50 protein-coding genes and 4 riboswitches (1 of these 54 running past the window's edge) are annotated in these 57,671 nt (G+C 58.5%); of the genes, 36 read left to right on the top strand and 14 right to left on the bottom strand.

All coding sequences use genetic code 11. The features are described from left to right. From EH55_RS10320 to rd, 6 genes are all read left to right on the top strand, one after another. A protein-coding gene (locus EH55_RS10320) for a transketolase (RefSeq protein ID WP_037977535.1) crosses the window boundary here: on the top strand, window positions 1-1,513 show its 3' portion. The gene continues 422 nt to the left of window position 1, outside the view; only the last 1,513 of its 1,935 coding nucleotides appear in the window; the start codon falls outside the window, past its left edge; the stop codon is at window positions 1,511-1,513. Further along, a complete protein-coding gene (locus EH55_RS10315) occupies window positions 1,510-2,376 on the top strand; it encodes a tRNA (adenine-N1)-methyltransferase (RefSeq protein ID WP_037977532.1) in 867 nt (288 codons plus the stop codon). Before EH55_RS10320 ends, EH55_RS10315 begins: the two co-directional genes overlap by 4 nt. Then, entirely contained in the window at window positions 2,373-2,948 is a 576-nt protein-coding gene (locus tag EH55_RS10310; RefSeq protein ID WP_037977531.1) for an epoxyqueuosine reductase QueH, read from the top strand. Before EH55_RS10315 ends, EH55_RS10310 begins: the two co-directional genes overlap by 4 nt. Beyond that, window positions 2,941-3,939, top strand: coding sequence for an AIR synthase related protein (locus EH55_RS10305; RefSeq protein WP_141730555.1), 999 nt, complete (start codon window positions 2,941-2,943; stop codon window positions 3,937-3,939). Before EH55_RS10310 ends, EH55_RS10305 begins: the two co-directional genes overlap by 8 nt. Further along, on the top strand, window positions 3,929-5,020 hold the full coding sequence (locus EH55_RS10300) for a M24 family metallopeptidase (protein ID WP_037977528.1): 1,092 nt from the start codon (window positions 3,929-3,931) through the stop codon (window positions 5,018-5,020). The genes EH55_RS10305 and EH55_RS10300 overlap by 11 nt, the downstream gene beginning before the upstream one ends. A gap of 72 nt (window positions 5,021-5,092) precedes the next feature. Next, on the top strand, window positions 5,093-5,245 hold the full coding sequence (rd, locus tag EH55_RS13960) for a rubredoxin (RefSeq protein ID WP_070110158.1): 153 nt from the start codon (window positions 5,093-5,095) through the stop codon (window positions 5,243-5,245). Between the two features lie 56 nt (window positions 5,246-5,301). Here the strand turns inward: rd and EH55_RS10295 are convergent, their stop codons facing one another. Both EH55_RS10295 and EH55_RS10290 read right to left on the bottom strand, forming a co-directional pair. Next, on the bottom strand, window positions 5,302-6,060 hold the full coding sequence (locus tag EH55_RS10295; RefSeq protein ID WP_037977525.1) for an HD domain-containing protein: 759 nt from the start codon (window positions 6,058-6,060) through the stop codon (window positions 5,302-5,304). 43 nt (window positions 6,061-6,103) lie between these two features. After that, complete coding sequence (locus EH55_RS10290) at window positions 6,104-6,766, bottom strand: Crp/Fnr family transcriptional regulator (protein ID WP_037977523.1); 663 nt, start codon at window positions 6,764-6,766, stop codon at window positions 6,104-6,106. 110 nt (window positions 6,767-6,876) lie between these two features. On the opposite strand from EH55_RS10290, the gene EH55_RS10285 reads away from it, so the two are divergent. From EH55_RS10285 to EH55_RS10275, 3 genes are all read left to right on the top strand, one after another. After that, complete coding sequence (locus EH55_RS10285) at window positions 6,877-7,572, top strand: ATP-binding protein (RefSeq protein ID WP_037977596.1); 696 nt, start codon at window positions 6,877-6,879, stop codon at window positions 7,570-7,572. A 59-nt stretch (window positions 7,573-7,631) separates the two neighbouring features. After that, window positions 7,632-9,221: a hydroxylamine reductase gene (hcp, locus tag EH55_RS10280; protein ID WP_141730552.1), complete on the top strand. Its 1,590-nt coding sequence runs from the start codon at window positions 7,632-7,634 to the stop codon at window positions 9,219-9,221. Window positions 9,222-9,429: 208 nt separating this feature from the next. Continuing rightward, window positions 9,430-9,828 carry a pyridoxamine 5'-phosphate oxidase family protein gene (locus tag EH55_RS10275; protein WP_037977521.1) on the top strand — a complete coding sequence of 133 codons (399 nt, stop codon included), beginning with the start codon at window positions 9,430-9,432 and terminating at the stop codon, window positions 9,826-9,828. 148 nt (window positions 9,829-9,976) lie between these two features. Here the strand turns inward: EH55_RS10275 and EH55_RS10270 are convergent, their stop codons facing one another. From EH55_RS10270 to EH55_RS10240, 6 genes are all read right to left on the bottom strand, one after another. After that, entirely contained in the window at window positions 9,977-11,257 is a 1,281-nt protein-coding gene (locus EH55_RS10270; protein WP_037977520.1) for a Synerg-CTERM sorting domain-containing protein, read from the bottom strand. Window positions 11,258-11,302: 45 nt separating this feature from the next. Continuing rightward, window positions 11,303-13,288 carry a TonB-dependent receptor plug domain-containing protein gene (locus tag EH55_RS10265; RefSeq protein ID WP_081839544.1) on the bottom strand — a complete coding sequence of 662 codons (1,986 nt, stop codon included), beginning with the start codon at window positions 13,286-13,288 and terminating at the stop codon, window positions 11,303-11,305. 99 nt (window positions 13,289-13,387) lie between these two features. Beyond that, window positions 13,388-13,572: riboswitch (cobalamin riboswitch) on the bottom strand. 334 nt (window positions 13,573-13,906) lie between these two features. Beyond that, a complete protein-coding gene (gene meaB / locus EH55_RS10260; RefSeq protein ID WP_037977517.1) occupies window positions 13,907-15,073 on the bottom strand; it encodes a methylmalonyl Co-A mutase-associated GTPase MeaB in 1,167 nt (388 codons plus the stop codon). Window positions 15,074-15,075: 2 nt separating this feature from the next. After that, entirely contained in the window at window positions 15,076-17,274 is a 2,199-nt protein-coding gene (gene scpA / locus EH55_RS10255) for a methylmalonyl-CoA mutase (protein ID WP_037977515.1), read from the bottom strand. Then, complete coding sequence (locus EH55_RS10250) at window positions 17,262-19,469, bottom strand: methylmalonyl-CoA mutase family protein (RefSeq protein WP_051682828.1); 2,208 nt, start codon at window positions 19,467-19,469, stop codon at window positions 17,262-17,264. Before EH55_RS10250 ends, scpA begins: the two co-directional genes overlap by 13 nt. A 119-nt stretch (window positions 19,470-19,588) precedes the next feature. Continuing rightward, window positions 19,589-19,786: riboswitch (cobalamin riboswitch) on the bottom strand. A gap of 38 nt (window positions 19,787-19,824) precedes the next feature. Beyond that, complete coding sequence (locus EH55_RS10240; RefSeq protein WP_037977512.1) at window positions 19,825-21,435, bottom strand: gamma-glutamyltransferase family protein; 1,611 nt, start codon at window positions 21,433-21,435, stop codon at window positions 19,825-19,827. Window positions 21,436-21,680: 245 nt separating this feature from the next. Here EH55_RS10240 and EH55_RS10235 point away from each other — a divergent pair, with 245 nt between their 5' ends. From EH55_RS10235 to EH55_RS10170, 14 genes are all read left to right on the top strand, one after another. Further along, the gene (locus EH55_RS10235) at window positions 21,681-23,063 is read left to right on the top strand and encodes a uracil-xanthine permease family protein (RefSeq protein ID WP_037977508.1); all 1,383 of its coding nucleotides are present in this window, start codon (window positions 21,681-21,683) and stop codon (window positions 23,061-23,063) included. 268 nt (window positions 23,064-23,331) lie between these two features. After that, complete coding sequence (locus EH55_RS13605; RefSeq protein ID WP_051682827.1) at window positions 23,332-25,002, top strand: glycosyltransferase family 39 protein; 1,671 nt, start codon at window positions 23,332-23,334, stop codon at window positions 25,000-25,002. Then, window positions 25,003-26,166, top strand: a complete 1,164-nt coding sequence (locus tag EH55_RS10225) for a DegT/DnrJ/EryC1/StrS family aminotransferase (protein WP_037977507.1) — start codon at window positions 25,003-25,005, stop codon at window positions 26,164-26,166. Further along, the gene (locus EH55_RS10220) at window positions 26,163-27,125 is read left to right on the top strand and encodes a glycosyltransferase (protein ID WP_037977505.1); all 963 of its coding nucleotides are present in this window, start codon (window positions 26,163-26,165) and stop codon (window positions 27,123-27,125) included. The genes EH55_RS10225 and EH55_RS10220 overlap by 4 nt, the downstream gene beginning before the upstream one ends. Continuing rightward, on the top strand, window positions 27,122-28,000 hold the full coding sequence (locus EH55_RS13955) for a formyltransferase (RefSeq protein WP_037977501.1): 879 nt from the start codon (window positions 27,122-27,124) through the stop codon (window positions 27,998-28,000). Before EH55_RS10220 ends, EH55_RS13955 begins: the two co-directional genes overlap by 4 nt. Further along, window positions 27,997-29,019: a bifunctional UDP-4-keto-pentose/UDP-xylose synthase gene (locus tag EH55_RS13950; protein WP_081839550.1), complete on the top strand. Its 1,023-nt coding sequence runs from the start codon at window positions 27,997-27,999 to the stop codon at window positions 29,017-29,019. Before EH55_RS13955 ends, EH55_RS13950 begins: the two co-directional genes overlap by 4 nt. Further along, window positions 29,019-29,918: a polysaccharide deacetylase family protein gene (locus tag EH55_RS10205; RefSeq protein ID WP_037977498.1), complete on the top strand. Its 900-nt coding sequence runs from the start codon at window positions 29,019-29,021 to the stop codon at window positions 29,916-29,918. Before EH55_RS13950 ends, EH55_RS10205 begins: the two co-directional genes overlap by 1 nt. A 1-nt stretch (window position 29,919) precedes the next feature. Beyond that, window positions 29,920-30,294: a DMT family transporter gene (locus EH55_RS13595; protein ID WP_051682826.1), complete on the top strand. Its 375-nt coding sequence runs from the start codon at window positions 29,920-29,922 to the stop codon at window positions 30,292-30,294. Between the two features lie 13 nt (window positions 30,295-30,307). After that, window positions 30,308-31,645 carry a UDP-glucose dehydrogenase family protein gene (locus EH55_RS10195; protein ID WP_037977496.1) on the top strand — a complete coding sequence of 446 codons (1,338 nt, stop codon included), beginning with the start codon at window positions 30,308-30,310 and terminating at the stop codon, window positions 31,643-31,645. 33 nt (window positions 31,646-31,678) lie between these two features. Beyond that, a complete protein-coding gene (locus EH55_RS10190) occupies window positions 31,679-32,428 on the top strand; it encodes a gamma-glutamyl-gamma-aminobutyrate hydrolase family protein (RefSeq protein ID WP_051682825.1) in 750 nt (249 codons plus the stop codon). A gap of 77 nt (window positions 32,429-32,505) precedes the next feature. Further along, a complete protein-coding gene (locus EH55_RS10185; RefSeq protein ID WP_037977492.1) occupies window positions 32,506-33,114 on the top strand; it encodes a cytidylate kinase-like family protein in 609 nt (202 codons plus the stop codon). A gap of 61 nt (window positions 33,115-33,175) precedes the next feature. Continuing rightward, on the top strand, window positions 33,176-34,837 hold the full coding sequence (rlmN, locus tag EH55_RS13945; protein ID WP_070110155.1) for a 23S rRNA (adenine(2503)-C(2))-methyltransferase RlmN: 1,662 nt from the start codon (window positions 33,176-33,178) through the stop codon (window positions 34,835-34,837). Between the two features lie 18 nt (window positions 34,838-34,855). After that, window positions 34,856-35,224, top strand: coding sequence for a hypothetical protein (locus tag EH55_RS10175; protein ID WP_037977491.1), 369 nt, complete (start codon window positions 34,856-34,858; stop codon window positions 35,222-35,224). Between the two features lie 324 nt (window positions 35,225-35,548). Further along, window positions 35,549-36,298 (top strand): aspartate/glutamate racemase family protein, encoded by a 750-nt coding sequence (locus EH55_RS10170; RefSeq protein WP_037977488.1) that lies wholly within the window; start codon window positions 35,549-35,551, stop codon window positions 36,296-36,298. Window positions 36,299-36,393: 95 nt separating this feature from the next. On the opposite strand, the gene EH55_RS10165 is transcribed toward EH55_RS10170, so the two are convergent. The 6 genes from EH55_RS10165 to EH55_RS13590 form a co-directional block, all read right to left on the bottom strand. Beyond that, window positions 36,394-38,103, bottom strand: coding sequence for an adenosylcobalamin-dependent ribonucleoside-diphosphate reductase (locus tag EH55_RS10165; protein WP_051682824.1), 1,710 nt, complete (start codon window positions 38,101-38,103; stop codon window positions 36,394-36,396). A gap of 185 nt (window positions 38,104-38,288) precedes the next feature. Further along, window positions 38,289-39,740, bottom strand: coding sequence for a TrkH family potassium uptake protein (locus EH55_RS10160; protein WP_037977486.1), 1,452 nt, complete (start codon window positions 39,738-39,740; stop codon window positions 38,289-38,291). Then, entirely contained in the window at window positions 39,737-41,110 is a 1,374-nt protein-coding gene (gene trkA, locus EH55_RS10155; protein WP_037977485.1) for a Trk system potassium transporter TrkA, read from the bottom strand. The genes EH55_RS10160 and trkA overlap by 4 nt, the downstream gene beginning before the upstream one ends. A 310-nt stretch (window positions 41,111-41,420) precedes the next feature. Further along, the gene (locus tag EH55_RS10150; RefSeq protein ID WP_037977483.1) at window positions 41,421-42,923 is read right to left on the bottom strand and encodes a sodium-dependent transporter; all 1,503 of its coding nucleotides are present in this window, start codon (window positions 42,921-42,923) and stop codon (window positions 41,421-41,423) included. A 619-nt stretch (window positions 42,924-43,542) separates the two neighbouring features. Further along, a complete protein-coding gene (locus EH55_RS10145; protein WP_037977480.1) occupies window positions 43,543-44,571 on the bottom strand; it encodes a hypothetical protein in 1,029 nt (342 codons plus the stop codon). Between the two features lie 43 nt (window positions 44,572-44,614). Further along, a complete protein-coding gene (locus EH55_RS13590) occupies window positions 44,615-45,292 on the bottom strand; it encodes a metallophosphoesterase (protein ID WP_051682823.1) in 678 nt (225 codons plus the stop codon). A 90-nt stretch (window positions 45,293-45,382) separates the two neighbouring features. Beyond that, a riboswitch (molybdenum cofactor riboswitch) is annotated at window positions 45,383-45,501 on the top strand. 209 nt (window positions 45,502-45,710) lie between these two features. Beyond that, window positions 45,711-45,831, top strand: a riboswitch (molybdenum cofactor riboswitch). An 83-nt stretch (window positions 45,832-45,914) separates the two neighbouring features. Between EH55_RS13590 and EH55_RS10135 the strand changes: the two genes are divergently transcribed. The 13 genes from EH55_RS10135 to EH55_RS10075 all read left to right on the top strand — a co-directional run. Further along, complete coding sequence (locus tag EH55_RS10135) at window positions 45,915-46,766, top strand: substrate-binding domain-containing protein (protein ID WP_051682822.1); 852 nt, start codon at window positions 45,915-45,917, stop codon at window positions 46,764-46,766. A gap of 83 nt (window positions 46,767-46,849) precedes the next feature. Beyond that, window positions 46,850-47,545, top strand: coding sequence for an ABC transporter permease (locus EH55_RS10130; RefSeq protein WP_037977479.1), 696 nt, complete (start codon window positions 46,850-46,852; stop codon window positions 47,543-47,545). Window positions 47,546-47,567: 22 nt separating this feature from the next. Further along, window positions 47,568-48,416 (top strand): substrate-binding domain-containing protein, encoded by an 849-nt coding sequence (locus tag EH55_RS10125; RefSeq protein WP_037977478.1) that lies wholly within the window; start codon window positions 47,568-47,570, stop codon window positions 48,414-48,416. A gap of 38 nt (window positions 48,417-48,454) precedes the next feature. Then, window positions 48,455-49,420, top strand: coding sequence for a PstS family phosphate ABC transporter substrate-binding protein (locus EH55_RS10120; RefSeq protein ID WP_037977476.1), 966 nt, complete (start codon window positions 48,455-48,457; stop codon window positions 49,418-49,420). Window positions 49,421-49,481: 61 nt separating this feature from the next. Beyond that, a complete protein-coding gene (locus EH55_RS13940; protein WP_037977471.1) occupies window positions 49,482-50,507 on the top strand; it encodes an energy-coupling factor ABC transporter ATP-binding protein in 1,026 nt (341 codons plus the stop codon). Between the two features lie 111 nt (window positions 50,508-50,618). Further along, complete coding sequence (gene glmS / locus EH55_RS10110) at window positions 50,619-52,445, top strand: glutamine--fructose-6-phosphate transaminase (isomerizing) (protein WP_037977464.1); 1,827 nt, start codon at window positions 50,619-50,621, stop codon at window positions 52,443-52,445. 48 nt (window positions 52,446-52,493) lie between these two features. Then, window positions 52,494-52,814 carry a hypothetical protein gene (locus EH55_RS10105; protein ID WP_037977463.1) on the top strand — a complete coding sequence of 107 codons (321 nt, stop codon included), beginning with the start codon at window positions 52,494-52,496 and terminating at the stop codon, window positions 52,812-52,814. Then, window positions 52,811-53,065, top strand: a complete 255-nt coding sequence (locus tag EH55_RS10100) for a GIY-YIG nuclease family protein (RefSeq protein ID WP_037977461.1) — start codon at window positions 52,811-52,813, stop codon at window positions 53,063-53,065. Before EH55_RS10105 ends, EH55_RS10100 begins: the two co-directional genes overlap by 4 nt. A 95-nt stretch (window positions 53,066-53,160) precedes the next feature. After that, a complete protein-coding gene (locus EH55_RS10095; protein ID WP_037977458.1) occupies window positions 53,161-54,447 on the top strand; it encodes an adenylosuccinate synthase in 1,287 nt (428 codons plus the stop codon). Window positions 54,448-54,774: 327 nt separating this feature from the next. After that, window positions 54,775-56,073 (top strand): ISNCY family transposase, encoded by a 1,299-nt coding sequence (locus EH55_RS10090; protein WP_051682821.1) that lies wholly within the window; start codon window positions 54,775-54,777, stop codon window positions 56,071-56,073. A 123-nt stretch (window positions 56,074-56,196) separates the two neighbouring features. Next, complete coding sequence (locus EH55_RS13935) at window positions 56,197-56,526, top strand: IS630 transposase-related protein (RefSeq protein WP_081839542.1); 330 nt, start codon at window positions 56,197-56,199, stop codon at window positions 56,524-56,526. Continuing rightward, window positions 56,454-57,053, top strand: coding sequence for an IS630 family transposase (locus EH55_RS13930; protein ID WP_081839541.1), 600 nt, complete (start codon window positions 56,454-56,456; stop codon window positions 57,051-57,053). Before EH55_RS13935 ends, EH55_RS13930 begins: the two co-directional genes overlap by 73 nt. A 121-nt stretch (window positions 57,054-57,174) precedes the next feature. Next, on the top strand, window positions 57,175-57,671 hold a 497-nt coding region (locus tag EH55_RS10075; protein WP_037977452.1), incomplete at its 3' end, for an IS256 family transposase.

Below are 57,671 nucleotides of genomic sequence, written 5' to 3'. Positions count from 1 at the left end.
AGGCTTCGCGCTCGCGGCCCGCGCGCGCGGCTCTAACTATCACACGTGGGTAGTGATGGGCGACGGCGAACAGGTAAAGGGGCAGCTCGCCGAGGCGCGCAGAATCGCGATGAAGGAAAAGCTGACCAACCTTACGGCGATCGTCGACTGGAACGACATACAGATAAGCGGCCGTCTGGAAGAGGTCATGCCCGCCGACATCCCCGCGCTCTGGGCGGCCGACGGATGGCGCGTGATAAAATGCCGCGGGCACGACTGCTGTGAGATATATAAGGCGCTTAAGGAAGCGAAAAATTCCGCCGTTCCCGCCGTCGTGCTCTGCAAAACGACGATGGGCAAAGGCGTCTCCTTCATGGAGGACGTCGCCGATTACCATGGGAAGCCGGCCGCCGGAGAGAAGTTGGAGCAGGCGCTGAAGGAGCTCGGGAGCGACGTTTCGCTGTTTGACGCGCTGCTCGAAGAGCGCAAAGGCGCGATGCCGAAGGGGCGCAGTGTGACGCATGAAAAGCCCGTGCTCTGCACCGGCAGGCCGCACACCTACACGAAGGAAGACAAAAAGGACAACCGCTGGGCGTTCGGAAGGACCCTCGCGGAGGTGGGGGAGCTCAACTATAAAAAGCCGGGCTCGACGCCCATCCTCGTATTCGACTGCGACCTCGCGGGCTCCGTGAGGGTCGACGGCTTTGCGAAGGCCTGCCCGGAGAACTTCATCGAAGCCGGCATTCAGGAGCACGCGACCGCGACCGCGGCCGGCGCTGCGTCGGCCGCCGGGGTAGTCTCGGTGTGGGCCGACTTCGGAGTATTCGGCAGCGACGAGGTCTACAACCAGCAGAGGCTGAACGACATCAACCGCGCCGGGGTGAAAACGGTCCTCACCCACACCGGCCTCGACGTGGGAGAAGACGGCATGACTCACCAGTGCATCGACTATGTCGGCCTCTTCGCGAACACGTACGGCTGGAACGTCGTCGTGCCCGCCGACCCGAATCAGACGGACCGCGCGACGCGCTGGATGCTCGCGCAGCCCGGCAACATCTGCCTCGCTATGGGGCGCAGCCCGCTTCCGGTGATTCTCGACGAAAAGGGCGAGCCTTTCTACGGCGGGGATTACGAATTCCGCGACGGGAAGATAGACCTGCTCCGCGGCGGCAAGGACGCCGTCGTGCTTGCGATGGGGCATCTGGCCGGGCGCGCCGTCGAAGCGGCGGAAGCCTTAGCCGAAGAGGGGATAAGCGTCAAGGTGCTGCACTGCGCGACGCCTCTGACGATGGATAAGGAGCGGCTTTTCGCGGAGGTCGGGGATATGCCATTAGTCAGCTGCGAAGACCACAACGCGCAGACGGGCATAGGCAATATCGCGGCCGCCGCGTTCGCGCGCGCCGGCAAAGCGCTGAAGATCAAAAGCATGGGCGTCACGCGCTACGGCCTCTCTGGGCGCAACACGGACGTGCTCGCCGACATGGGGCTCTGCGCCGAGGGGATAGCGGCGGCGGTCAGGGAAATCCTTAAATGATTCAGGAGGGCGAGCTCGTACTCATCTGGCACCCGAAGAAGGGGGACAGCTTCCTCGTAAGGATGCGGCACGGGATGGTTCAGGGGACTCACTTCGGCGAGCTGAAACATTCCGATCTTATGCTGCACGACTTCGGCGAAGGGCTCCGCACGCCCAAGGGCGAGCTCTACTATCTGCTGCGCCCGACGCTCGGCGAATACACGCGCCGCATAAAGAGGCAGACGCAGATAGTCTTCCCGAAGGAGTCCGGCTTCATCATCGAGCATCTGAACATCTTCCCCGGCTGCACCGTCGTCGAATGCGGCACCGGCTCCGGCAGCCTTTGCTGCGCCTTCGCGCATTTCGTCGGCGACGGCGGAAGGGTCTGCACATACGACCGGCGGCCGGAATTTTCCGAGCTTGCGAGAAAGAACGCCGAGAAGTGGGGCGTCGCCCACAGGATAGAGTTCAACGTGCGCTCTCTCGACGAAGGCTTCAAGGAGCGCGGCGCCGACGCCGTCTTCCTCGACGTGCCTAACCCCTGGGACTACGTCGACAAAGCTTACGAGGCGCTGTCTCCCGGCAATCGCCTGGGGATACTCGTGCCGACGGCGAATCAGATATCCGAAACGCTGCGCGCTCTTCAGGATTTCGGCTTCGCCGACGCGCAGGTGCTTGAGATACTCCTCCGCTACTACAAGACGGAGCCGAACAGGATCCGCCCGATGGATGTGATGGTCGGGCACACGGGCTATCTGATATTCGCGGCCAAGACCCTGCCGCCGGCGGAGGCCGAGCCGGATAAAGAGCCTGACGCGGCCGAGCCCGCCGTAGCCGGCGAAGCTCCGGACGGCGGGGCGGCGGAGGAAGAGGCGGAAGGTTGAGCGGCGGAAAACTGCTCCTTCATATATGCTGCGCGCCGGACGCGACGATACCGTGGCCCGCCCTCCTCGAAGAGGGTTACGACGCGGCCGGCTACTTTTACGGCGGCAACGTACAGCCGCGCGAAGAGTACGAAAGGCGCGCCGCGGCGCTGAGGACTCTTGCGGAAAAGGAGCGCGGCGAAGTGTTTTTCGCACCGTACGACGCGAAGGCGTGGTTCGACGCCGTGCGCGGACTGGAGGACGAGCCGGAGCGCGGCAGGCGCTGCGCGAAGTGCTTCGCGCTGCAGCTGGAGGCGGCCGCGGAGTACGGCGCGGCAAACGGCTTCACGCACCTCTGCACGACGCTCACGATAAGCCCGCACAAGGACGTCGGGCTGATAAACGGGATCGGCGCGCGCACGGCCGCCGCTCACGGGCTCGTATGGCTCGAAAGAGTGTGGCGCAAAAACGACGGCTTCCGGCGTTCGGTCGTGCGCTCGAAGGAACTCGGCCTTTACAGGCAGAACTACTGCGGCTGCGCCTTTTCGTCGAACGGCGCGGCTTTGCGAAACAGAGATGATAGACGTGGATAACCAGTGTGAAAAGGAACTCCCATCCGGCAAGCTCTCGCCGGCGGCGCTGAAGCGCAGCGTGCTCTCCTACAAAGGCTTAGAGCGCTCCGAGCTGCTCATCGGCCCGGGCGTCGGCGAGGACGCGGCCGTCATCAGATGGCCGGAGGGGAAATATATGGTCTTCGCCTCTGATCCGATAGTCGGAGCGGAGCGCGGCGCCGGACGCCTGCTCGTGCGCATAAACGCCAACGATATAGCGTCGAAGGGCGGAGAGCCGGCCTACCTCGCGGTCACTCTCGTGCTGCCCCCGTCGATGGGGGAAGAGGGCGCGGCGCGCATAATGCGCGAGATAGACGAAGAGTGCCGCGCCGAAGGGATAGCGGTCGCCGGCGGGCACACCGAATTCAATGACCGCTACGACCGCCCCGTGATAATGGGAGCGCTCGTAGGCTGCGCCGATAGAGTGATGCGCGCCTCTGACATATCCCAGGGCGACGTGCTGATAGTCACGAAACACATAGGCATAGAGGGGATGTCGATAGTCGCGGCGGACCGACCGGAGCTCCTGTCGCCCTTCATGAGCGAAGGGGAAATTTCCCAAGTGCTCTCGTGGGCGGAGATGACCTCCGTGCTGCCCGAGTCGCGCATACTGCGCAAATACGCCAAATTCATGCACGACCCGACGGAGGGGGGCTTTTCCGGCGGCCTCGGCGAGATATGCACGCTCTGCGGCCTTCGCGCGGAGGTCGACGAGAGCTGCGTCCCCGTCCATCGGCTGACTAAGCGCGCGGCGGAAAAGCTCGGCTTCGACCCGCTGCGGCTGATAGCGTCCGGCGCGCTGCTGGCCGTCCTCCCGGAGAATTCTGTAAACGCCGCGCTCGCGGAGCTGAAGGGTGCGGGGATAGACGCCGCCGTCGCGGGGAGCATGGGCGCGCGGCTCGATTATCCACTGCCGGAGCCGAAAGAAGAGCTCTGGCGCCTTTTGAAGATGGGCAAAGAAAATGTGCGATAACATACTGCGCCGCACCGAAAAGCTTGCCGAAAGGCTGCGCGAGCGCCGTGCGGACGCTTTCGTCGCAATAGCGGACGAGGGCGCGAATTGGGAGAGCCTCTTCTACTTGAGCGGATTTCGCGGGACCTCCGGCGCGCTCGTCGTATATTCGGACGGAGAGGGCGAGCTCTATCTCGACGGGCGCTATTCGGCTCAGGGGAAAGAGCAGTCCCCGCATAGGATATGCGGGATAAAGGAGGGCGCCGTGAAGGACGCGGCCGAAGAGCTGAAGAGGCGCGGCGTTGAAAAAATACTCTGCGAAGAGGAAAAGACCTTTCATAGGACGTGGGAGGAGCTGCTTTCGCTTTCCGGAGCGCAGGCCGAGGACGGCGGCGAGATAATACGCGAGCTGCGCCGGAAAAAGGACGACGGCGAGATCCGCGCGATAAAAAAGGCCGCCGCGATAGGTGCGAAGGCCTTTATCGACACGCTCGCGCAAAGCGGCGCGGGGATGAGGGAAAAAGAATTCGAAGCCCTGCTCAACTACAACATCTGCGCGGCCGGCGGCGCGCCAGGCTTCGACATGATCGTAGCCTCCGGCGTCCGCAGCGTGATGCCTCACGGCCGCGCCGGCGACAAGCCGATGGAAAGGGGAGAGTGGGTCACGGTGGACTTCGGCGCGCGCTGGAACGGATACTTCTGCGACATCACGAGGAACTTTTCGATAGGCGAGCCGGGCCCCGAAGCGCGCGCTCTCCACTCCCTGATCGCGAAGGCTCACGGCGAAGCCGCCGCGATGCTGCGCGCCGGAGTTTCCGGAATGGCCGCGCACGAAAAAGCGGCGGGGATATTCAGAGCCGCAGGTAAAGAAGAGTACTTCACTCACAGCCTCGGGCACTCCTTCGGGCTCGAGATACACGAGGCGCCCTGCCTTTCGCCGCGCCGCAACGACTCGCTGCGCGACGGAGACGTCGTTACGGTAGAGCCGGGGCTCTACATTCCGGGCTTCGGAGGGATGCGGCTGGAAGACGACTACCTCATAACGAGGGACGGAGCGGAGCGGCTGACAGCCGATCTGCCGCAGGAATTTTTTAGTATTTGATTTTTAATTAAAAATAGATATAATTAAAACGGGTTTTGGAAGGCCCTAATATCTCAGGAGGAGAGGTTTTTCATGAAGAAATACGTCTGCACGGTATGCGGTTATGTATATGATCCCGAAATAGGCGACCCCGACAACGGAATAGCTCCGGGCACGGCCTTCGAAGACATCCCCGAAGGCTGGGTCTGCCCCGTCTGCGGCGTCGGCAAGGATATGTTCGAATAAAAAAATCAGCAAAACAAAAAAGCGGCGCGCTGGCGCCGTTTTTTGTTTTCTCATCTTTACATCCCGTTGATTTTTCTCATCAGCGCTTCGACGACGTCGTCTATGCCGAAGCCCTTCAGCTCTTCCGCTATTTTGTCGAAAACGCCCTCTTCTCTCAGCGTGACGGCTGAGACGGGATAGTTCAGGTCGAGGGCCCACGTCAGCTGTACCAATCGGAAGTCCTGCAGAGAGTGCGCGTTCTCGTAGGAGCCGCGCCCCCTTTCGCGCACTTCTTCGACGAGCTGCGGAGAAATCTCCGCGGCCTTCCCGTGCCGCGGCAGCACTTCGGAGATGTTCCCTTTTTCTATGCTATGCTGTATGAAGCGGTAGACGTCTATCTTGTCGGCGTCGCGCACGAGGGCGCACCAGCGGTACGTCGAAAGGGGCATGTTTGAAGGTATCTCTATCTTATTATGGCAGCGTACCGCGGTCAGAAGTTTTTTCCTGTCCGCGTCGGCTATGCCTTCCCAGTCGAATTCCGCGTCCAGTATCTCCGCGCCCCTGTCTCCGTGGTCGAAGCTCGCACGGTCCGAGAAGGTGCCGAAGTCGCGGCACTGAGAAAAGCGCGCGGTGTCGTGCAGCAGGCCCGCCGCGTGGGCGAACCAGGCGTCGTTCTCCTCGTTCCATTCGAGCGACTCGGCGATCGCGCAGGCCAGCGCCATGACCCTTCTGCTGTGCTTTCTTTTCAGTTCCTGAAGCGGCAGCAGCCTCCCATCCTTCCTGAAGCCGTCGACGTAGGAGTCGAACCACTTTTCCGTTTTGTCCGTCGAATACATGTGAATCACTCCACTTCATCGGAATTATACATCAGGCCGCACGTCAGCGCTTGAGCGAGAAGCGGTTTTTGCGGAAATCGATCAGCCCTTCGGCGCGCAGTTTGCCGAGCTCCGCCGAGAGCGCGCTTCTGTCGACGAAGAGATAGTCTGCGAGCTCCTGCCTGTCGAAGGGAATCTCGAATTCGTCCGCGCCGGCGGCCTGCGAGCGTGCGTGGAGGTATGAGAGCACCTTGCCGCGGATGGTACGGTAGGCGACGTGCGTCAGCTTGTCGCTGAAGCTGAGATTTTTTTCGGCGAGCACGGAGAGCAGGTTGCGCACGATGCGCAGATGGAATTCGCAGGCGGAGGAGCAGACGGAGAGCACGCGGCGCGCGCCGAGGAACATCACCGACGAAGGCTTGGCGGCGGTGACGCTGACGCCGAGCGGAGCGCCCTCCGCGCATACGTAGCTCTCCGCAAATATTTCTCCCGGGGCGACGTTGGCGATGATGTTCCTGTTGCCCATGTAGTCCTCTCGTATCACGAGCGCCGCGCCGGAGAGCAGCATGCCCAGCGAATCGGTATGCTTCCCGTCTCGCATGATGAAGTCGTTCTTGGAAAATTTTTCGCATCTTACCGAGAGACAGTTCAGCATCGCCGCTATGCTCTCCTCGGCGATGCCGGCGAAAAGCCGCGAATTTTTTATTACGTCGATGTTTTCCCTCATTTTTTATTTTTTCTCCGATTTCGTTGTAATTACGACAGACTCGCCGCAACCATTGTAGTATTCTCTTATCGTCGATGCAAGAAAGAATTTTTTTGGGGAAGTGTTTCGTCGTGAGAAGAAGGATAATCGAGATAGATGAAGAAAAATGCAACGGCTGCGGAGCCTGCGCCGAAGCGTGCCATGAGGGCGCCATAGCGATGGTGGGGGGGAAGGCGAAGCTGGTGCGCGACGACTACTGCGACGGCCTCGGCGACTGCCTGCCGCAGTGCCCGACGGGAGCCATAAGCTTCGTCGAGCGCGAAGCGAAACCCTACGACAGCGCCGCGGTGAGCGCCGCTAAAGCGGAGAAGGGGGGAATGCCCTTCGGCTGCCCGGGCGCGCGCTCCCGCGCCATAGAGCGCGAAGAAGAGGCGGAGCCTCGGGTGCGCGAAAGCGGCGTCGCCTCGCGCCTCTCCCAGTGGCCTGTGCAGATAAAGTTAGCGCCGGTGAACGCGCCGTATTTTAACGGCGCGAAGCTGCTGATCGCCGCGGACTGCACGGCGTTCGCGAGGGCGGACTTTCACGAGCGCTTCATAAAGGGGCGCGTGACGCTGATAGGCTGCCCGAAGCTGGACGGCGTCGATTATTCGGAGAAGCTGGCGGAGATCATCGCGGAGAACGATATAAAGAGCGTGACGGTCGTCAGGATGGAGGTGCCCTGTTGCGGCGGCATCGAGGCGGCCGCAAAGAAGGCGCTGCAGGCGAGCGGAAAATTTATCCCGTGGCAGGTCGTGACGCTCGGGATAAACGGCGAAATAGAGGAATAAGCGCATTCGGCGCGAAAAATCATTTTGCTTCACATATCAAAAATGAGGAGGAAATAAGGATGAACGGGAAAATGTTTTGCTTTCAGTGCGAGCAGACGGCGGGGGGCACGGGCTGCACTGTGAACGGGGTATGCGGGAAGAAATTCGATACGGCCGGGCTTCAGGATGAACTGACCGGCGCGCTTATCGGAATGTCGCTGGCGGTGGAGAAGTACGGGCCTAACGCCGATACGGACAGGCTGATGCTCGAAGGGCTCTTCACGACGGTGACGAACGTGAATTTCGACAATGGCTCGATAGCGGAGCTGACAGCCGAGGTGCGCCGCGCGACGGCCGCGCTCGCTCCCTCCTGCTCGCACGGCTGCGGCGGATGCGGCGGCGCCGAAGAGTACGACATGAAGGCGCTCTGGGACGCCGACGCGGACATCCGCTCGCTCAAATCGCTGATACTCTTCGGGCTGCGCGGCATGGCGGCCTACGCCTATCACGCGTACGTGCTCGGCTACGTCGACAGGAAGGTCAAGAATTTCTTCTACGAAGCGCTTGTTGCCGTTGCGAAAGAGGAGACTATGGATGCTCTGCTGCCGCTCGTGTTGAAGGTCGGCGAGGTCAACTTCGCCTGCATGGAGCTTTTGGACAGGGCCAACACGGAGACCTTCGGAAAGCCCGAGCCTACTCAGGTATCGTTCAAGGTGGAGAAGGGACCCTTTATCGTCATTACCGGGCACGACCTGCGCGACCTCGCTATGCTGCTCGAACAGACGAAGGATAAAGGCGTCAACGTCTACACGCACGGCGAAATGCTGCCGGCGAACGCCTATCCCGAGCTCAAAAAATATCCGCATCTTAAGGGCAACTTCGGCACCGCCTGGCAGAATCAGCAGAAGGAGTTCGACGGCATCCCGGCGCCGATCCTATTCACTACCAACTGCCTCATGCCGCCGCGTCCGTCGTACTCCGACCGCGTTTTCACGACGGAAGTCGTCTCCTTCCCCGGCCTGACGCACATCGGCGCCGAAAAGGATTTCACGCCGGTGATCCAGAAGGCGCTCGAACTCGGCGGCTACGCCGAGGACAAGGAATTCACGGGAATCAACGGAGGCAAATGCACGACGACCGGCTTCGGGCACGACGCTGTGCTCTCGGTCGCCGGCGCGGTGATCGACGCGGTCAAATCCGGCGCGGTGAAGCACTTCTTCCTCGTCGGCGGCTGCGACGGTATGAAGCCGGGACGCAACTACTACACCGAATTTGTGGAGAAGGCGCCGAAGGATACGATAATCCTTACGCTCGCCTGCGGGAAGTACCGCTTCAACGACCTCGACCTCGGCGATATCGGCGGCATCCCGAGGCTTCTCGACATGGGGCAGTGCAACGACGCCTACAGCGCGCTGCGCGTCGCGACGGCGCTCGCCGACGCGTTCAAATGCGGCGTGAACGAGCTGCCGCTGTCGCTCGTCCTCTCATGGTACGAGCAGAAAGCGGTGTGCATCCTTCTTACGCTGCTGCACTTAGGCATAAAGAACATCCTGCTCGGACCGTCGCTCCCGGCGTTCGTCTCGCCTAACGTGTTGAACTTCCTCGTCGAACATTACGGCATAGCGCCCATATCGACGCCTGAAGAGGATCTGAAAAAGCTGCTCGCTTAAGCGCGGCGAAATCGCGCGCAATATCAAGGAAGGCGCTCTCTCGGGGGCGCCCTCTTTTTCTCCCAGTCGGATCGTCGAAATATTCGCGAAGGCGCGCGTCGTCCGTCGCTTCGGGAGGAAACGCCGCGGCGGGCGCCTCTGTTTCGGCGGGCGCCGCGCCGTCGATGGTGTAAAATTGATAAAAATACTTTGTTAAGGAGCGTTGACAATGGAAGAAGTCTACAAATTTTTGAAAGAAAATCCTGTCTTTTACGTGGCGACGATGGACGGCGACCAGCCGAGGGTGCGTCCCTTCGGCGTAGTCGCGCTGTTCGAGGGTAAGCTCTATCTTCAGACGGGGAACGTCAAGCCCGTTTATAAGCAGATGACGGCTAACCCGAAAATAGAGCTCTGCACGACCTCAAAGGACGGCGCGAAGTGGCTGCGCGTCGCGGCGACGGTCGTACATGACGGCAGGGTCGAAGCGCGCCGCCATATGCTCGACGAGAACCCGGAGCTGCGGAAGCTCTACTCCGAGGAGGACGGAGTCGGCGAGGTCCTTTATCTGAAGGATGCGACGGCGACGTTCTATTCGTTCACTGCGGCGCCGAAAACGGTAAAATTCTAAAGGACGCGGAGAAAAAACAAAGCAAATGAGGCGGGCTCGTCCGAAAATTCGGAAGCCCGCCTCCTCTTTCTGAGGGGCGCCGCGGGCGCCCCATTATGGAAAGAGCTTCACACCCGCTTGTTGTGCGGATGCAAATCGTTATCGGCCTTTATTTCTTTTTGCCGCGCTTTGCGACGAGAAGAGGCAGAAGCGCGACGAGAGCGAGAACGCCCAAGCCGCCGTTGCATCCGCCGCCGCCGCCGCCGTCGCCGGAAGGCGTCACGCCGGAAGCGGTGAGCGTCGCGAACTTAGCCATCTCTCCGCCGAGCGCCGTGCTGTCGTACTCCGTGAAAGCCGAGCCGTCGTATTTGTAGACGCTGTCGCCGGCGGATACCCAGAGCAGCTTCGCCGCGCTGTCGTATTCGATGCCGAGGCTGTAGCCGGTCTTTGTGCTGAGCGTCGCTATTTTGTTCCCGATGTCGCCGCCGTCGAGCTTTTCCGCGTTCGTTTCGTAGATTACGACGTTATCCCTGCCGGATTCCGGCCAGCTGCCGTTCCAGCAGGCGGCTAAGATATATATCCTGTTTCCGTCGTGTGCGAGGCCGTAGAAATTGCTGCCCCACGAGCCGTCCTTCTCAGCGGCCTTTGAAGCGGTGATAAGCGTTTCGGAAGCCAGCGTGTCGAGGTTCACCTTCTCGATCATCGAATCGGTGTTGAAGAGCCCCGTGGTATCCTGGTTGCCGCCGATCGACGCGACGTAGAGGCTTCCTCCTATGCGGATCGTTGCGCCGACGTTGGCGCCGTCGATGTTCTTGCCCTTTAAGTCGGCGCTCGCCGCGGGCGTGAGATCTTCGGAGAACTTTATGATCTTGTGCGGCGCGTATTCGTAGTTCGGGTAATTGCCTTTGCTCGCGGCGAATATCGCGTAAACGCCGCCGTTATACGTCGCTATGCGCTCAGCGTGAGCCGTGTAGCCGGCGTCGGCCGGCGTATAGGTGTAGATCTTGGAGTCCGGCGCAAAAGCGTCCGACGTCATGTCGAAGCGGCCTACCGTCGCGTCGTCATAGCCTGCCGCGTAGAGATATTTCCCGCCGGCCTCCATGTGGTGTACGTTTTTCACGGGCGACGTCGCTTCCTTGAGAGGAGCCGACCAGTCCGTCGTCGTAGGGTCGTAGAACCAGACGGTGTCGTTGGCCGTTGCGGGGTACTGGCTTATCGCGATGCGCGATTTCCATTCCGCGTTGTTGAACGAGAAGACTCCCGAGCCGGCGGAGCCGCCGAGGTTCGTTACGACGTCCTTCGTCGGCGCCTCGCTGTCCTTGATTATGCCGAATCTGTCGGTGTTCCAGTTGGTCGACGCCGTGTAGAGGATGCCCGCCATAGCCGGCGATACCGCCAGCGCCATGCACAGCGCCAGAACCAATGCCAAAAGCCCGCGTTTCTTAAACATTTAAAACCCCTCCTGTGTTTTTTATTTCAAAGCGGCCGCGCCGCCCTAAAATTCCCACGTTAAGGTCGCGTAAAATGTACGTCCCTGAAGCGGATACCACATGGTCCTTTCCGGTCCGTTTTTGACCGAGTACATCTTCAATTCCGGCCCTTCGTCGAATATGTCGTCGACGCCGAGCGTCAGCTTCAGCCTTTCCCTTATGCGCCAGTGCAGCCCCACGCCGACGGTGAAGAGGTCGTCCATCTTGATCGAACCCGCCGTGTCGTAGTAGTTCTCTCCGATATAGCGCAGCTCGGCGAAGGCCGTCGCGGCGTCGTCCTTCAGGAACTTTCTTGAAAGGCGCAGGTAGCCCTCCCACTCCGGCCTGTTCGGCAGAGGCTGTTCCTCGCGGTAGTCCTCGGTGGCGTTCTTGGCGTCGGTCCACGTCGCCGAGAGCTTCACGTCCCATTTGTCCCACGCGGCGCGCCCCTCGAACTCTATGCCGTTAACGCGGGCCTTGCCTATGTTTATGTACTGCCCGTAGCGCGGGCTCGTCATGACGAATTCGATGAGGTCGTTCGAACGGCGTCCGAAGTAGGTCAGCGAAGCGGAGGCGTCGGCGCCCGCGAGCTTTCCCTTCCAAGATACGCCGAGGTCCCACTGGCTGCCGTCCTCCCAGCCGAGATTTTCGTTCGGTCTGACGAAGGCGCCGTCGCCGTAGAGCTCGTAGAGGTTGGGGGCCCTGTTGTAGCTGCCGCCCGAGGCCCTGATCGTCCAGCCGCGCGGCAGCTCCTTGGAGAGGGCCGCGCCGAAGGAAAATTCGCCGTCGCCGCCCCACATGTTCCAGCGTACGATGGGCGTGAAGGTCAGAGTGCCGTCTTTGCTGAGGCTTATAGTGTCCTGCAGCTGCACGTCGGCCGCCTCTCTGCGGAAATCGGAAGTCCCGCCGAAGGTCGTGACGATGTCTCCCTCCGCCCTCAGCTTTTCTTTTGAATAATCTGCTAAGAATTCGACGAGGTGGTTTTCTCCGAGCCGCCACGCGCCGTCTATCGCAAATCCATACCTGTCCGTCGCGTACTCGTTGTGCTGCTCGCCCCAGCCTCCAAGGACGTTCTCCTCGTCGTCGTACTTTTTATTCTGATGCAGATATTCGGCCTTTATCCCCCAGTCGACGGCGCCGCTTTTGAAACGGCGCGAGATCGAGAAGTCGGTCTGTTTCGTGTCGAGCTGCGCGCCCTGTGGGCTGTCGTCCCTGTCCGCGCCGGGCGCGGCGTACGGAAGGTCGCGGTCGCTGCGCTTCCAGCCGAAGCGCGCCGACCAGTCGTCGTTTTTCCATTTGAGCAGGACGTCGGAATTTTTATAGCCGTTGTTCTGGCGCTTCGCCCTGTAATCATCCTCCGGCGTGTAGGGGGTATTGTTGTCGTTCGTGTATTCGAAGTCGCCGTCCGAGCGCTCGTAATTCGCCCCGATAAAGAAAGAGCCGCCGCCGAGCGGCATAGCGTAGGAGAGGCTCGTATTGAATTTGCCGTAGGAGCCCGCGCCCAGTGAGAGGGCTCCGCCGGCCTTGTCGGGCGTCTTCGTTATGATGTTTATCACGCCGCCCATCGACGCTCCGGCGAAGCGCGCCGGGACATAGCCGCGATAGATTTCTATCCTCTCGACGTTCGCCGTGGGAATCGCCGAGAGGTCTACTGCAGATTCCCCGCCTAAATTCATCAGGACCCCGTCGACGAAGACGGAGACCTCGGCGGCGGTGCTGCCGCGCACCGACGCGACAGTGTAGGCGCCGCGCCCCTTGCTCTCGACGACGTGAAGGCCGGGAACTTCTTTCAACAGCTCCGGCAGGTTTTTGTGCTCGCCCTCCATCTCTTCGGGCCTGACCACGGAGACAGTGCCGGGGGATAAGAGAGATGCGTCTTCTTCCGCCGCCGCCGTCACCTCTTCCTCCGGCAGCTGAATCTCTTCAGCCGCGCCCTCGCCGGCGTAAGGCGGAGCCGTGCAGATAAGCGATAAGGCGATGAAAAATGAAATGACGCGCGCTTTGTGTCGCAAGAGAACGACCTCCGTGAATAAATATACGCGGGAGGATTTCGCATCGTCTCCCGCGTATCGTTCTCACGGTCAGCCGCTGCCCCGCACCTCCTGCGCGCTAAAGCCAAGTTCTCCGCAGCAGGTTTTCCGACTTACGTTCATCCTAATCGCGCGCCTTCTCGCTGTATGCAATGGCATTATGCGCTTTCGTCCCGATCACGGCGGCAGGGGCCGTTCCGGCTTTTGACCGGATTCCCATACTCCGCAGAAAATATTCAACTTTTACAGTATAAAAAATATCATTGCCCCCGTTATTTGTCAAATGGCGCGACGCCGCTGATGCAAGCCGGGGGAAGGAGCGGGACGTTTATGAAATGGAAGCGCTCCGCCGGCTGACGAAGCCGGCGGAGCGCTTAAGGAGAGACGGCTCTATCCAAGAAGGCGGGATACTGCGCTATCCCGCCAAGATAGCTTGTTCTACCGCGGCCTTCCGCGCAGGAATTGTGCTTCGGCCGCCGTTGTGCCGCAAAAATAAAAAATAATAAAACCTTATAAGCTTTTCCTCGGCCGCGGCGCGCCGGTTGTGCGGACCGACGCGCGCCGCCTTGGATTTGACAGTGTGTGTGGTTTTTCAGTCCGTTATGTTTCGCGTGCGTTTGTGAAGAGCAGCCTTTCCATTGACGCCGTCAGCGCTTTGGCCGCAGACGTCGGAGTAATTGCCCCCTCGATCACTCTCCTTTCTATCTCTTCCCTGCATTTTGTGAGCTCCGCGCAGCGGGCTATCCTGTTTTGAAGATATTCGCCGGCCATCGCGCGGACCCATTCGATTGTTTGTTCTTTGCGCCGCTTTATGAAGATTCCCGACTTCGTGACGTTCTCACGGAAATCTTCTATTACGCTCCACATCTCCGGTATACCTTCGCCGGTGATCGACGAACAGGTGTATGCCTTCGTCTTCCAGCCTTCGGTAGGCTGGCGCAGATAGTGGAGTATCTGCTCGTAATCGGCGCGCGCCATCAGGGCCTTCATTTTGTTGTCGCCGTCGGCTTTGTTGACGAGTATGCTGTCAGCCAGCTCGATTATTCCCTTTTTTATGCCCTGAAGCTCGTCGCCGGCGCCTGTGATGACGATGACGAGAAAGTAATCGACCATCTGGCGCACCATCGTTTCGCTTTGCCCGACCCCCACCGTTTCCACAAGTATCGTGTCGTAGCCGGCAGCTTCGCAGAGCAGCATCGTTTCGCGGCTTTTTCTCGTGACGCCGCCCAGCGAACCGCCGGAGGGAGAGGGTCTGATAAAAGCGTTTTTCTGCCGCGCAAGGTTCTCCATGCGCGTCTTGTCTCCGAGTATGCTGCCCCTTGTAAGCGAGCTCGAAGGGTCTACCGCGAGCACAGCGACTTTGTGCCCGTTTTTCGTCAGATACGTCCCGAACGCTTCAATGAAAGTGCTTTTCCCTGCGCCCGGTACGCCCGTCACCCCTACGCGCATCGCCCCGCCGCTGTAGGGCAGTATCCTCTGGATGATTTCCTGTCCCAATTCAAAGTGCTTCGGCGCGTTGCTCTCGATTACCGTGATCGCGCGCGAAAGCGTGACGCGGTCTCCGGCGATTATCCCGTTCGCGTAATCCTCCGCAGTGAGCGCGCTCCGCAAAGGGAGCGCCTGACCGCCGCGCTGCGCCTGTACGTTGCAGTCCGGCGAAAGCGGCACTCCCGGCATCACGGAGCAGGCGTATTCGGAACCCGCGTCCTCCGGCTGCCATTCGAGGCGCCCCGTCCGCTTAGCCGCGCTGAGGGATTCTGTCCCCATTTTTAAGCGCTGACTCTCGTCGCGAGACGCTTGTTCAGTATCGTCAGCATCTCTTTCGCGGCGACGGGGATCACCGTCCCGGGGCCGAATATCGCGGAGGCTCCGTGGTCGTAGAGGAACTGATAGTCCTGAGCCGGTATTACGCCGCCGGCCACGACCATGATGTCGCCTCTACCGCGCTTTTTAAGTTCCTCGACGAGCTGTGGCAGAAGCGTTTTGTGCCCGGCGGCGAGCGAGCTCATGCCGACGATGTGCACATCGTTGTCCACGGCGTCCTGAGCCGTTTCCTCAGGGGTCTGGAAGAGCGGACCGATGTCCACGTCGAAGCCCATGTCCGCGTAAGCCGTAGCTACGACCTTAGCTCCTCTGTCGTGTCCGTCCTGTCCCATCTTCGCTACCATGATGCGCGGACGGCGCCCTTCGCGTTCCTCGAACTCATCCGTCATCCTGCGGACTTCTTCTATTACTTCGTCCTCCGCGAATTCGCTGCTATAAACGCCAGATATGGAACGTATCACCGCTTTATGCCTTCCCGTCACCTTTTCTATCGCGTAGGAGATCTCTCCGAGGCTCGCCCTTGCGCGCGCCGCCTCGACCGCGAGCTCGAGCAGGTTGCCTTCGCCCGTTTCGACGGATTTCGTTATCGCGTCCAGCCACCTGTCGACGTCTTCCTGCTTCCTGTTCGCGCGCAGCTTCGCGAGCCGGGCTATCTGAGCCTCGCGCACCGCGCTGTTGTCTACCTCGAGTATGTCGATCGGGTCTTCCTGCTCGAGCTGCAGCGCGTTGACGCCGATTATCTTTTCGCTTCCTGAGTCGATCCTCGCTTGTCTGCGCGCCGCCGCCTCCTCGATGCGCATCTTCGGCAGTCCGGTCTCGATGGCCTTCGACATTCCGCCGAGCGATTCGACTTCCTGTATATGCGCCCAGGCGCGGCGTATCAGCTCGTCGGTCAGCGCTTCGACGTAGTAGGAGCCGCCCCACGGGTCGATGACCTTGCAGACGCTCGTTTCGTCCTGTATGTAGAGCTGGGTGTTGCGCGCTATGCGCGCCGAGAAGTCGGTGGGCAGGGCTATCGCTTCGTCGAGTGCGTTGGTGTGCAGCGACTGCGTATGCCCCAGCGCCGCGGCCATAGCTTCGATGCAGGTGCGCGCGACGTTGTTGAAGGGGTCCTGCGCTGTGAGGCTCCAGCCTGAGGTCTGCGAATGCGTGCGCAGCGCCATCGACTTGGCCTTTTTAGGGCCGAACTGCTTGACTATCTTGGCCCAGAGCATGCGCCCGGCGCGCATCTTGGCGACTTCCATGAAGTAGTTTTTGCCTATCGCCCAGAAGAAGGATAGGCGCGGCGCAAAGTCGTCGACGCCGAGCCCCGCGGCCTGTCCCGTGCGTATGTATTCAAGGCCGTCGGCGAGCGTGTAGCCGAGCTCTATGTCCGCCGTCGCTCCCGCTTCCTGCATATGGTAGCCGGAAATGCTTATGCTGTTGAACTTCGGCATGTTGCGCGACGTATACGCGAATATGTCGCCGATTATCCTCATCGAGGGCGCCGGCGGATAGATATAGGTGTTGCGCACCATGAACTCTTTAAGGATGTCGTTCTGAATCGTGCCCGAGAGGATGGATTTGTCGACTCCCTGCTCCTCCGCCGCTACGATATAGAAGGCGAGCACAGGAAGGACCGCGCCGTTCATCGTCATTGAGACCGACATCTGGCCTAAAGGAATGCCGGAGAAGAGTATTTCCATGTCGAGAATCGAATCGACCGCGACGCCCGCCTTTCCGACGTCGCCCACCACGCGCGGGTGATCCGAGTCGTAGCCTCTGTGCGTCGCAAGGTCGAAGGCTATCGAAAGCCCCTTCTGCCCGGCCGCAAGGTTGCGCCTGTAAAAGGCGTTGCTCTCCTCGGCCGTCGAGAAGCCCGCGTACTGACGCACCGTCCACGGACGCGTGACATACATCGTAGGGTACGGCCCGCGCAGGAAGGGCGGCAGCCCCGCCATGTAGCTGAGGTGGCTCATGCCCTCGTAATCCGCCTCCGTGTAAAGCGGTTCGACGTCTATCTGTTCCATCGTGCGGTGCATCAGGCTTTCGAAAGGCTTTCCCGTCTCTTCTTCCACGCTGCGCTTCCATTCTTCGAAGCTGAGCCTGTGCCTCGGCTCCATATTCAGCTTCAGCTTTGTGAGGTCAGGATTTACGAACGGCATTTTGATTCCTCCCCTCTGCAGGGCTCCGCGGCGTTTATCGCGCTCTCCTGTATCGACTTTAATATTTCGTAACAGTTGGCCCTGACGTGTATGAAATCATCGACTCCAGCCTCTACGTATGAATCTTTGAATTCCGGCGCCGGCGCTCCCGCAAGAAGGACGCGCATGCTCGGCACGGCTTTCTTTATGCCGCGCGCGACCGACGGGACGAGCTCGGGATAAGTGTCGTCGCTGGAGCATATCACGGCGACGTCGGCTCCGGATTCTATGGCCGCCTTCGCCGCCTCTTCCGGCGTCGGGAAGCCGTTGTTTTTCAGAACTTCGAAGTGCGCGACTTCCATGAAGCCTGTGCTGAAGTCGGCGCGCGCTTTATGCTGTGGGATAGGCCCCATGTTCGCGAGGAATATGCGGATGCTTTTGCCTGTGCTCTCCATGAATTCTTCGGTCCTCTTGCGCAGCGCCTCGAATTCTTCGGTCCAGCGGTGGACGCCTATCGCTTTGGCGCTTTCGCTGCCGCAGAAGCCGTCGTCGAGGGTTTTTCTCACGTCGCCGAGCGTGGCTCCCGCCATGTATGCGTCTATCACCGCGTCGACAAAGCCTTCGTCGCCGTCGTCAAGCGTCCGCATGATTTTTTTGAGGCATTCCGCCGCGTGTTTCCCGTCGGCCATCTCGCGGAACTCCGCTACGGCCTTAGACCTTTCTTCGTAGAGGGCCTCCCCTCTCGGCGAAGAAATTTCCAGGGGTTTCTCCAGCGTGTTCGGATACATATTCGTACCGACCGCGCGGTCCTTGCGGGTCGCGAGATTTTTCATGCGCTCCTTCAGAGTTTTTTCTATATCCTCCTGCACGCCGCCCGCTTTGAGCGCGCTGTACATGCCGCCGTAGCTCTCGACCTTCTGTATCACGGAGAGTATAGCGTTCGCGCACTGAGAGGTGAGGCGCTCGATGTACCACGAACCGCCGGAGGGGTCTATCGGCTGAAGCATGTCGAACTCCGTCTGGAGCATTATCTGAATGTTTCTCGCTACGCGTTGCGAAATCTCGCCTCCTGGGCGCACGGCGTCGTCGAAGCAGGTCACCTGCATCGCGTCGACTCCGCCGACCGCGCCGGAAAACGCCTGCGTCGTCGAGCGCAGGATGTTGACGTAGGGGTCGTAGACTGTCGGCGTAAAGCGCGAAGTGCGGGCGAAGATGTCGATCTTTCCGTACTTTTCCACGTCGACGCCGAACGCTTCGATTACCTGCGCCCATACCGTCCTCGCAGCGCGCAGGCGCGCTACCTCCATGAAGAAGTTCGTGCCGAGCGAGAAGCTGAATTTTATCTGCGGAATGCTCTTTTCGGGCTCTATGCCGCGGAGCTGCATCGCTCTGATGTAAGCTATAGCCGCGCTCATCGCGTAGCCCGTCTCCTGCGTCGCCGAAGCGCCGCCGTTGTGGTAAGCGTCGCCGCGAACGAGCAGCGTCTTCAGCTGAGGAGCGTTCTTCTCCGTCCATTTGGCCGCAAGGGCCATTTCGTCGTAGAGCTCGTCGATCGGCAGCGGCAGAGCGCCGTTCTCGGCAAGCTCCCCGAGCGGGTCTGCGCCGATGCAGCCGGCCGCCCTTTTAAACCTTTCTCTCTCTCCGTGCGCGCGCGAGCGCGCCGCAGTAAGCGCGAGCAGCGGGACCGCCGAGGCTCCGGCGTATATTTGCAGCGGAGTCTTCGTGAAGTCGAGTCCGTCGAGCATTTCGTCGGCGTCTTTCAGCGTCGAGAGCGAAAGCCCGCGGTAATCTCCTTTGAAGAGATCCTTATCTGGGTCGAGCCCGAGCCTCGTACATTTGTCGAGCTCAAAACTCAGCACGGTAGCGCCCTTCTTGAGCTCGTGCTTCACCGCTTCGTTGGCTTCGCGCGGCAGAACGTTCGCCGAGCCCTGAGCTATCTCCCAGGGAGACGCCATATAGCCCTCGCTCTTTGTGCCGCGCAGAAACGGCGCCTCGCCCGGCAGGCCGTCGACTCCCGGCAGCTTTTCGAGATCGTCGCGCGTGTAGATCGGCTCCAGCGTGATGCCTTCGTAGGTGCGGGTGTACATGCGTTTTTCGAAAGGCGCGCCCTTAAGGGCCGTTACCGCTTCGCCCTGCCATTCCTCCTTGCTGGGCGGCGCGAACTCTTCGAAAGAGACCGGCGGGAATCCGCTCGTCTTCACCTCTGTTTCGTTCATCCGAATGCTTCCCTTCCCTAAAAGTTGCGCGGGCATAAAAAAAGACCGCCCGCGGGCGGTCTTAACAGTTGCTGCGATCAAGTTGCTGCAAACGCACTGAGCAACCCCCGCCCGCGCAGGAATTGCCGCAACTTTGTGCAGAATGGTATCCTGGCTTGCCGTTCATCCTCCATCGCGCCTTCCCGAAAATTCCAGTGGCATAATGCGATCTCGTCGCGGCTTACAGTGGCGGGGCCGTTCAGGATTTTCACCCGATTCCCGTTTTCTGCAGCAATATTTTTATTTATGTTAATCATACGCTAAGTTGCGCCATTTCGTCAACAATTTATTTCGGCGCAAAACATTTTGCGAAATTTCAAAAAACTGCGACGTATCCGTCGGCCCTCGGCTCGGTCGCTCCGGCGAGCGCGCCGCCCTCGCTGCGGATTATCGCCTGACCGCGGCCGTACGACGTACCGTCGGCGTCGACCCTGACCTCGTGCCCCATATCGGCAAGCTCCTTGAGTATATGGTTGGGCACGCCCTGTTCGAGCGCGACTTTTTTCCCCGAGAGCCACTGGAAGCGCGGAGCGTCGAGGGCTTCCTGGGGGTTCAGCGCGAAGTCCGTCATGTTAGCGATCAGCTGCACGTGTCCCTGCGGCTGCATGAACGCCCCCATCACACCGAAGGGGCCGACGGCGCGGCCACCCTTTGTTATGAAGCCTGGGATTATCGTGTGATAGGGCTTTTTGCGCGGCGCGATGCAGTTCGGGTGCTCGGCGTCTAAAGAAAAATTATTCCCGCGACCGTGCAGCGCGATGCCGGTACCGGGGACGCAGAGCCCCGAGCCGAAGCCGATGTAGTTGCTTTGAATCATGGAGACCATATTGCCCTCTCCATCCGCCGTCGCGAGGTAGACCGTGCCGCCGGACGCGCCGCCTTTGGATGTGAAGAGCCCGGCTCTCTTCTCGTCGACGCGCGCCGCCTGACGCGCAGCGAATTCCTCTGAGAGCATCTCCGATACTTTTTTGCGCATGAAGCTGCTGTCCGCGACCTCGGCGAGAGATTCCGCGAAGGCGAGCTTGAGCGCCTCTATCTGCAGATGATAGCTCCGCGTGCAGTCGCGCTCTCCGAGCCGCAGCCTTTTCAAAACGTTCAGCGCCATAAGCGCCGTGATCCCCTGCCCGTTTGGCGGCATCTCCCAGACGTCGCAGCCGTTGTAATTCACCGATATCGGTTCGACCCATTCCGGCGCGTAGGCGGCGAGGTCGTCGGCGCGGAGGGCGCCGCCGCTCTCCCGTGAAAATTTGTCTATCCTCTCGGCGAGCTCTCCGCGGTAAAACGCTTCGGCGTCCGTCGCGGCTATTTTTTCGAGCGTCCGCGCCTGATCGCGGCAGCGCCATATCTCTCCGGCCTTCGGAGCCTCGCCGTCGTTAGTGAAGGCCTCGAATAGATGAGAAAATTTTTCCCCGCGCAGCTCTTTCTTCATAAGGGCGATGCGCCTCTTCCACAGCAGCGCCGCGGTCGGAGAGACGGGAAAACCGTTTTCCGCGCATTCTATCGCGGGCTCTATCGTCTCCGTCAGCGGCAGCCTGCCAAACTTCGCCGAGAGCGCCGCCCAGGCGGCCGGCGCGCCCGGCACCGTCACGGTATCCCATCCGTAGAGCGGCATGCTGCCGCCGTATCGCGCGCGAATCTTTTCCGCGTCGGTAAGCGCCGGCGCCCAGCCGCTCGAATTGAGCCCGTGCAGCCTGCCGCCGCTCCACACTATTGCGAAGGCGTCGCCGCCTATGCCGTTGCTTACCGGCTCCGTCACGCTGAGCGCCGCCGCGGTCGCGACCGCCGCGTCGACGGCGTTGCCTCCGCGCCTCATCGCTTCTACGCCGGCCTGAGCTGCGAGCGGCTGAGTCGTCGCGACCATCCCGCGCGAAGCGTATACGAGAGTGCGGCGCGACGGATATTTATAGCGCAGTGGATCGAATTTCATGGCAGATGACCTCCGCTGAAAAAATTTTTGACGCGCGACACCTTCTGAGCTCTGCTCTCCGCCGCGGCGCGCGCCCCTTTTTGCGTCTACGCGATAATTTTATCACGCGCCGGCTGCGCGGCAAAATGATTTTTGCACGGCGCGCGATTTGCCAGGCCGCCCTGTAGCCAAATCGCTATAAATCTCCTATAATACTTTCCGGCATAAATTTGCAACCGCTTGCAAAAATTCTTCGGAGGTGCAACATGGCAAAGAAAAAGTTGGTTTACGGCATTGACGACCGCCCGCCGCTGCCTATTATGATACTTGCCGGCGCGCAGCACGTTTTGACGCTCTTCGGAGCTACGACGCTCGTGCCCCTCGTTCTCGGCCCGGCCATGGGCATGACGACAGCGCAGATCGGCGCCTTTATCGGATGCGTTTATTTCAGCATGGGCATCGCGACGCTCTTCCAGACGCACCCAAAGATCGGCTCGGGGCTCCCGATCGTCCAGGGCTCGAGCTTCAGCTTCATCCCGCCTATCATGACGATCATCGGCGCGTATAAGGCGATGGGTCCCGACGTGGTTATGCAGTACGTCGGCGGCGCGCTGATCGCCGGAGGCGTCGTCCTTTCGCTTCTCGGCTACAGCAGGCTTATCGGACGCGTCAGAAGGATAATCACGCCGGTCGTAATAGGTCCTACGATAATGGCGATAGGCTTCTCGCTCGCGCCGACCGCCATTCAGTACAACGCGGCGAACTTCTGGCCGGTCTCGCTGCTCGTCGTGCTGCTCGTCTTCTTCTTCAGCCTTGTCAGCAAAAACAAATATTTCAACATATTCGCAATACTCAGCTCCGTCGTGATCGCGTATCTGCTCTGTCTCCTCCTCTCCCTCTCCGGAACCTTCGCGCCGGGGCACGCGGCCTACATCGACCTGCAGAGCGTCTACGACGCGCCGTGGTTCCGCTACAAGCTCTTCATGCCGTGGGGCGCCCCCAAGCTTTCGGGGTTGGCGATAGGTGCTATCGCGGCCGGCTTCTTCTGCGTGATGATCGAATCTATCGGCGACTACCACAACTGCTCCTACGCGGCCGGCATCGACGACCCTACGCCGGAGCAGATCAACCGCGGCATCGGCGTCGAGGGAGCGATGTGTGCACTCTCGGGGCTGCTCGGCTCCGTGGCTACGACCTCCTACACTGAAAACATCGGACTCATCGGCCTTACCGGCGTGGCGAGCCGCTACGTCGTGCGCGCCGGCGCCGTTATTCTGATACTGCTCTCGCTGATAGGTAAACTCGGCGCCCTCATCGCGACGATGCCGACGCCCGTTATCGGCGGCGCTTATATCACGCTCTTCGGCACGATCGGCGCGCTCGGCATACAGAACTTGATGCGCGCCGACATGGGCAGCCAGCGCAACGTGCTTATTGTCGGCTTCGCGTTCTTGATGGCGCTCGGGCTCCCCGGATGGGTCGAGCCGAACCAGGCGCTCTTCGCAGGCGCGCTCGGCACTACGTTTGGCGGCATGATCTGGGCCGTCCTCAAGACGCCAATGGCGGTGGCCGGGATATTGGCGGCGCTGTGCGACAACCTCGTTCCCGGCACGCCGGAGGAGCGCGGGATAGCGGGCGGCTCCAAATAGACGCGGCGGCCGGCGGCGCCTTTTGCCGCGCCGCTCGCCGCTGGGATTTTAAAGCCGTTGCACGGAAGAGACGCGCGGCGGCTTTTTCCCCGGCGGAACGCTTCGAGTATGTAAATGTTTTGTAACAACGCCGCAAAAAACGGAAGGCCGCGCCTTGCGTTTATTTTTTTAATTCGCGCCGTGGTGTATTATTATTGAGTTTGATGAGGATGACTCGCGCTGCCGCGCAGTGCGCGGGCTGCCGTGAAAAAAGAGGTGCCGTTGCCGGGTGTTTTCCCCGATATTTCGCAGAAATCTGTTTTTTGCCGCCTCCATTGCGGCTCTGCTTCTTATATATATAGCTCCGCTCGGTTCCTATCCTCTGATGGAGCCCGACGAGGGACGCTATGCGGAGATCCCGCGGGAGATGATCGAGAGCGGTAATTATATAACGCCGACGCTCAACTACGTGAAATATTTTGAGAAGCCGGCCTTTCTCTACTGGATGAACGCAGCCGCCTTCCACCTCTTCGGAGAGAACGAATTCGCTGCGCGCATCGGCTGCGCGCTCTGCGCGCTCGGAGGCGCGGCGGCCGCCGCGGTGTTGGGAGCTTTCATCTACGGCCGCGCCGCGGGCTTCCTTGCCGGCGTGGTCGCCGCGACCTCGCTCTTGTATTTTGCGATAGGCACGATAAACATAACGGACATGCCGCTGTCCTTTTTTCTTACGCTCGCCTTCGTCTCCTTCTATATAGCGCACGTCAAGGAAGAGAAAAAGTATTATCTGCTTTTTTATTTTTCCTGCGCGATGGCTCTGCTTACGAAGGGGCTGGTCGGCGTAGTGCTGCCGGGCACGGCGATCTTCTGCTACATTATAGCGACGAGGCAGTGGAAGCTTTTTTATAAGCCGCTCTGGCTGCCGGGGATAATTTTATTTTTCGCGGCGGGGGCGCCGTGGTTTTATCTCGTTTGCAGAGACAATCCAGACTTTTTCAATTTCTTCTTCGTACGCGAGCATTTCGTTCGCTACGCGACGAAGATGCACGGGCGCTACGAGCCTTTTTGGTTCTTCTTCCCGCTGATTCCCGCCGCGCTCGTGCCGTGGACGGCCTTCCTCTTCGCGCTCTTTGGTAAAGGGAGCGTCGTGCGCTCGCCGCGCGGCGGCGGGGAGCGCCGCGCCGTAGTATATCTGTTGAGCTGGTTCGCCGTGATATTGCTCTTTTTCTCCTTCTCCGATTCAAAGCTCGTCCCCTATATCGTCCCCTGCGTCCCGCCGCTCGCGATACTGATCGGCGCGGACGTCTTCAGGATGTTCGAGGATAAGGAGTGGCACGGCTTCGCTCTGCCGACGCTGGCGCTATTCAACGGGCTGCTGGGGGTCGCGCTCCTCGTCTATTCCTTCGTAGGTAAAGAGATCGCCGCGGCCGACGCGCTGCCGGTCGCTGCGAAGACCGGCTTCGCGCTGATAGCGATGCCGGCCGCGGCCTGGTACTACACTTCGCGCGGCGGAAGGGGCTTCAAGCCGGCGATAAGGGCGCTCGTCCTCTGCTCGCTGCTCTTCGTATGGGGGATAGAGGGCATTTACGGCATCGTAGCGCCTCAGCGCACCATGAGAGACGTCTCCGAGCTGATAATGAAGGAATCGGAGGGGAGCGAGACGATAGCCGCCTTCGACGAGGTGTTGCAGGGCATACCTTTTTACACTAAGCGCCGCGTGATGATGGTCGGCTCCCCCGGCGAGCTCGAATACGGCGCGGCGCAGCCGGAGGGAAGGGGCTGGTTCCTTACGAAGGAGGAGTTTATGCCCCAGTGGAATAGCGGCAAGAAAAGCTTTATACTTGTCGTGAAGAACGGCGATAGGCTTGAATACCTTTTCCCGAAGGGGAAAATTCGCGCGGCGAAGCGCTTCGACGTCGGGAAATATGTCGTTCTCTTCAACAGGGAGGAGCGCAGGGAATAAATGAGAAAAGAATTTCTGCCTTTTGCGAGGCCGAGCGTGAGCGAGGAAGCGATAGCCGACGTGGCCGATTCTATCCGCAGCGGCTGGCTCACGATGGGGCCCAAGACGATACTCTTCGAGAAAAATTTTGCCGGATACGTCGGCGCGAGCTACGCGCTCGCGGTGAATTCCGCGACGGCGGGGCTGCACTGCGCGCTGACTGCGCTGGGGATAGGCGCCGGCGACGAGGTTATAACTACCCCCATGACCTTCGCCGCAACGGCCAACGCGATACTCTTCACCGGCGCGAAACCGGTATTCGCAGACATAGACAGGGAGACTCTCGACATAGTGCCGGAAAATATAGAGCGCGCGGTCACGAAAAAGACGAAGGCCGTCATGCCGGTGCACTTCGCCGGAACGCCGTGCGATATGGACGAGATAGAGGCGATCGCTGACGCCCACGGCCTCGCCGTCGTGGAGGACGCGGCCCACGCCCTGGGGGCGGAGTACAAGGGGCGCAGGATAGGGGCCGACAGGGGCGCGCGCCGCTTGTCCGTATTCAGCTTCCACCCGACGAAGAACATCACGACGGGCGAGGGCGGCATGGTCTGCACGCAGGACGAAGATCTCGCCGAAAAAATAATGATGCTGCGCCAGAACGGGATGTCCAGGGGCGCGTGGAACCGCTACGCGGCGAAGGGCAGCGCCAACTACGACATATTCTTCCCGGGGCTGAAATACACGATGACGGACATTCAGGCCGCGATCGGCAACTCGCAGCTGCCGGAGCTGGAGAATTTCAACAGGCGCCGCGCGCGGATCGTTGCGTTCTATATGAGGGAGCTCGCTGACGTTCCCGGCATAATCCTGCCGAAACCGGCGCCGTGGGCGCATAAGCATTCGTGGCACATATTCACGCCCTTCGTCGACATCGACCTCCTCGGCTTCAGCCGCGACGAATTCATCGCGCGGATGAAGGAACGGAACATCGGCACGGCGCTGCACTATCAGGCACTGCATCTCTTCAGCTGTTACGGAGGGATCACGGGCATGGGGCGCGGCTCTCTGCCCGAGGCGGAGTACGTCTCCGACAGAATCGTCTCTCTGCCGCTATTTCCGGCGATGATCGACGAAGACGCGCACGACGTCGTCCGCGCCGTTAAAGAGGTCTGCCGCCTATGACGGAAGAAAAAAAAGTCGAAGTATCGATAGTCATTCCCGCCTACAACGAGGAGGAGTCGCTGCATAAGCTTTTTGACGAGCTGTGGCCGGTCGTGGAAAATCTCGGCCGCTCCTTCGAGGTAATATTCATAAACGACGGCAGCCGCGACGCCACCCTTTCTATTCTGCGCGGCTTCTGTGAAAAGCGCCGCGGGGTGCGCGTAATAGACCTCGGCGCGAATTTCGGCCAGCATATGGCGATAATGGCCGGCTTCGACTACGCTAGGGGAGAAAAAATAGTCACGCTCGACGCGGACCTTCAGAATCCGCCGGAGGAGATTCCGAAGCTGCTGAAGGAGATGGACGAGGGGCACGACGTCGTCGGCACATACAGAGTCGGCCGGCGCGACCCGATATTCCGCAGGGCCGCGTCCAAGTGCGTCAACAAAATCACGAACAGGATCGCCAAGCTGCACATACAGGACTACGGCTGTATGCTCCGCGGCTACGACAGGCGCATAATAGACATCATCAACGAGAGCAGGGAGACGACGACCTTCATCCCGGCGCTCGCGCAGAAATTCGCGGTCAACCCGATAGAAATCCCCGTCGCGCACCGCGAGCGTGAGCTCGGCGAATCGAAGTACGGCCTCTTCCAGCTGATAAGGCTGAACTTCGACCTAATGACGAGCTTCTCCCTAGTGCCGCTCCAGCTCGTGACGATGGCGGGGATGTTGCTCTCGGCCCTTTCCTTCCTCTTCCTTCTTTACATGTTCGTACGCCGCCTGCTGCTCGGCGTCGGCACCTGGCAGTCCTTCATAGAACAGGCCTTCGAGGCCGCGCAGTTCATCGTCAGCGGCATAACGCTCTTTGCTCTGGGGATAATAGGGGAGTACATAGGGCGCATCTACCGCGAGGTGAGCAGAAGGCCGCGCTACGCTGTTAGGAAGGTCTACGAATACGAAGGAAACGGCGAATGACGGACAGGCCGCGCATAGTCCTCTTCGCCTACAGCGAGGTCGGCTGTCTATGTCTTGAGGAGCTCCTCAGGTTGGGCGCGAACGTCGCCGGAGTTTTCACTCACGATGACGACCCTGACGAAGAGATATGGTTCCGTTCCGTCAGGGACATCGCGCTGAAAAATGGCGTGCCGGTGTGGGCGCCGAAGAAGCTCGACGAAGCCGAGATAGAGCTTTACAGATCGCTCGGGGCGGAGCTCGTCTTCTCATTCTACTACCGCGCGATGATACCGAAAAAAATCCTCGAAGCCCCGCGCCTCGGAGCCTACAACATGCACGGCGCGCTGCTGCCGAAGTACCGCGGCCGCGCCTGCGTGAACTGGGCCGTGCTGAACGGCGAGACAAAGACCGGCGCGACGCTGCACGTAATGACCGAAAAGGCCGACCGCGGCGACATAGTAGACCGCGAGGCGGTGGAGATAAAATTCACCGACAGCGCTCACGACGTTTTCATGAAGGTCGCGGAGGCGGCGCGGAAGATAATCGCGAGAAAGCTGCCGGAGCTCGAAGCGGGCACGGCGCCGCGCGTCCCGCAAAACGAAGCGGAGGCGACCTATTTCGGCCGCCGCCGTCCGGAAGACGGCCGAATAGACTGGAACAGGAGCGCCGTGGAAATCTACAACCTCGTCAGGGCCGTGACGCATCCCTTCCCCGGGGCGTTTGCTTATATCGGCGGGAGAAAGTATTATATATGGCGGGCGCGCCCGATCGAAGGCGAGGCGAAGCCGGGAGAGATCGTTTCCTACCGTCCGCTCGTCGTCGGCACCGGGGCGGGCCTTCTTAAAATTCTGAGCATCCAGCCCGAAGGCGGAGAGGAAGGGGAGTGTCTGCGGTGAAACTATTCGTTACGGGAGTCAACGGCTTCATTGGAACGCATCTTCTGGAAAGCATACTGACGAAGACGGATTGGCACGTGAGCGGCTTCGACATATCGGAGAGCAATCTGCTGCCCTATGAGTGCAGGAGCCACTTCACGTTCCGCAAGGGAGACATCTTCAAGGCCGACAAAGAGCTTGAAGAGGAAGTTATAAAGGCGGACGTCGTCATTCCGCTCGCCGGGATAGCGAAACCGGCCTATTACATCAAAAAACCCGTTTGGACGTTCGAGCTCGACTTTGAACAGAATCTGAAAATGGTGCGCCTCTGCGCCAAGTACGGCAAGAGGATAATTTTCCCGTCGACCTCCGAGGTCTACGGCATGAGTGGAGACGCCGAGCTCAAGGAGGACGAAAGCCCGCTGATCGTCGGCCCTATCGTTAAGATGCGCTGGATATACAGCTGCTCGAAGCAGATGATGGACCGCATGATAGTCGCCTACGGACAGGAGCAGGGCCTGCAGTACACGCTTTTCCGCCCGTTCAACTGGATAGGCCCGCGCCTCGACACCTTCAAGGACGCGGAAAACCATTCGGCGCGCTCGGTTACTCAGATACTCTACGACGTGATACACCGCCGCAAGGTCTCCCTCGTCAACGGCGGGGAGCAGCGCCGCAGCTTCACATGGGTGGGCGACGGCGTCGAAGGTCTCATGAAGATAATCGAAAATAAAAACAACCGCGCCGACGACGAGATATTCAACATAGGCAACCCGGCGAACAACTACTCTGTTAAGGAGCTCGCCGAGCTGGTTATAGACGAGGCGAAGAAATTCCCCAAATTCCGCGAGGCCGCGGAAAACACCGTGCTCGAGATAATCCCGTCGGCCGCGTATTACGGCAAGAGCTACGACGACATGCAGAACAGAGTGCCCTCCGTCAAAAAGATGGAGCAGAAGCTCGGCTGGAAGCCGAAGACCGGTATGCACGAGCTTCTGAACAGGACGATCGCCTGGTACGCCGAGCACGAGGATAATTAATGTCCCGCCTCGCGTTGAAGGTAGACGTCGATACCCTGCGCGGCTACACCTGCGGCGTGCCGCGCCTTCTCGACCTCTTCGCGAAACATCGTATACGCGCAAGCATATTCTTCTCCTTCGGCCCGGATAACTCCGGCAAAGCGATAAGAAGGATATTCCGCCCGGGCTTCGTCTCGAAGATGCTGCGCACGAAAGCGCCTTCGACCTACGGATGGAAGACCCTTATGTACGGCACGCTTCTGCCGGCGCCGCTGATAGTGCCGTCTGACCCCTCGATCCTGCGCCGCGCGTACGACGAGGGGCACGAGACCGGCGTGCACGCCTGGGACCACGTTTACCTGCAGGACCGCCTCGGCGGAGTATCGAAGGAGGAATATCTCTCGCTCTACGAAAAGGCGCGCGCGCTTTACGCCGGGATATGCGGCCGCGATCCTGATATAGTGGCCGCGCCCGGCTGGCAGGTATCCCGCGCGGTGCTGGAAGCCGAACAGGAGCTCGGCGTCGCGTGGGCGAGCGACGTGCGCGGCTTTTCGCCTTTTCTGCCGCGCTTCGAGGGGCGGGACTACCGCGTGCCGCAGATACCCACCACGCTGCCGACGATGGACGAAATCTACGGGCTCCCCGGCATAAACGACGTGACTCTGCCCAAAGCATGGCTCGACGGGATGGACAAGGAATGGAACGTGCTGACGCTCCACGCCGAGATGGAGGGGATATCGAAGCTCACGCTCTTGGAAAATTTCCTGAACATGGCGCGCGCGCTCGGCGTCGAATTCCATACTCTCGGCGAATACGCGAAGGAAGCGCCGCTCCCGCGCTGCGCTATAGTCGCGGGCAAGCTCGAAGGGCGCGCCGGCAGACTTGCGCTCCAGCAGGAAATCCCCGCGGAGGAGCGATAGAATGATCGAAAAAACGACACTCGCGCTGATACTCGCCTCCGCCGCGACGAACGCGCTCGGCAGCAGCGTCATGAAGCACGCCTACGGGGGGCGCGGCGACCTGCTCTCTTCCGGCGTGGTCGGCGCATTCCTGAAAATCGCGCTGAACCCGTGGATAGCGCTCGGGCTTTCGCTCTTCGGGGCCTCTTTCTTCTTCATGGCCGCCGCACTTTCGCGAGCCGAACTGACCTTCGCCTATCCGCTGATGTCCGGCGTCGTCTACCTTCTGCTGCTTGTGATAGGCTTTTTCATATTCCACGAGAATATAACTTTAATGCGCGTCGGTGGCATGGCTCTCATCATCGCGGGGATAACCATGCTCGCGGCGCAAAGTTAGGAGAAATTAATATATGGACATCTGCGTCGTAGGGACGGGCTACGTCGGCCTCGTCACCGGCACCTGCTTTGCCGAAAAGGGAAATAAAGTCTGCTGCGTGGATATAGACGAGGAACGCGTGGCCAAGCTGAAGGGCGGCGTCTGCCCCATCTATGAGCCGGGGCTCGGCGAGCTTATCGAAAAAAATGTGCGCGCAGGGCGCCTCTCATTCTCCACCGATATAAAGGACGGGCTCGACGGTACGCAGCTCTGCTTCATCGCGGTCGGCACGCCGCCGGCCGACGACGGGCGAGCCGACTTAGCGCAGGTGCTCGCGGCGGTCGACGGCATAGCGTCGGCCCTCACCCATTCCTGCCGCATCGTCGTCAAATCGACCGTGCCGGTCGGCACGGGGACACTGCTCTGCCGCCGCATAAAGAATCATCTGCGCGAACGCGGCATGGAAAAGATAGACCTCGAGGTGCTCTCGAATCCGGAGTTCCTCAAGGAGGGAATGGCGATAGAGGACTGCCTTCATCCCGACCGCGTCGTGATAGGCGCGGCGAGCGAAGAGGCGCGCGCCGTGATGCGCGAACTGTACCTCCCCTTCGCCGACGAAAGCAGGATAATCTTCATGGACCCCGCCTCCGCCGAGATAACGAAGTACGCCGCTAACACTATGCTCGCGGCGCGCATCAGCTTTATGAACGAGATAGCGCAGCTCTGCGACAGGGTCGGAGCCGACGTGCTCTCGGTGAAAAGGGGGATGGCCTCCGACCGCAGGATCGGCGAATTTTTCCTCGACGCCGGCTGTGGATACGGCGGCTCATGCTTCCCTAAGGACGTGCAGGCGCTCTGCTGCATAGGCGAGGCTCAGGGGCTCGACATGACGATGGCCTCCGCGGTGGGCAAGGTGAACCGCAAGCAGAAGCAGCAGCTGCATATGATGATGCGCGTGCGCTTCGGCGCCGAGATGGAGGGCCTCACAGCCGCTATCATGGGGCTCTCCTTCAAGCCTCGGACCGACGATATGCGCGAGGCCCCGTCGCGGACGCTGATTCACGGATTGCTGAACTGCGGCGCGTCGGTGCGCGCCTACGACCCGATCGCGATGGCTGAAGCCAAAAAGCTGCTGCCTTCGGTCGTGAAGTACGCGCCGGACGTCGAAACGCTGCTTTCCGGCGCGGATTGCGCGGCGATCGTCACGGAGTGGCAGGAATTCAAGGACGCCGACTGGCAAAGGCTCGGCGCTTTGATGAAGAGGAAAATCGTTTTCGACGGGCGCAACATCTGCGACCCGTGCAGGATGCGCTCGCTCGGCTTTGAATATTACTGCATCGGCAGGAACATGACCCCCAAGGGGCGCGGCTGAGCCGCGTCCCCTTGCGCGGCGGGGAGGCGGGCTATGAGGCCGCTGATAGCGATTGCATCAGTACCTTTCAAACATTGCTATTCCGAAATAGAGCTCAAGGCGATGGAGAGGGAAGAGCTCGAATACTTCTGGCTGCTGGCGCGCCTTACGGAAAAAATAATTTCCGGCGTGCGCGCAGCGGGAGGAGTGCCGGCGCTTCTTTCCGCGTCGGACGGCGAAGCGGAGATAAGCTCGCTGCTCGAACGCTTCGACGCCTTCCTCTTCAGCGGAGGCAGCGATATAACGCCGTCGTTTTACGGCGAAGGGGACTGCGGCAGCGTAGCGCCCGACGCGGAGCGCGACGCCTTCGAGCTTCCGCTCTGCCGCGCCGTGCTCGCTGCCGACAAGCCGGTGCTGGGGATATGCCGAGGCTGCCAGATGCTCAACGCGGCGGCCGGCGGCACGCTGATACAGCACCTGCCCGACGTAGACGAAAAATTTGCGCTGCACCGCAGGCCCGACGTCATGAAGGGGTACGTCCACGACGTCAGGCTGTTGCGGCCGGAGCTCTTCGCGGGGCGCAGCGGCGTAATGAGCGTCAACTCGATGCACCATCAGGCGGTCGGACGGCTCGGGGAAGGCGTGGAAGCCGCCGCCGAAGCCGAAGGCGGCGTCGTCGAGGCGATATTCTTCCCGTCGAAGAAATTTGCGCTCGGCGTGCAGTGGCACCCCGAGTGCTTAGCAGGATGCGACCCAGTACAGCGCGCGATATTCGCAGCACTCGTAGCACGCGCGCGAAAATAATTTTTTTCGCTTTTATATCTTCGGCTGAATTCACGGTATAATATATCAAAATCAACGGCAAGAAAGGACTGAAGGGCATGGAAAAGAAGATAATAACGATAAGCAGACAGTTCGGGAGCGGCGGGCACGAAGTCGGGATGAAGCTTGCGCAGAAGCTCGGCGTAAAGTTTTACGACAAAGAGCTCGTCGATATGCTTGCGAAGGACGGGAAGTACAACGCCGACTTCATCGAGGCGAACGAAGAAAAATGCTCGCCGCCGATGTGTCCTGTCATGCCGGGCTTTTCTATGCCAGTTTTCTATCAGGACCTTCCGTCGGACCTCATCTACAAGGGACAGTCGAAGCTGATAAGGACCCTCGCTGAGCGCGGCCCGTGCGTCGTCGTAGGGCGCTGCGCGGACTACATCCTGCGCAACATGAACCCCGTCAACTGCTTCGTATACGGCAGCCTGGAAGCCCGCGTCAACAGAAAAATGTCGATGATCCCCGAAGGTCTCAGCTTCACGCGCGAAGAGATAAAAAAGCGCGTCATCGACGTCGACAAGAAACGCGCGAAATATCATGAGTTCTACACCGATAAGAGATGGGGGCGCATGGAAGACTACGACCTCTGCGTCAACACGGATAAGGTAGGAATCGAAGGCGCGGTCGAAACGATCGCCGCCTACGTCGAACACTGCAAATAAAAATATTTCGCGCCGGACCGCTATTCGGCCCGGCGCTTCGATTGAAAGAGTGGAAGCGTCGATGGCAGAAAAAAAATACGCGCTCGATTTTGATTTCGGCGAATGGGAAAAATATATCACGGAGTCGCTCGGGGAGCCCAAATTCAGGGCCGGACAGATATGCGGCTGGCTCTGGCAAAAGCGCGTCTGCGACCCGGCCGAGATGACGAATCTCTCGAAGGAGCTGCGCGCCGAGCTGGCCGAGAAGCTGGATTTCGCCTGCCCTGCGCTTGTGCGCGAACAGCGCTCGCGCGACGGCACGAAAAAATTTCTGTGGCGGCTTCGCGACGGAGAGACGGTCGAATCTGTGCTGATAAAGGAGGGCGACCGCCTTACGCTCTGCGTATCGACGCAGGTCGGCTGCCCGCTGCATTGCTCCTTCTGCGCGACGGGGCTCTCTGGGTTCGCTCGCAACCTCAGCGCCGGCGAGATCGCCGGGCAGTTGCTCGCGGCCGAGAAACAGATAGGGCGCGAAATCAACAACGTCGTCTATATGGGGATGGGGGAGCCCCTTCTGAACGTGGATTCCGTCCTTAAATCCGTGAGGATGCTCAACGATCCCAAAATGCGCAATCTCGGAAGACGCCACATCACTATATCAACCTCCGGCGTCATACCCGGCATCGAAGAGCTTGCGGCGTCGGGGCTCGGCGTGCGCCTCGCGGTTTCGCTGCACGCGGCCGACGACGAGCTGAGGAGCTTGCTGATGCCCGTCAACCAGACGTACCCGGCCTCCGAGCTGCGCGACGCGATGCAGAAATATCAGGCCGCCACGGGCGACCGCATAACGATAGAATACGCGCTTTTCGGCGGCGTCAACGACGGCGTCGAGCGAGCGAGAGAACTAGTACGCTACCTAAAAGGCATACACGTCTTCGTCAACCTGATTCCTGCGAACGACGTCGCCGGACGCTGCGAAAAGCCGAAGGCCGAGGATGTGCTGCGCTTCCGCAGCGTGCTCGAGAGCGCCGGCTTCGAGTGCGAGATTCGCTCCGAGCGCGGCGCGGACATCGACGCCGCGTGCGGACAGCTGCGCCGCAAAGCGCATGGCGGAGAGGCGGCGCCCGAAGGCGGAGCCCGCACGCTCGCGAAGGCCGCCGTGCCGCCGCGCGTCGATAAGAGCGACGAATGGAAAGAAAAAAGTGCCGCGCGCGTAAAGGGCGCGAAAAAAGATTTTCCCGCGCTCCGCGCGAATGAAAAGAAAAAAGCTTTCAGCCCCTCTGGCGGCTTCGTCGCGTATCCAGGCAAACGCGTCCGTGCGCAGCGACCGGCCGGCGAAAAAAGTTACGGCGCCCCGAACTTTGGAGAAAAGCGCGGCGGCCGTGGTAACGCGCGCGATTTTGAGACGCCCCTCGGAGCGAGGAGCAGAGACGAGCACGCTGAACTCCGCCGCGGAGGAAAGACGGACGAAGCCCGCCAAGACCACAGGACGCGGCGCGAAGAAGAAAATCATTTCGAACGCGGCGTAGCCGCGAAGCACGGCTACGCAGAAGCGCGCGCGGAAAAATTCGACACGCGTCGGCCGCGTAAAAGCGGAAGTTGCGCGCCGGAAAAAGATTCTTCTCGCCAGCGGCCGCGCGGCAAAGCGAAAAACGGCGCCGGGCGCGGCGCTGCGGACGCCGACAGTGCGTTCTGGAAGTTTTATCTCCGCCCGAAGAAGTCCGCGCGCGGCAAAAAACCATAGAATCGAGGAAGATAAAGCATGCTGTGGTTTATCTTGATCCTGCTGATGGGGACCTTTGTATTCGGCCTCGCCTTTCCGGCGATGATTCTCATCGTCGGCGTAGTCGGCGTGATTCTCTGCCTATTGCTAATCTACAAAATCCTGACGGGCGGGATATCCTACATTTCAATGGAGCACAGGCTGCCGGACGACGCTGCGGACGAAGAGCCGGAAGCGCACGAGCGGCGCAGGATATACGCGGAAGAGCCTCCGAACGGTTTCTCGACGGCGCGCAGTTACAGCGACGCCACGAACGTGGCCGCGAGTGAGAAGGATATGGAAGAGGCAGGCGAGGTAGTAGAACTGCCGCCGACCGCGCTCAGAAAAGACGACGAATCGGCGGACTGATTCAATTCGGACGCTGTAAAAATTTCAAATATGCGGCCTATAACGCCGCACGAAAAGGCCGACGCGCCGTTTGCGCGCGCCGGCTTCGGCGTATAGCTCTTAACTTTTTGCAGATGATGGCGTCCGTCATTAAACCCTTTTAAATCGGGAAGTATCCTCAGCCGCTTGGCTTGCTCTCCCATATATGTTGAAGAAAATACCGCTTAAACTGTGGATATTTATGTTGATTTTGTAAAATTTTATATTTTTCTTTTGTATTATTGACATATATATATTATCTATGCTAAATTACACAACATCACGAGCTTTTAAGGGGGAGAAGATATGCCTTTTTATAAGATCAAATCAAAATCGCGCTCCTGGGATGGGGAGCCTATCGGAATACTCATACTCGACGCGGCCTATCCCTGCGTCCCGGGGAATGTCGGAAACGCGACGACATTCCCCTTTCCGGTGCGCTACCACGAGGTGCGCGGCGCGTCGATCGACCGGCTTCTCAATCAGCGCGACCCCGCCCTGCTGGCCCCCTTCATAGAAGGCGCGCAGAAACTTGAGGCCGAGGGAGTGCGCGCGATAACGGGAGCCTGCGGCTTCATGGCGCTTTTTCAGCAGGAGATAGCCGATTCCGTCGATATACCGGTATTAATGTCGAGCATGCTTCAGGTCCCCTTCATCGTGCGCACATTGAAGCGGGGCAAAAAGGTCGGGATAATCTCGGCAAACGCCTCCGTGATGACCGACCGCCATCTGCGCAGCGTCGGCATAACTCCCGATATGCCCGTCGTCCTTTACGGGATGGAGGATAAGTACGAGTTCCGCTCCTCCGTGCTCGAAGAAAAGGGGACGATGGACACGGACGTCATAGAGCGCGAAATACTCGAGGTCTGCGACAAAATGCTCGCCGAAAACCCCGAGGTGGCCGCGATACAGCTCGAATGCAGCGACTTGCCGCCCTTCGCCGCGGCGGTCCACCGCCATACGGGGCTTCCCGTTTTTGACTTTATAACGATGATAAGGCATTACGAAAGCGCGCTGAACCCCACGGAGTATGTAGGCGGACATTACGCAATGTAAAATCAGTTGAAACGTAAATGAGATCCGCCGCAGAGAAATAACAGGCAGAAAAGCCGGCGCGCCCGAACGGCGCGCCGGCTTCTATATTTTTCTTTCTAATAGGATCTCTTCAGAACGAAGCGCGGCTTTGCAGCGGAGGGCGGGAGCGCGTTTTTTTCTTTTTTCTCGATTCGCGCGTTTTCTTGGGCGCTCTTTTCAAGGGCTTTTTCTTCGTCTTCTTTTGTGTAGAGGACCTGGCTCTGCTTAGAGCCGTCGCGGTATATCGTTATGCCCTTGCAGCCTTCCTTCCATGCGAGGGTGTAGGCGCCTATCACATCCTTCACTCCGCATTCGTGCCGCAGGTTGATCGTCTTCGACACCGCAAGGTCGGTATATTTCTGAAAGCTCCCCTGCATGCGCACGTGCGCGGCCGGCGAAATGTCGTGCGACGTGACGAAGACCTTCTTCATCGTCTCTTCGTCGAGGCCTTCCTTCCTCGCCTCTTCGTAGCAGCGGTTCACCTGCTTCATGACGACCTTTTTGCCGTCTATTTGGGTGCGCACGCGCGTGTGTTCGAGCGCGAAGAGCGGCTCGATGCCGGAGGAGCAGCCGGCGAGCAGCGCGATCGTCCCCGTCGGGGCGATGCAGGTCAGAGTCGCGTTGCGGCGTCCGAGGTGCGCCAGCGTCTCAGGCACGCCCTTTTCCCTGCCGAGTTCGACAGACGTCTCGCACGCCGTCTCGCGAATCGTCCTCATAATATTTTCCGCGAGCGCCAATGCCTCTTCGCTGTCGTAAGGCACGCGCAGCCTGAAGAGCAAGTCCGCCCATCCCATCACGCCGAGCCCTATCTTGCGCGTCTGCTTCACAGCCTGCGATATCTCCGGCAGCGGGTAGTCGTTTATCTCTATCACGTCGTCGAGGAAGCGCGCCGCGACGGCGGCGACGCCGCGCAGCGTCTCGTAGTCGAACTCGCCGTCCCTGACCAGCAGCGAAAGGTTTATCGAGCCGAGGTTGCAGGCCTCGTTCGGGTAAAGAGGCGATTCTCCGCAGGGGTTCGTCGCAGTCAGCTCTCCGAGCTCCGGCGTGGTGTTGCCGCGGTTTATCGCGTCGAGGAATATGATGCCGGGATCGCCAGTGCGCCACGCCGAATCCGCTATCTCCGCAAGCAGCGCCGCTTCATCGCCGCAGGGGTTTTCTTCGGCCTTCTTCATGAAGCTGTCGGATACGCCAACCGAGATGTTGAAGTTCGTGATCGTGCCGTCCTTGTCCTTGCAATGGATGAACTTTCTGATGTCGGGGTGGTCTATGTTCAATATGCCCATGTTCGCGCCGCGCCGCATGCCGCCCTGCTGGACGGTCTCCGTCGCCTTGTCGAAAAGCCCCATGAAGGAGACCGGGCCGGAAGCGCGCCCGTTGGTGCTGTTTACCTTGGCGCCCTCGCTGCGCAGCTTTGAGAAATTGAAGCCGGTGCCGCCGCCGCTCTTGTGTATCAGCATCTGCTTGCGCAGAGCCTCGCAGATGCTGTCCATCGAATCCTCTACGCCGACGACGAAGCAGGCGGCGAGCTGCCCGTGCGGCGACGGGCGCCCGGCGTTCATAAGGGTCGGACTGTTGGGCATGAAGAGCAGCTTCGCCATGATCTCGTAGAACTCATCGGCCCATTTGTACTGAAGGGGAAGCGTGCGCTCCGCCCCGGCGACGTGCGTCGCCACGCGCCGCAGCATCTCTTCAGGCTTCTCAATGGGATTTCTGTTTTCGTCGCGCCATAGGTAACGGTCGCGTAGAATATCCCTCGCCGATTGGCTGAACGCAGGTTTAATGATCATGATGACGGAGACCTCCAAAATAAAGCCATTTTATATAACGTACGGGGCAAATCCGTGACTAAGGCTATGATAACAATTATTCTTGATTTTGAAAAGCGAAAAACACTATATCTATTGACAACTTATCCACAAAACACTATCGGTAGCGTGTTAATAAATTGTGGATAAGAATATCCGAGAGGGCTTTACTTTCTCCACATATCCCTGCTGAAGAGCACCAGCACGGTATAGAGCTCAAGTCTTCCGCAGAGCATATCGAATGTGTATATCCATTTCGCGAAGGCGCTCTGCTCGGCGAAGTTGCATACGGGCCCGACGTCGGCGAGTCCGGGGCCGACGTTGCACAGAGTGGCGGAGACCGCGCTTATCGAGGTCACGATGTCGTTGCCGCAGAGGCTGACGGCGAGAGAGGAGACGCCCCATATTATGATGAAGGTGGCGATGAAGCAGGCTGAAGAGGCCACCATAGAGGGATTCGCGGTGCCGTTGCTCTGGAATATCGCGACGACCGCGTTCGGGTGAATCATTTTTTTGAGCTCCGCGATAGATTCTTTTATCACGACTTGAAAGCGGACGCATTTGATAGCTCCGGCCGTTGAGCCGGCGCAGCCTCCGAGCAGCATCAGCGCGAGCAGAGTCAGCTGCGTAAACATGGGCCACTTGCCGTAGTCCGCGGTGACGAAGCCCGTCGTCGTCATGATGCTTACGACCTGGAAGAGAGAATAGCGCAATGCCTGGAAGAAGTTTTTGAATACGCCGTCGCGCAGGAGGACCGCGCAGATCATTAGAGTGGCGCCCAGCGCGACCGCCGTGTAAAAATGGAATTCGGAATCTTTATACGGCCTGAAGCTCCTTCCCCGCAGCGCCGCTAAGTGCAGGTTGAAATTCGCGCCGGCTATGAACATTACGAACGTGAGTACGTAGTCGATATACGCGGAATCGTAGTAGGCTACGCTTGCGTTGTGGGTGGAGAAGCCGCCGGTCGATACGGCGGCGAAGGTGTGCGCTATCGCGTTATATAAGGTCATGCCGCCGGCGACGAGCAGCAGAGCGCTTACGACGGTCAGCCCCATGTAAAGGCGCCAGAGCATCACAGCCATCTCGGCGATCCGCGGATATGTCTTTTCCAGGCTCGGGCCAGGGCTTTCAGCTTTGAAAAGCTGCGTCATGTTCACGCCGAGCAGGGGAAGCATCGCTATCACTAGGACGACGATGCCCATGCCGCCGAGCCACTGCGTCTGCGCCCTCCACATCAGTATGCCGCGCGGCACAGGCTCGATGTCGCGCATTACCGTCGCTCCGGTCGTCGTGAAACCCGACATCGCCTCGAAGTAGGCGTCTGTGAAGGAAGGGATGTAGCCGCTGAAGATGTAGGGCATACAGCCTATCAGCGAAGCCACTACCCAGGAAAACGCTACTCCGGCTATTGCTTCGCGCGAGCCGAGGTCCTCCTTTTTCGCTCCTTTTCCCAAAATGAAAAAGGCGGCGGATATAGCTGTTCCCACTAAGGCGGAAAGGAAAAAGGCGGAAGCGTCCTCCGTGCCGTCGGCGAGGGCCCAGAAAAGGGGGAAGATGAGAGAGGCGGTTATCGTAAACGCAAGTATCGACAAGAAGCGTGCGACTATTTTATAGTTCAAAGCTTTTCCTCTCCGAAGGGGCGCATCGCAGCGTTTATCACCGATGCTGTGCCGAAGAGGACGATCTTATCCCCGGCATTCAATACCGTGTGCCCCGTCGGTATGAACATCTCGTTGTTGCGTTCGAGGAGCCCGATTATAGAGCCCTGAGGCATACGCAGCTCTATCAGGCTTTTGCCGGCGGCCGAGGCTTTGGGCGGTATCGTTATCTCGACCGCCTCGGCGCTTATCTCCTCCATTACCGTGAGGACGCGCGAAGAGCCCGGGTAGCGGACGCTGCGCGTTATCGCGTCGGCAAGGGTCTGGTTCCTGTTGACTATCGCGTCGACGGGTATGTGGCTCGTCATTTCAAGATATGTCGGGCGTTGGACGACCGCTATGCTCTTCGAGGCGCCGAGCGTCTTGGCGAGGACCGCGAGCATCAGATTCGTTTCGTCGTGGTCCGTCGCGGCGACGTAGCCGTCGGCCTCGGCGATGCCTTCCATGCGCAGGAATTCCGTATCGGAGCCGTCCGCGCAGAGCAGCATCGCGTCGGGCAGCTCTCCGGCGAGCTTTTCGCATTTCGTCCTCTCAAGGTCGATTATCCTGAGGTCGATGCCGCGGATATGCGAGAGAAGGCGCGCCGCGGTCTGAAAGCCGACCTTGCCCGCTCCGACGATGAAGACCTTTTTCAGCTTTTTTGATTTTTTCGGCTGGAAGAGGCGCTCGACTTCGAGGACCGTCGAGCGGTAGCATACGGTGTAGCATACGTCGCCCTGCTGTAGCCTCTCCGACGCCCTAGGCACGAAGGATTCTTCGCCGCGCTTTATGCATACGACGAGCATGACGAGCTGGGGATTGTCTCTGCGCATTTCGAGCAGCGACAGGTCGACGAGCGGGGATTCCTGAGCAATGCGGAAGACGTAGATGCCGGCGCGTCCCCCGGCTATTTCGTTCGCGTGTATCGCGGAGCGGACTTCAAGAAGCTCTTCGATCTCCTTTGCGACGGAGCGCTCGGGAGAGACCAGCATATCTATACCCAGCCCGCGGGCCCAGCCTTCGTTGTCGGTGAACTCCAGCCCGACCGCGCGTGCGATGACGTGCGGCACCCCCATCCGCTTGGCTATCCAGCAGGCCATAAGGTTGACCTCGTCCCTGTTGGTGCAGGCTATCAGCATCGAAACTTCCGTGCCGTCCTGGGCTATCCCCGCTTTGGCTAGGACGCTCGGGCGCGCGCCGTTCCCGCGGACGACCATGACGTCGAGAGTGCTTTCCGCGCGGTCCGCCCTCTCGTTGTTTTCCTCGATTATAACTATGTCGTGTCCGTCCGCCGACAGATTTTTCGCGACGCTGTAGCCAACTTCTCCGGCGCCCACAAGAACGATTCTCAAAACGCCCCTCAGTCCCTTCGCGGCTGTATCAACAAATCAGTAATTATATTACGATAGATTTAAGAAAATACAAGCCTTGTAAATTTTTTTGCCGCCGGCTTTGAGATGAAAAGGGCAGGGGAAGGCGAACTCTTCCTCCCCCTGCCGCAAAGTTATGGCCTTACTATTTTTAGCCTTACTTCTTCTTTTTCTCCGCGGTGATCGTTTTCCACATAGCCCAGCCGAAGCAGCCGAACCCTATCGCGATGCATACAGCCATATTAAGCTTCCACATTCAAAATCCTCCTCCTTAGCTGCCGAAAAAGGGCCGTCAGTCTATCTTGTTGCTGTAAATTAGCCGTTTCGAAAGGAAACCGTTGAGCAGGAGACATACTGCGAACACCAGCGCCCACTCGACCACCATTACGCCCGGGGTATACTGATACTGCGTAGGCGGCCAAAACTTGAACCACTCGCCTGGATACCATGATTTGGCGTCCCACATCCACCAGCCCCAGACGAAAGCGAACTCGAACGGGAAGAACTTGATGACCGACCACATCCACTTCACCTGAATGTCGGAGCAGGGCGATATGTCTTCGTTCCAAAGCTTTTCCACGCCGTATTTCATGGAGCCGATCGAGTAGAGGAGGCCGACCATCAACAGCGCTACGCCCCACACCATGTCCTGGTTGTTGAAGAAGCGGTTGTCGAGGGCCGAGTAGGAGCCGACGACCGCGAAGAAGAGAGCCGTGCAGAGCGTGGCCTTCGCGCGCGGGAATCCCATGTCTATAAGGTTGCGCGTCCCCGTCTCGATCATCGCGATGACGGAGCTTACCGCCGCGGAGAGGAGCGCCAGGAAGAAGAGCGCCCCCATTACAAAGCCTCCCGAGGTATGCGCGAAGAGGTTCGTCAAGTGGATGAAGGTAAGCCCGTTGGCGCCGGAGCCCAGCACTTCCTTAACCGCCTCCGGGTTCGGGGCGAGGGCGAAGACCGTGGGCAGCACCACCATGCCGGCGAGCATTGCGGCCACCATATCGCCGAACGTCGCGGTGAAGGCGTTGAGCTCGATGTCTTCATCCTTGGCGGAGTATATATAGTAGATGTGGAACATACCCCAGCCCGCGCCAGACGACCAGGCCGCCTGGGTGAAGGCGGCGAGCCATATGCGCGGGTTGCCGAAGTCCTTTACGTCCACGTGGTACATAAACTCGAGCCCCTTCATCGCGCCCGGTATGAAGAGCACCCTGACGAAAAGAAACGCCAGCAGTATGAAGACCATCGGGATCATTACCTTGTTGGCCGTCTCTATGCCGCCCTGTATGCCGCGGAAGACGGCTATCGAGCATATCGCGATGCCTACGATGAACCAGACCCACGATTCATAGCTGGGAGGAGTCAGCGCGAAGTTGTTGAAATACTGCGTCGTGACTTCCACGCCGCCCTCCCTCACCGTCGAGAGAAAGCCGGTCAGGATGATTACGAGGTACTTGAGGCACCAGCCGACGACGACCACGTAGTACGCCCCCAGGAACGCGTTGGTAAGCGCCGTGAAAGTCCCCATCCAGGTATATTTTTCGCCGAGCATAGTTTTGAAGCCGCCGGCGTTCGCCATTCTCGATTTTTTCCCGAAGACGGATTCCGCGCAGATGAGCGGAACCGCCCAGATGAACAGAGCCAGGAAACACATAAGGATAAATGCACCGCCGTTGTTGCTGGCGACCTCGCGAGGGAATCTCCATATGTTGCCAGTTCCCACGGCCATCCCAAGCATCGCGGCGATAAGCCCCAAACGGCTGCCGAACTGTTCGCCGCTTTTTTTGATTTCCGCCATACTTATTACCTCGCTTTCGATAATTAAAATGATGAAATTGGGTCTCTCCCCATCACGCGTCGTCGCATTGAGCGTTAATGCGTGACGCCTTCTCCTTTCCTCTCAGATTTAAAAATCTTGTTAAAAAAACTCGCTAAATAATTTGTCGTTGAACGATTTCTGGCGTCATGACTTAGTTTATCATCATTTATTTTAAATAGCAATATTAAATTTCATAAAAGATTATATATAAAATTTTTAAAAATTATATATTTAATTTTTCGATATATTGGTTACAGAAAGTTATAGGCCAAAAATGTCGATATAAATAGAACAAAAGTCTATTGATCAGGCGTGTAAAAATAATATTTTAATAATTTACGGTGGAAGGTTGCGAAAAAATAAACACAGCCAATTCCATGGGGCGCTTTATATAAATAATGAACTTCAGAGAATTTGCCGTACCAATACCGTGCGTTTTCGCGCGGAAGCTATAATTGCGTAAAATACGCCGCCGTTAGGGTGTAAAGCTCGGAGCGAGAGCTCGGCTCTTTCGTTTTATTTATGCAGGCGGCGCGAGGACGAGAAACGCGCCTTCATTTTTCAAAAAGGAAGCGCGCTTCTCTTTTTTTGAATTATTTTACCCCGATACTTCGCCCGGACGCTTTTTGCGCTCTCTTTCGATTTCCGCTTCCAGCCGCATCAGCTCGTTCATCGAATCGATGTCGATATTCTTCATTACTTCGTTGCGGTTCATGATTCCAATATCGTTGCGCGTTTTGCCGGGGAATTTATTGAGCTCTGTGAACGCCGATATCTTCCGGTCGTTGTGGTATACGTCGAAATCTACGAAGCGCTGCCCGTTGTCATCGTATTCTAGCCCCATGGCCAGCTTTTTTATCGTCTGTACGTCGAAAGGCGTGTAGAGCTTCATCATGTAGACCGGCAGCGTCCGCCGCGTCAGCGCCCGCTCCTGCTCCCATTTTTCCTCAAGGACCATGCCCATCTGCAGTCCCTGTATGACTGTGAGCAGTCTCTGGCGGTGAAGCTCGAAGAGCTTGTCGGAATCGCATATCCTTATTTCAACGTCGTTCCAGTCCGGCGTGCCGAGCGCTGTGCCGAGGTATTCGATCCCGCGCAGGGAAAGGTACTGGAGGATGGCGTCTTTGGAGCGCGCGGAGACGAGCAGCGACTTATGGTATATGTCGTATTCCTGTATCGACTTCGCCAGCGACTTGGGCGTGAAGTAGACGATGGAGGAGGTACCGGGAATATCTGGGCGATAGAAGGGGCGAGAATCGATTATCTCGCCGCCGAGGTCTTTTTGTATGGCGCGGATGCCGCGCTCGATATCTCCCATCAGCCTCATCATCACATAGCCGGGCATTACGCCGATGCTCTCCACGCCGCTTGAGACGCGGCTGTTTATCAGCGTCGCCAGCAGCATTTCAAGAGGGTTCTCGGAGACGTATGTTTCGTCGATGCTTTCGTCTTCCGCTTGTATCCGCAGAAAGACCAGCCTGCGCGCCGGCCCGTATTTTTTAAGCGAACTCTCCGGGTCCAGCGATATGAGCGCCCCCCAGGCGCTCAACTTGTGACGGATCTCAGTGACTTGTTCCGATATCTTCATGGCTATGGCTTCCGGCCCCGACCTTATCAGAGATATCATTTTGTCTTGCCTCCCTTTTTTGCCTCTTTTTGTCCGCGATCCCCTACAGCGAGACCCGCCTGCGCTGGAGCCGCGCGTCGTCCGTCCCCGGCGGATAGGGGATAGCGGTCACTTCGCCGCTGTATATGTGGATAAGGTACATTGCCTGCAGTCCGTTCAGGTACATATTGCCGTTGGCGCCTACACCGGAGGGATGCACCATGTTGTGCCCGTAGAGGTTATACTGCGCAGGCTCCGTCATGACGTCCTCATAGGTGTGCCCCGCGCGGAAGGAAAATTTTCCCAGCGAGAAGGAACCTGGGGTGGTCCAAATCTGTACTGAAGGGTTGTGCCTGTACGAAAGGAGCGTGGGGACGTCGTCGTGATTTCCGGTGACGACGATCGCGCCGTAATCCTCTTCGTCGAGAATCGCAAAAAAATCTTTGATTTTTTTGCGATAGAGGTCGATCAACCCCGGGCGTTTTTCCAGCTTCACATTGTCGACGAAGTCCCCAGTGTGGACTATCCACGCCGGCTTCAATCTGCGCAGGGCTCTACGCAGATAATGGTACATAGTCTGAGGCGTGTCGGAGATGTGGAGGACCATCTCGCGAGCGTCGATGCACGGCGGGTTGATGCCGAACCATATTCCGAGGTCGTCGAACTGTTTTATGATAGGACATGCCCTCATCTCTTCAAGCGTCGGCTTGGGAATGTTGGGCGGGATGCGCAGTGTAGTCATGCTATCGCCCCCATTTCGGCATAAAATTCTGCAAAAAAGCTTTTAGCGCTTGTCTTTTTCCAGCATTTATTGTACCATAAACGACAATGATAAAAAATGATTCTCCGAGCAGCCGAGCCTAAAGAAGGTGATCCATGGCTCTCCTGCCGACAGGGTCGTCGAGGAAACGCGGCGGCCTCCCTTTGGAAAGGAGAAGGGCTGCTCTGCTTATCGGGGGCCGTGCTCTGTACAAAGGGGTACGGCTCGTTTATTTATCAGGAACGTTTTAAACACAACAACTCTCCACTTCTGCGAGGAATGCCCCCAACATTCCTCGCCTAATTTCATTGTATATATTTTGTACGTATTGAAATAGCGCGCCGTGATAGTGTACAATAACGGCGTCGCAGGTTTTTGCCTGGCCTGCGGCGAAGCGTATGCGTCATAACGTCCCTGAAACTGTTCTTCCTACGGCCTTCCGGCTATGGAAGGCGGTCGTTAGGGCGGCCTTGGAAACGGGGCCGTCTCCCGTGATGGAAAGGGGATAGCGAAAGTGCGTGAACGTTCTTTTCCTTCCTCCCTGCCGCGCGGGTTTTATTATGGCCGCAATGCGGCACAAATTACACGAGGAGGGTTTTTACCCATGCGTATCAGCAGAAAGAGTTCCATTATCGCGCTGTGCCTTGTCGCCTGCCTGCTTGTCTTCGGCTCGTTCGCGACGGCGAAAGCGCCCGTGCTTCGTATGGCCACCACTACGAGCACGGACAACACCGGCCTTCTTGATTATCTCGCTCCTATCCTTTTGAAGGATACCGGCATAGAGATCCAGTGGGTCTCGGTAGGTACCGGCAAGGCTCTCGAATACGGGCGCAACGGCGACGTGGACGTCGTCCTGACTCACTCGCCTTCGCAGGAGGATAGGTTCATGGAGGAGGGCGCGGGGGTGAACCGCCGCAAGGTCATGTACAATGACTTCGTCCTCATCGGCCCCGCGAACGACCCGGCCGGCGTCAAGGGCAAGCCGGTCGTGCAGGCCTTCGCCGCGATAGCCGCCAAAAAACAGAAGCTCGTCAGCCGCGCCGATAAATCAGGCACTCACACGGCGGAGCTTAAGCTGCTCGAAAGGGCGGGCGTTAAGGACTTCGACAAGGCGGATTGGTACGTGCAGACGGGACAGGGGATGCTCAAGACGATAAACATCGCAGACGAACAGAACGGCTACGCCCTCTCCGACCGCGGCACGTTCATAAAGTATGAGGCGGGGCTTGAGGGCAGAAAGGGCCTCGTGATCATCTGCGAAGGCGACAAGGAGCTGCTCAACAGGTACAGCGTGATGGCGGTCAGCCCGATGAAGCACCCGAACGTTAAGTACGACCTCGCGCTCAAGTATATCGACTGGATCACCTCTTCAAAGGTCCAGAAGGATATAGCGGACTTCAAGGTCGAAGGCAAGCAGCTCTTCTTCCCCGAAGCCGAAACGCGCTACGGGCATTAAACCGGCTTTCGTCGACGGACAGACGCGCAGAAGCGCCTGTCCGTTTTTTATGACGGATAACGGCTGAACCGGGGGGTTGCTATATGGATTTTATCGCCCGCGGATTTGTGCAGGCTTTCAGGCTTCTGTACGCGCAGGACGAGGAGACGATGGTCATTCTCGCCACCACTCTGCGCTTGACCGCCCTTTCTATGGCGGCGATCTTGGCGCTTGGACTTCCGCTCGGCTTCGCGCTCGGCTATTTTAGCTTTCCAGGCAAGCGTGCCGTGCGCGCCGCGACCGATACGCTTCTTGCGCTGCCTACCGTCGTGATCGGCCTTCTGGTCTATGCGTTCATTTCGCGCCGCGGGCCTCTCGGCGGCTGGGAGCTCCTCTTTACCGTCGAAGGAATGGCTATAGGGCAGGTGATATTGGGCACGCCTATCGTAGCGGCTTACACCGCCTCCGCTGTCGAAGGGCTCGACTGCCGTCTGCGTCAGACGCTCCTGACCCTCGGCGCGTCGGGCGCGAGGCTCGCCGCGGCGAGCCTGTGGGAAGCCCGATTTCTGATTCTCACCGCGGCTCTCACGGCGCTTGGGCGCATCGTCGGCGAGGTCGGCTCGGCGATGATGCTCGGCGGCAATATCAAATGGCACACGCGGACCATAACTACTGCCATAACGCTTGAGACGGGCAAGGGCGACTTCGCGCTGGGAATCGCGCTTGGCGTGATTCTGATACTTATATCGCTGCTGCTTAACATATCGTTGTCTTTCCTGCGCCGCAGGACACAAAATTAAATGAGGATGGTGCTTTCACGTTATGAAAAAAATTAAAAGATTTATCGCGGCCGTCGTCTTTCTTCTTATCTGTGCGCCGGCCTTCGCCGGCACGATCAGGCTTTCAAGTACGATAGGACCGGTGGACGCTGGCATAATCCCGCTTCTTGCCGACAACTACAAGGCCAAGACGGGAACGGAATTCGTCATTGAAAAGGCCGGCACGGGCGCGACGCTGGAGAAGGCGAAGACGGGGAATTTCGACCTCGTCGTCGTTCACGCGCGAGCTCTTGAAGACCGGTTTATAGCGGAAGGCTACGGACAGAACCGCAGGGATTTCATGTATAACGACTTTGTGATCCTCGGCCCCGAAGGGGACCCCGCGGGAATCAAAGGGATGAAATCGGCGGCGGAGGCCCTTAAAAAGATAGCGGAAGCGAAGGCTCCGTTTATCAGCCGCGGAGACATGTCCGGCACACATGTGGCGGAAATGAAGGTATGGCGGGCCGCAGGCATTTCTCCCGACGCTGAAATGGACGAATGGTACACGGTCTTTTCGCTCGGCAAGCTGGGCAACGGCCCCACGACGATTTTTGCCGATAAGCGCGGCGCCTATACTCTGATGGACAGGGCGACCTATCTTACCAGGAGAAGCGGCATAAAGATAGTCCCGCTCGTGGAAGGCGATCCGATACTTCTCAACCTTATCGCCGCCATAGAGGTCAGCCCGAAGAGATTCCCGAAGGTGAACAACGCCGAGGCCGTAAAATTTGTCGACTGGCTCTGCGGCGACGAGGCTCAGACGATAATAAAGGACTTCAAGGTCAGTGAGTACGGGGAGCCGCTCTTTTTCCCGAACTCCGACGAATGGAATAAAAAGCACGGCAAATAAATTTCCGCTGTGCGGAGAGATGAAAGGGAGGGCTTCGAATGAAACGCGCTCTTAAAGCGGTAATCCTGCTGTTTATAGCGATCGCGGCGCTTTCCGCGCCGGCCGACGCGCACGTATACGTCGCGGGCTCCGACGTCGCGCAGTGGTTCCCGAAAGCCGCGCTCAAAGCCTATGAGAGTAGCGCTGATGTGACGATCAACAAGAGCAAATATAATAAAAACACCGCGATAATAGCTCTCGCACAGAATGATAGCTGCGACATAGCGCTTTCGACGTGGCAGCTTTCCGAGCTCGACAACGAAGAAGTGCTGCGGGCGCTCTCTGACGCGGAAGCCGCCGGCGTGCTCTTCTCTCAGACGCCGTTTGTGATAGACGCTATCCCGCCTATAGTGCACAGGGACAATCCGGTGAAAAAAATGACGCTCGACCAGCTCCACGGCATATACACGGGGAAAATAACGAATTGGCACGAACTTGACGAATCGATCAGCCCCGATATTCCGATAGACGTCTATTCCACCAGCGAGAGCGACGGCAAGTACATAATTTGGAAAGACCTCGTGATAAAGGGGAACGCGTCGGACGACGTAGGCTACGGCAGGGCGCCGAAAGATATGTCCGCTCTCATCGCGCGGGATGAAAACAAATGGGCGATAGGCTTTGACAGCATGTATTATATAATGGAATCGGAGGCCTATCGGGCCGGCAGCGTGGACATAGTGGCGCTGACTAACTACGAACGGCTTAAAGAGGGTCCGTCCCGCGAGTATCCCGTGTCGCGCTATCTCTACGCGATAACGAGAAACGACGTCAGCGCAGAGGCGCAGAAATTCCTTGACTATCTCTTAGACTCGCAGACTCAGAAATACGCCGAGGCCGTGCATCAGATACCGCTGACCGGCACGGCTCACGACGGCGGCGGCTCGGGCTGCAGCGCCGCGCCGTGCGGCGCCGCGCTTGCCGCCGTAATCCCGCTCATTATCTTGAGAAGAAAGAAGAAGTAAACGCAGAAGGCGGCGCGCCGTCCTAAACGGAGGTACGCCGCCTTTACCGTGGTAATTTTTCATGACGCCGCTTTATGAGATACACGACCTTAAACAGAGCTATGGAAGGGGAACGCCCGGCCTCGACATCGCCGATTTGACGATAGAGGGCTCCGGCATAACGGGGCTCGTCGGCCCCAACGGCAGCGGCAAATCGACGCTGCTTAAGATACTCTCTTTTCTGCTGCCCTACGACGACGGCACGCTGCTCTACCGCGGCAGCCCCGCCGCCGGACGCGAAAGCGCGCTTCGCCGCGAGGTAACCTATCTTCTTCAGGATTCCTACCTGCTCAGCCGCTCCGTATATGAAAATATCGCTTTCGGGTTGAGACTGCGCGGAAATATCGGCGCTTCGGAGATAGACGGCAGAGTGAAAGAGAGCCTCGCCAGGGTGGGGCTCGATCCGAAAAAATTCGCGTCGCGCCAGTGGTATCAGCTTTCCGGCGGAGAGGTGCAGCGCGTCGCTCTGGCCGCGCGGCTCGCCCTGCGCCCGCGCGTGCTGCTGCTCGACGAGCCTACCGCGAACGTGGACGAGAGGAGCGCGCAGCTGATAATGGAAGCCGCCGTTATGGAAGCGAAGGACCACGGCGTCGCGGTGATCGCCGCTACGCACGACTTAGCGTGGCTCTATGAGATGTCCAGCGAGGTCGTGAGCCTTTACCGCGGTCGCGTGGCGGTAGGCGCGGAAAATATATTTCAGGGAGGATGGACTATCGCGGAGGGGCGCGCGGCGCGCCTCTTCCCCGGAGGGCAGGCGATATTCACGGCGCCTCCTCTTTCGGGAGAGCCTTCGGCCGCCGCGCTCGGCGCCCAAGATGTCCGGATTCTTACGAGCAGACCAGCCGAAGAAGAGCGCGTCAACGTGATTTGCGCCCGCATCGTGCATATGACGCTTGAGCGCGCTCTGTCGTCGGTGCTCGTATCGGCGGACGCCGGAGGCTTTATGATCAGGGCGCGCGTGCCGGGCGGCGCCGCGCTCTGCCGCGAACTTTACCCTTCGCGCGAAGTTTTTCTTGCGTTCCAATATGCGGCCCTGCGCTGGCTGTGATATCCTCCTGCGGCTGTAAAAGTTAGTTCTTCCCGCAAAAGACTTTATGTTTGTCGTGATAATGTTATAGAATAAGTAACGCTTATCAGCCGCGAAAGGATGATTCTTAGAATGTGCGGGATTATGGGTTATATAGGCTGCAAGGAGGCCGCGAAAATAATTCTTGACGGCCTTGCGAAGCATGAATACCGCGGTTATGATTCCGCGGGGATAGCGGTGATAAAGGGCGGCGAGATACAGGAGATCCGCACTACGGGCAGAGTCTCCGTCCTCGCCGAAAAGGTCGCGAAGGCGAATTTCACCGGAGAGCTCGGTATAGGGCATACGCGCTGGGCGACTCACGGAGGCGTCTCCGAGAGGAACGCCCACCCCCATATTTCAAGCGACAACAGAGTCGTGCTGGTCCACAACGGCATAATAGAAAACGCGCGCGAGATACGCACCGACCTCGAGGCGCGCGGCATAGCCTTCCACACGGAGACGGACACGGAATCGGCCGTGCAGTATCTCGGCTACGTCTACGACGGAGACCCGAAAGGGGCCATCGTGAAGCTTACGAAGAGGATTCGCGGCGCTTTCGCGCTCGTTATAATGTTCTACGACAGGCCGAACGAAATATGGACCGCGCGCAAGGGCTCGCCGCTCGTCGTGGGGCACGCGAAGGGCGAGGGCTTCTGCGCCTCCGATCCGACGGCGCTGCTCGAATACACGCGCGACGTCTGGTTCATGGACGACGACGAAATAGCGCGCATAACGAGAGAGGGTTGCGAATTCTACGATTTCTCCGGCGCCCCTCACGAAAAGAAGCCTATGCATCTCGATTGGGACGCCGCGATGACGAACCGCGGCGAATATCCGCACTTCATGCTGAAAGAGATACACGAGCAGCCAGACGTCGTGGCTCATACGCTGCTCGGGCGCATCGCAGGCGAGAAGGTCGATCTGAGCCACGAGCTTGCGTGGACGCCGGAGGAGACGGAAAAATGGAAGAAAATCCACTTCGTCGCCTGCGGCACGTCGCATTACGCGACGGCTGCGGCGGCCCGTATCATGGAGACGCTCGGCAATTTTGAGATACGCACGGAGGTAGCCTCCGAATATAGATACAGGAACATCCCGATAGACGAAGAGACGCTCGCGATATTCGTCTCTCAGTCCGGCGAGACGGCCGACACGCTGCACGCGGCCCGGCTTGCCAAGAACCGCGGCGCAAGATGCCTCGTCATAACGAACGTGCGCGGCTCTACGATCCACCGAGAGGTCGGCGAAGCGATCATCACGCCGGCCGGGCCGGAGATCGGCGTCGCCGCCACCAAGACCTTCACCGCGCAGATCACGGCGCTGACGCTTCTCGGAATGTATCTCGCGAAGCTGCGCGGAGAGCTCTCACCGGCGTCGGAGAGGCGCCTTATCTCCGCTTTGATGGACATACCCGGCAAACTCGCGACGATTCTCTCGAAGGAAAGGGAGATCGAAGCGCTTGCGCGCGACTTCGCCGACGCGCGCGGCTTCTTCTTCATCGGGCGCGGACTTGCATACCCGCCGGCGCTTGAGGGCGCTCTCAAGCTGAAAGAGATCTCCTACCTGCACGCGGAGGCATACCCCGCCGGAGAGATGAAGCACGGGCCCATAGCGCTGCTCGACAAAGAGCTGCCGGTCGTCGCCCTCGTGCCGAAGAACGGCCTTTGGGAGAAGACGGTCTCCAACATCGAAGAGTCGATGGCGCGCAGGTCGCCGATCATAGCGATAGCGACCGAGAGCGACGAAGAAATAAGGCACTACACGAGCCATATAATCTTCACGCCGGAGACCGAGCCGGAGCTTTACCCGTTCGTAGCGGTGATACCGCTGCAGCTCTTCGCTTACTACATCGCGCGCCAGCGCGGCTGCGATATAGACATGCCGCGTAACCTGGCGAAAAGCGTCACGGTGGAGTAAAAGCGACGGAGTCGGAGGGCTCCTTGCCCTCCGTTCAGCTAAAATCAGATGAAAGAGAGAAAAATCCTGGCCACGATTCTCATCGCCGTCGTAATAGCCGGGGCCGTTACCGCGGCGCGGCGCTTATCGTGGGATTCTCTGCCGTATCCGCTCGGCGCGCTCGAATATGTGGTGCCGGAGAGCCTCCCCGAGTGCGCCGCGCACCTGTCGGCGTTCACCGGGCTGAGCTACTGGCTTTTTTCAGATATCGTAGGCGCCATAGTCGATCTCGGGGAAAGCGGCTTCTGGGATTTTCTGCGCGCGCTGTTCGACATCGGAAGAAGAGGCGACATGCTGGACAAAAACGCGCCCGGCACGTACACGCTATGACGGCTTACGCGTACATACTGCGCTGTGCCGACGGCACGCTCTACGCAGGCTGGACCAACGACCTGCGAAAGCGCCTGGCCGCGCACAACGCCGGTCGCGGCGCGAAATACACGAAGGGGCGCCTTCCCGTCGAACTCTTCTACTGCGAAGGATTCGCCACGAAGGAAGAAGCGATGTCGCGGGAAGCCGCGATAAAGAAGATGTCGCGCGGCAAAAAATTAGCGCTGAGAAACGTCAAAATTTACGGATAAACTATTGCCGACCGAGGCAACATAGATTACAATACAGCAGTTTTTTAGATAATTGTCAATAAAACTTGACGATTTGCTTAAAGAGGTGTTTTTCAATGAGAGGGCGCACAGATATACTTTTGGGAACGCAGTGGGGGGACGAAGGCAAAGGGCGCGTCGTCGACGTCCTTGCGGAGAAAGCCGGCGTGGTCGTCCGCTACCAGGGCGGAGCGAACGCCGGCCACACGGTCGTGGCCGACGGCGAAAAATATGTCTTCCACCTTCTGCCCTCCGGCATCCTCTACCCCGACAAAATCTGCATAATAGGCAACGGCGTCGTGATAGACCCCGATACGCTCTTTGAAGAGCTCGACGGCCTCGCTGCGCGCGGCAAAAAACTCGCGCGCCTGATAGTGAGCCACGGCGCCCACGTCGTGATGCCGTACCACAAGCTGATAGACAGGCTCTCCGAGGCGGCGCGCTCCCAGGGCGCGAAGATAGGCACGACAGGGCGCGGCATCGGCCCCTGCTACGCCGATAAATACGAACGCATAGGCATACGCGCCGAGGACCTCGCGAACCCTGAAATACTGCACGGCAAACTCGAGCTCACGCTTTCGCTGAAAAACGACATCCTCACGAAAATATACGGAGAGAAGCCGCTTCCTTTCGGCGAAATATACGAAAGAGCGCTTGAATGGGGCAGACGCATTGGGCCGATGCTCGGCGATTCCTTCCTGGAGATAGACGAAGCGGCGAACGCCGGGCAGAACATCCTCTTCGAGGGCGCGCAGGCCACGCTGCTTGACATCGACTACGGCACCTACCCCTTCGTGACGAGCTCGAGCCCGTGCGCGGGCGGCGCCTGCACCGGCGCTGGGATAGGCCCGTCGCGCGTCGACCGCGCGATCGGAGTCGCCAAGGCCTACTGTACGAGAGTCGGAGAAGGCCCCTTCCCGACGGAAGAGTTCGGCCGCACGGGCGAGCTGCTGCGCCAAAAGGGCGGCGAGTTCGGCGCGACGACCGGACGGCCGCGCCGCTGCGGCTGGTGCGACCTCGTCGCGATCGACTACGCGGTCCGCGTCAACGGCCTCGACGGCATAGCGCTGACGAAGCTCGACGTCCTCGACGACTTCGACGAGATAAAAATATGCACCGCTTACGAGATAAACGGAAAGCTTCAGAAGCACTTCCCGAGCAGCTGCGCGGAGCTCGCGAAGGCCAGGCCGGTATACCGGACGCTTAAAGGCTGGAAGCGCGGCATAGCTGAGTGCCGCAGCTTCGCAGAGCTGCCCGAGGCCGCGCGCGACTACGTGCGTTTCATCGAAGATGCCGCAAAGACCCCCGTGCTGCTGATAGGGGTCGGCGCCGGCAGAGAGGAGACGATACTGCGCGGGATATGAATTATAAATTCCGCGGCTGGCATACACGCGCGTGACGCCGGCTGACTGACCGGACTTCCGCGTTTTTGCTTCCCGTAATGCCGCCGATGCGGCATTCGAAACCCGGCTCTGAACTTATTGAGTCTATCCTAAATTCCGTGTAACCCCCGCACCGGCGCAGAACAGGGCGGTCAAATCACAGCTGAGGCACAGCTTCTGACTGTGTCCACCTGCCTTGAAAATAACAGACATTCTTACAAGAGTCAAGATTCCTGCCTTCTCGTGTTGTTGTTCTGTGATAATGTCACCCTCTAATCGTTCTGAGATAATGTCACTATGAGGCAGATCATGATGAGTATGACAAACGATGAAGCGAGAAGGGTAAGGATTATAGGAGCCGCGTCATCAGGCTTAGTGACTAATGGTGAGGCATCTGAACAGCTTGGTATTTCTATAAGACAAATCATAAGGCTAAAAGCCAGCTTTGCCAGAAACGGCGCAAGGGGGATGGTGCATGGAAACGCGGGACGGAAGCCGAGGCACGCTCTTTCAGATGAGGTTAAAACGAGGATTGTCGAGCTGTTTGAGGGGAGGTATTTTGACTATAATTTCTCTCATTTCACTGAACGCCTGAACGAAGCGGAGGGAATGTCTGTGAGCCGTTCTTCGGTGTTCCGTGTGCTTAAAGGAGCCGGTATAAAGAGCAAGAAGGCGGTGAAGCATAAAGCAAAACAGCACCGGCCGCGTCCAAGGAAGACGACCGCCGGTATTATGTGGCAGACCGATGCAAGCAGACACAAGTGGTTTGGTGAAGAACACGGATATGCAACTTTGCACGCATATATAGACGATGCGACAGGGGTCGTTACAGGGGCGTTCTTTACTGAAACTGAATGTATGCGCGGCTATGCCGCGGCGCTGGAACAAGGGATGCTTGCATATGGATTGCCTCTGTCCATATACAGCGACCGCCATACTATATTCCGTTCGCCCAAGGAGTTGACCGACGATGAGATTTTGAGCGGAACGGAGCTGCCGCTGTCAAACTTCGGCAAGGCGCTGTATGAGCTTGGTATAAAGCAGATAACGGCGCACAGCCCTCAGGCCAAGGGACGTATAGAAAGGCTCTGGAATACATTTCAGGACAGGCTCATCGCCGAATTGAGGTTTTCATCCATCACAAACATCGCTGACGCTAATAAGATGATAGCGGAAGGTTTTATCAGCGACTATAACCGCAGGTTTGCAGTGCTGCCGCATGAGGACGGTAGCGCCTGCATGCCTTTTGACAGAAGCATCGATCTCGGACTTGTTTTCTCCATAAGGGACACGAGAAGGGCCGGCGGGGGGAATACCATATCATACAAAGGGGAGATATATACTCCAGAGGATGAAAAGAGCCCCGTATTTGTTCGTGGAAGAATACTGGAAGTCAGGGAAACCTTTGACGGGGCCGTTTACGTCATACAAAACGGCATGCCAGTCCTAATGAAGAAGGTGTTTAGGGCGCAAAAAGCGATCGATGTAGGCGTGAAAAAGAAAGCAGGCGCTGTGTCACCACACAAGCCTGCTTCGGACCACCCCTGGCGGGGTGGATTTAAAATCAACCCTAGCATATATAATAACACACAAACAGGGAGGGGGTGACATTTTCTCAGAACAATTAGAGTGACATTTTCTCTGGTTATTGACAGATTCCTGCCTTCTCGGGCTCTTGATTTATTTTATAGTCCATTAACCATATAAGAATAACGATAAGGTGTATCCTATATTCATGACAGTATATATTCTAAAGACCTCAGAGAACGCGCTATAAAATACATACTTGACGGACACTCCTACAGAGAGACGTCGAAAGTCTTCAACGTCGGGACATGTGCGCTGTGCCGTTGGAAAAAGATGCTGGACGAGCAGGGCGATTTCCAGGACAAGCCGCGAAGGAAGTATTTCAGAAAGATAGACCCTAAGAAGCTTGAAGAATTTCTTCGGGAACGTCCGAACGCCTATCTTAAAGAAGCGGCGGAAATATTCGGCTGCTCCAAGGCCGCCGTATCGAAAGCGCTGAAAAGAATGAATTATACGAAGAAAAAAAGAGCGTAACATATAAAGAACAAGACGCCCGAAAAGTAGCGGAGTATCTGGATAAAATCAAAGATATACCGCCTGATACGATCGCATATATAGACGAAACTGGTATAGACAGATATATCTACAGGCAGCGGGCATGGTCCCTGCGTGGGGCTCCGGTTTACGGTAAAGTGAGCGGACGTAAATACAGGCGCACGGGAATAGCCGCCGCATTGATCCGCGGTGTACTGGCGGCTCCGATGCAGTACGACGGCACTATGGACGGAGAACTGTTTGAAGCGTGGTTCCGAGACTTTTTATGTCCGGAGTTGTCAAAAGGCAGCACGATAATAATGGACAACGCGTCGTTCCATCGCAAGAAGAAAGTTGAAAACATAGCAAACGGTTTTAGGCATAAAGTAATATTCCTGCCACCTTACTCACCGGAGCTGAACCCGATCGAACATTGTCGGTCTGCTTTGAAGAGATGCATGCAGGGCGTAATGAAATATATGCCGTCATTCGATTCCGCCCTGCGTTATTGCATACAAGTTGAATGACTATATCGGGGAAAATGTATAAATTGCCGAGAGTATAACAAATTCTGTGTAAACTCCATAGAGAAGAAAGCAAGCCTCCTGGATTGGTGTTAAGATAAATTCAATCCAGGAGGATATTTTTATGGCAAGACAGAGAAAACTGACACCGGAAAGAAAAGCGCTTATTCAGAGTCTCCTTTCCCACTACAAACCGGAAGACGCCCAGGACGTACAGGCTATGCTGAGGGATCTTCTCGGAGATACGATCCAGCAGATGCTGGAAGCCGAGATGGATGACCATCTCGGTTACAGCAAATATGACTACAAGAACAAGCATACAGATGACAGCCGCAACGGCTACAGCCCTAAAACAGTCACCTCTTCGGCCGGAGATATCCCGATCGACGTCCCCAGAGACCGCAAGGGTGACTTCGAACCGCAGTCAGTCAAAAAGAACCAGACCGATATCTCAAATATAGAGGATCAGGTCCTGTCCATGTATGCAAAAGGCATGACGACCCGGGATATCTCGGCTCACCTGCAGTCTATCTACGGTGTGGATGCCTCTGCTGAAATGATTTCGCGAATGACGGATCGAATTCTGCCGATTGCCAAAGAATGGCAGAACCGGCCGCTGCC

The organism is Synergistes jonesii, assembly GCF_000712295.1.
Taxonomy (GTDB): domain Bacteria; phylum Synergistota; class Synergistia; order Synergistales; family Synergistaceae; genus Synergistes; species Synergistes jonesii.
The sequence above is the reverse complement of the archived record's forward strand: the minus strand, read 5'-3'. Positions and strand labels throughout refer to the sequence as shown.

Bases quoted from the DNA above. Each gene is read 5' to 3' on its own strand.
- EH55_RS10190 (WP_051682825.1), top strand. From the start codon at position 31,679: ATGAGGCCGCTGATAGCGATTGCATCAGTACCTTTCAAACATTGCTAT.
- EH55_RS10100 (WP_037977461.1), top strand. From the start codon at position 52,811: ATGACGGCTTACGCGTACATACTGCGCTGTGCCGACGGCACGCTCTAC.
- rd (WP_070110158.1), top strand. From the start codon at position 5,093: ATGAAGAAATACGTCTGCACGGTATGCGGTTATGTATATGATCCCGAA.
- glmS (WP_037977464.1), top strand. From the start codon at position 50,619: ATGTGCGGGATTATGGGTTATATAGGCTGCAAGGAGGCCGCGAAAATA.
- EH55_RS10240 (WP_037977512.1), bottom strand. From the start codon at position 21,435: ATGAAATTCGATCCACTGCGCTATAAATATCCGTCGCGCCGCACTCTC.
- EH55_RS10275 (WP_037977521.1), top strand. From the start codon at position 9,430: ATGGAAGAAGTCTACAAATTTTTGAAAGAAAATCCTGTCTTTTACGTG.
- EH55_RS13595 (WP_051682826.1), top strand. From the start codon at position 29,920: ATGATCGAAAAAACGACACTCGCGCTGATACTCGCCTCCGCCGCGACG.
- EH55_RS10145 (WP_037977480.1), bottom strand. From the start codon at position 44,571: ATGATATCTCTGATAAGGTCGGGGCCGGAAGCCATAGCCATGAAGATA.
- EH55_RS10250 (WP_051682828.1), bottom strand. From the start codon at position 19,469: ATGAACGAAACAGAGGTGAAGACGAGCGGATTCCCGCCGGTCTCTTTC.
- EH55_RS10170 (WP_037977488.1), top strand. From the start codon at position 35,549: ATGCCTTTTTATAAGATCAAATCAAAATCGCGCTCCTGGGATGGGGAG.
- EH55_RS13590 (WP_051682823.1), bottom strand. From the start codon at position 45,292: ATGACTACACTGCGCATCCCGCCCAACATTCCCAAGCCGACGCTTGAA.
- EH55_RS10175 (WP_037977491.1), top strand. From the start codon at position 34,856: ATGCTGTGGTTTATCTTGATCCTGCTGATGGGGACCTTTGTATTCGGC.
- hcp (WP_141730552.1), top strand. From the start codon at position 7,632: ATGAACGGGAAAATGTTTTGCTTTCAGTGCGAGCAGACGGCGGGGGGC.
- EH55_RS10235 (WP_037977508.1), top strand. From the start codon at position 21,681: ATGGCAAAGAAAAAGTTGGTTTACGGCATTGACGACCGCCCGCCGCTG.
- EH55_RS10220 (WP_037977505.1), top strand. From the start codon at position 26,163: ATGACGGAAGAAAAAAAAGTCGAAGTATCGATAGTCATTCCCGCCTAC.
- EH55_RS10135 (WP_051682822.1), top strand. From the start codon at position 45,915: ATGCGTATCAGCAGAAAGAGTTCCATTATCGCGCTGTGCCTTGTCGCC.
- scpA (WP_037977515.1), bottom strand. From the start codon at position 17,274: ATGCCGTTCGTAAATCCTGACCTCACAAAGCTGAAGCTGAATATGGAG.
- EH55_RS10185 (WP_037977492.1), top strand. From the start codon at position 32,506: ATGGAAAAGAAGATAATAACGATAAGCAGACAGTTCGGGAGCGGCGGG.
- EH55_RS10315 (WP_037977532.1), top strand. From the start codon at position 1,510: ATGATTCAGGAGGGCGAGCTCGTACTCATCTGGCACCCGAAGAAGGGG.
- EH55_RS10095 (WP_037977458.1), top strand. From the start codon at position 53,161: ATGAGAGGGCGCACAGATATACTTTTGGGAACGCAGTGGGGGGACGAA.
- EH55_RS10295 (WP_037977525.1), bottom strand. From the start codon at position 6,060: ATGTATTCGACGGACAAAACGGAAAAGTGGTTCGACTCCTACGTCGAC.
- EH55_RS10150 (WP_037977483.1), bottom strand. From the start codon at position 42,923: ATGGCGGAAATCAAAAAAAGCGGCGAACAGTTCGGCAGCCGTTTGGGG.
- EH55_RS10165 (WP_051682824.1), bottom strand. From the start codon at position 38,103: ATGATCATTAAACCTGCGTTCAGCCAATCGGCGAGGGATATTCTACGC.
- rlmN (WP_070110155.1), top strand. From the start codon at position 33,176: ATGGCAGAAAAAAAATACGCGCTCGATTTTGATTTCGGCGAATGGGAA.
- EH55_RS10225 (WP_037977507.1), top strand. From the start codon at position 25,003: ATGAGAAAAGAATTTCTGCCTTTTGCGAGGCCGAGCGTGAGCGAGGAA.
- EH55_RS10125 (WP_037977478.1), top strand. From the start codon at position 47,568: ATGAAAAAAATTAAAAGATTTATCGCGGCCGTCGTCTTTCTTCTTATC.
- EH55_RS13955 (WP_037977501.1), top strand. From the start codon at position 27,122: ATGACGGACAGGCCGCGCATAGTCCTCTTCGCCTACAGCGAGGTCGGC.
- EH55_RS10205 (WP_037977498.1), top strand. From the start codon at position 29,019: ATGTCCCGCCTCGCGTTGAAGGTAGACGTCGATACCCTGCGCGGCTAC.
- EH55_RS10090 (WP_051682821.1), top strand. From the start codon at position 54,775: ATGATGAGTATGACAAACGATGAAGCGAGAAGGGTAAGGATTATAGGA.
- EH55_RS10290 (WP_037977523.1), bottom strand. From the start codon at position 6,766: ATGAGGGAAAACATCGACGTAATAAAAAATTCGCGGCTTTTCGCCGGC.
- EH55_RS10195 (WP_037977496.1), top strand. From the start codon at position 30,308: ATGGACATCTGCGTCGTAGGGACGGGCTACGTCGGCCTCGTCACCGGC.
- EH55_RS10105 (WP_037977463.1), top strand. From the start codon at position 52,494: ATGAAAGAGAGAAAAATCCTGGCCACGATTCTCATCGCCGTCGTAATA.
- EH55_RS13940 (WP_037977471.1), top strand. From the start codon at position 49,482: ATGACGCCGCTTTATGAGATACACGACCTTAAACAGAGCTATGGAAGG.
- EH55_RS10130 (WP_037977479.1), top strand. From the start codon at position 46,850: ATGGATTTTATCGCCCGCGGATTTGTGCAGGCTTTCAGGCTTCTGTAC.
- EH55_RS10300 (WP_037977528.1), top strand. From the start codon at position 3,929: ATGTGCGATAACATACTGCGCCGCACCGAAAAGCTTGCCGAAAGGCTG.
- meaB (WP_037977517.1), bottom strand. From the start codon at position 15,073: ATGGGGACAGAATCCCTCAGCGCGGCTAAGCGGACGGGGCGCCTCGAA.
- EH55_RS10120 (WP_037977476.1), top strand. From the start codon at position 48,455: ATGAAACGCGCTCTTAAAGCGGTAATCCTGCTGTTTATAGCGATCGCG.
- EH55_RS10270 (WP_037977520.1), bottom strand. From the start codon at position 11,257: ATGTTTAAGAAACGCGGGCTTTTGGCATTGGTTCTGGCGCTGTGCATG.